46 protein-coding genes and 1 tRNA gene (2 of these 47 cut by a window edge) are annotated in these 57,671 nt (G+C 49.3%); 21 read left to right on the top strand and 26 right to left on the bottom strand.

Features of this window, described 5'->3' with window-relative positions; genetic code table 11:
- The 3 genes from ACTJJS_RS00465 to ACTJJS_RS00455 all read right to left on the bottom strand — a co-directional run.
- Window positions 1-95 carry the 5' portion of an endo alpha-1,4 polygalactosaminidase gene (locus ACTJJS_RS00465; protein WP_440661985.1) on the bottom strand. It extends 934 nt beyond the left edge of the window, so the window shows 95 of its 1,029 coding nt (coding positions 1-95); it begins with the start codon at window positions 93-95; the stop codon falls past the left edge of the window.
- A 147-nt stretch (window positions 96-242) separates the two neighbouring features.
- On the bottom strand, window positions 243-2,192 hold the full coding sequence (locus ACTJJS_RS00460; RefSeq protein ID WP_440661983.1) for an ATP-binding protein: 1,950 nt from the start codon (window positions 2,190-2,192) through the stop codon (window positions 243-245).
- A gap of 384 nt (window positions 2,193-2,576) precedes the next feature.
- Complete coding sequence (locus tag ACTJJS_RS00455; protein WP_440661982.1) at window positions 2,577-3,545, bottom strand: dimethylarginine dimethylaminohydrolase family protein; 969 nt, start codon at window positions 3,543-3,545, stop codon at window positions 2,577-2,579.
- Between the two features lie 378 nt (window positions 3,546-3,923).
- Here ACTJJS_RS00455 and ACTJJS_RS00450 point away from each other — a divergent pair, with 378 nt between their 5' ends.
- Window positions 3,924-5,027 (top strand): TIGR03118 family protein, encoded by a 1,104-nt coding sequence (locus tag ACTJJS_RS00450; protein WP_440661981.1) that lies wholly within the window; start codon window positions 3,924-3,926, stop codon window positions 5,025-5,027.
- An 83-nt stretch (window positions 5,028-5,110) separates the two neighbouring features.
- On the opposite strand, the gene ACTJJS_RS00445 is transcribed toward ACTJJS_RS00450, so the two are convergent.
- The 5 genes from ACTJJS_RS00445 to ACTJJS_RS00425 form a co-directional block, all read right to left on the bottom strand.
- Complete coding sequence (locus ACTJJS_RS00445) at window positions 5,111-5,596, bottom strand: anthrone oxygenase family protein (RefSeq protein ID WP_440661979.1); 486 nt, start codon at window positions 5,594-5,596, stop codon at window positions 5,111-5,113.
- Window positions 5,597-5,709: 113 nt separating this feature from the next.
- Window positions 5,710-7,308 (bottom strand): RagB/SusD family nutrient uptake outer membrane protein, encoded by a 1,599-nt coding sequence (locus tag ACTJJS_RS00440; RefSeq protein ID WP_168869824.1) that lies wholly within the window; start codon window positions 7,306-7,308, stop codon window positions 5,710-5,712.
- A 14-nt stretch (window positions 7,309-7,322) separates the two neighbouring features.
- Window positions 7,323-10,715, bottom strand: a complete 3,393-nt coding sequence (locus ACTJJS_RS00435; RefSeq protein WP_440661978.1) for a SusC/RagA family TonB-linked outer membrane protein — start codon at window positions 10,713-10,715, stop codon at window positions 7,323-7,325.
- A gap of 34 nt (window positions 10,716-10,749) precedes the next feature.
- Complete coding sequence (locus tag ACTJJS_RS00430; RefSeq protein WP_440661977.1) at window positions 10,750-11,844, bottom strand: FecR family protein; 1,095 nt, start codon at window positions 11,842-11,844, stop codon at window positions 10,750-10,752.
- A 46-nt stretch (window positions 11,845-11,890) separates the two neighbouring features.
- The gene (locus tag ACTJJS_RS00425) at window positions 11,891-12,481 is read right to left on the bottom strand and encodes an RNA polymerase sigma factor (protein ID WP_168869826.1); all 591 of its coding nucleotides are present in this window, start codon (window positions 12,479-12,481) and stop codon (window positions 11,891-11,893) included.
- A 202-nt stretch (window positions 12,482-12,683) separates the two neighbouring features.
- On the opposite strand from ACTJJS_RS00425, the gene ACTJJS_RS00420 reads away from it, so the two are divergent.
- A complete protein-coding gene (locus tag ACTJJS_RS00420) occupies window positions 12,684-13,733 on the top strand; it encodes an ArsO family NAD(P)H-dependent flavin-containing monooxygenase (protein ID WP_440661976.1) in 1,050 nt (349 codons plus the stop codon).
- A gap of 150 nt (window positions 13,734-13,883) precedes the next feature.
- The gene (locus ACTJJS_RS00415; protein ID WP_440661975.1) at window positions 13,884-14,699 is read left to right on the top strand and encodes a hypothetical protein; all 816 of its coding nucleotides are present in this window, start codon (window positions 13,884-13,886) and stop codon (window positions 14,697-14,699) included.
- Between the two features lie 35 nt (window positions 14,700-14,734).
- Here the strand turns inward: ACTJJS_RS00415 and ACTJJS_RS00410 are convergent, their stop codons facing one another.
- Window positions 14,735-15,472, bottom strand: a complete 738-nt coding sequence (locus ACTJJS_RS00410) for a DUF4397 domain-containing protein (protein WP_440661974.1) — start codon at window positions 15,470-15,472, stop codon at window positions 14,735-14,737.
- Between the two features lie 179 nt (window positions 15,473-15,651).
- Here ACTJJS_RS00410 and ACTJJS_RS00405 point away from each other — a divergent pair, with 179 nt between their 5' ends.
- The 6 genes from ACTJJS_RS00405 to ACTJJS_RS00380 all read left to right on the top strand — a co-directional run bounded on the left by ACTJJS_RS00405 (window position 15,652) and on the right by ACTJJS_RS00380 (window position 22,540).
- Window positions 15,652-16,335, top strand: a complete 684-nt coding sequence (locus ACTJJS_RS00405; RefSeq protein WP_440661972.1) for a response regulator transcription factor — start codon at window positions 15,652-15,654, stop codon at window positions 16,333-16,335.
- A 115-nt stretch (window positions 16,336-16,450) separates the two neighbouring features.
- On the top strand, window positions 16,451-19,516 hold the full coding sequence (locus tag ACTJJS_RS00400; RefSeq protein ID WP_440661971.1) for a SusC/RagA family TonB-linked outer membrane protein: 3,066 nt from the start codon (window positions 16,451-16,453) through the stop codon (window positions 19,514-19,516).
- Window positions 19,517-19,527: 11 nt separating this feature from the next.
- Window positions 19,528-20,964, top strand: a complete 1,437-nt coding sequence (locus ACTJJS_RS00395; protein WP_440661970.1) for a RagB/SusD family nutrient uptake outer membrane protein — start codon at window positions 19,528-19,530, stop codon at window positions 20,962-20,964.
- A gap of 208 nt (window positions 20,965-21,172) precedes the next feature.
- Window positions 21,173-21,364: a class I lanthipeptide gene (locus ACTJJS_RS00390; RefSeq protein ID WP_211092540.1), complete on the top strand. Its 192-nt coding sequence runs from the start codon at window positions 21,173-21,175 to the stop codon at window positions 21,362-21,364.
- 226 nt (window positions 21,365-21,590) lie between these two features.
- Complete coding sequence (locus tag ACTJJS_RS00385; RefSeq protein WP_168869833.1) at window positions 21,591-21,791, top strand: class I lanthipeptide; 201 nt, start codon at window positions 21,591-21,593, stop codon at window positions 21,789-21,791.
- A 323-nt stretch (window positions 21,792-22,114) separates the two neighbouring features.
- On the top strand, window positions 22,115-22,540 hold the full coding sequence (locus ACTJJS_RS00380) for an SRPBCC family protein (protein ID WP_343745321.1): 426 nt from the start codon (window positions 22,115-22,117) through the stop codon (window positions 22,538-22,540).
- 45 nt (window positions 22,541-22,585) lie between these two features.
- On the opposite strand, the gene ACTJJS_RS00375 is transcribed toward ACTJJS_RS00380, so the two are convergent.
- Window positions 22,586-23,338, bottom strand: a complete 753-nt coding sequence (locus ACTJJS_RS00375) for a patatin-like phospholipase family protein (RefSeq protein ID WP_168869835.1) — start codon at window positions 23,336-23,338, stop codon at window positions 22,586-22,588.
- A 183-nt stretch (window positions 23,339-23,521) separates the two neighbouring features.
- Here ACTJJS_RS00375 and ACTJJS_RS00370 point away from each other — a divergent pair, with 183 nt between their 5' ends.
- From ACTJJS_RS00370 to ACTJJS_RS00345, 6 genes are all read left to right on the top strand, one after another.
- On the top strand, window positions 23,522-25,906 hold the full coding sequence (locus ACTJJS_RS00370) for an ABC transporter permease (protein ID WP_440661969.1): 2,385 nt from the start codon (window positions 23,522-23,524) through the stop codon (window positions 25,904-25,906).
- Window positions 25,907-26,017: 111 nt separating this feature from the next.
- Window positions 26,018-26,737, top strand: coding sequence for a response regulator transcription factor (locus tag ACTJJS_RS00365; RefSeq protein ID WP_440661968.1), 720 nt, complete (start codon window positions 26,018-26,020; stop codon window positions 26,735-26,737).
- A complete protein-coding gene (locus ACTJJS_RS00360; protein ID WP_440661967.1) occupies window positions 26,721-28,079 on the top strand; it encodes an ATP-binding protein in 1,359 nt (452 codons plus the stop codon). The genes ACTJJS_RS00365 and ACTJJS_RS00360 overlap by 17 nt, the downstream gene beginning before the upstream one ends.
- A 109-nt stretch (window positions 28,080-28,188) precedes the next feature.
- Window positions 28,189-28,677 carry a hypothetical protein gene (locus tag ACTJJS_RS00355; RefSeq protein WP_168869839.1) on the top strand — a complete coding sequence of 163 codons (489 nt, stop codon included), beginning with the start codon at window positions 28,189-28,191 and terminating at the stop codon, window positions 28,675-28,677.
- A 19-nt stretch (window positions 28,678-28,696) separates the two neighbouring features.
- Window positions 28,697-29,614: a bestrophin family protein gene (locus tag ACTJJS_RS00350; RefSeq protein WP_440661965.1), complete on the top strand. Its 918-nt coding sequence runs from the start codon at window positions 28,697-28,699 to the stop codon at window positions 29,612-29,614.
- Between the two features lie 168 nt (window positions 29,615-29,782).
- Entirely contained in the window at window positions 29,783-31,012 is a 1,230-nt protein-coding gene (locus ACTJJS_RS00345) for an ROK family transcriptional regulator (RefSeq protein WP_168869841.1), read from the top strand.
- 4 nt (window positions 31,013-31,016) lie between these two features.
- Here ACTJJS_RS00345 and ACTJJS_RS00340 read toward each other — a convergent pair whose 3' ends face one another.
- From ACTJJS_RS00340 to ACTJJS_RS00320, 5 genes are all read right to left on the bottom strand, one after another.
- The gene (locus ACTJJS_RS00340) at window positions 31,017-31,910 is read right to left on the bottom strand and encodes a DUF1266 domain-containing protein (RefSeq protein ID WP_440661963.1); all 894 of its coding nucleotides are present in this window, start codon (window positions 31,908-31,910) and stop codon (window positions 31,017-31,019) included.
- 370 nt (window positions 31,911-32,280) lie between these two features.
- The gene (locus tag ACTJJS_RS00335; protein ID WP_440661962.1) at window positions 32,281-33,468 is read right to left on the bottom strand and encodes a Ca2+-dependent phosphoinositide-specific phospholipase C; all 1,188 of its coding nucleotides are present in this window, start codon (window positions 33,466-33,468) and stop codon (window positions 32,281-32,283) included.
- 18 nt (window positions 33,469-33,486) lie between these two features.
- Window positions 33,487-36,273, bottom strand: a complete 2,787-nt coding sequence (locus ACTJJS_RS00330) for a TonB-dependent receptor (RefSeq protein WP_440661961.1) — start codon at window positions 36,271-36,273, stop codon at window positions 33,487-33,489.
- Window positions 36,274-36,408: 135 nt separating this feature from the next.
- Window positions 36,409-37,614 (bottom strand): helix-turn-helix domain-containing protein, encoded by a 1,206-nt coding sequence (locus ACTJJS_RS00325; protein ID WP_440661960.1) that lies wholly within the window; start codon window positions 37,612-37,614, stop codon window positions 36,409-36,411.
- Window positions 37,615-37,682: 68 nt separating this feature from the next.
- Window positions 37,683-38,570, bottom strand: a complete 888-nt coding sequence (locus ACTJJS_RS00320; RefSeq protein ID WP_440662969.1) for a glutamate--tRNA ligase family protein — start codon at window positions 38,568-38,570, stop codon at window positions 37,683-37,685.
- A 159-nt stretch (window positions 38,571-38,729) separates the two neighbouring features.
- Between ACTJJS_RS00320 and ACTJJS_RS00315 the strand changes: the two genes are divergently transcribed.
- Window positions 38,730-38,803, top strand: a tRNA-Asp gene (locus ACTJJS_RS00315).
- 184 nt (window positions 38,804-38,987) lie between these two features.
- Here ACTJJS_RS00315 and ACTJJS_RS00310 read toward each other — a convergent pair.
- On the bottom strand, window positions 38,988-39,335 hold the full coding sequence (locus tag ACTJJS_RS00310) for a winged helix-turn-helix transcriptional regulator (RefSeq protein ID WP_440661959.1): 348 nt from the start codon (window positions 39,333-39,335) through the stop codon (window positions 38,988-38,990).
- Window positions 39,336-39,423: 88 nt separating this feature from the next.
- On the opposite strand from ACTJJS_RS00310, the gene ACTJJS_RS00305 reads away from it, so the two are divergent.
- The 3 genes from ACTJJS_RS00305 (at window position 39,424) to ACTJJS_RS00295 (ending at window position 41,593) form a co-directional block, all read left to right on the top strand.
- Window positions 39,424-39,948: a nuclear transport factor 2 family protein gene (locus ACTJJS_RS00305; protein ID WP_440661958.1), complete on the top strand. Its 525-nt coding sequence runs from the start codon at window positions 39,424-39,426 to the stop codon at window positions 39,946-39,948.
- 184 nt (window positions 39,949-40,132) lie between these two features.
- Window positions 40,133-40,900, top strand: a complete 768-nt coding sequence (locus ACTJJS_RS00300) for a helix-turn-helix domain-containing protein (RefSeq protein WP_440661957.1) — start codon at window positions 40,133-40,135, stop codon at window positions 40,898-40,900.
- Between the two features lie 39 nt (window positions 40,901-40,939).
- Complete coding sequence (locus tag ACTJJS_RS00295; protein ID WP_440661956.1) at window positions 40,940-41,593, top strand: hypothetical protein; 654 nt, start codon at window positions 40,940-40,942, stop codon at window positions 41,591-41,593.
- 44 nt (window positions 41,594-41,637) lie between these two features.
- Here the strand turns inward: ACTJJS_RS00295 and ACTJJS_RS00290 are convergent, their stop codons facing one another.
- The 10 genes from ACTJJS_RS00290 to ACTJJS_RS00245 form a co-directional block, all read right to left on the bottom strand.
- Window positions 41,638-42,573: a DUF2268 domain-containing putative Zn-dependent protease gene (locus ACTJJS_RS00290; RefSeq protein ID WP_440661955.1), complete on the bottom strand. Its 936-nt coding sequence runs from the start codon at window positions 42,571-42,573 to the stop codon at window positions 41,638-41,640.
- A 181-nt stretch (window positions 42,574-42,754) separates the two neighbouring features.
- Complete coding sequence (locus ACTJJS_RS00285) at window positions 42,755-45,133, bottom strand: mechanosensitive ion channel family protein (protein ID WP_440661954.1); 2,379 nt, start codon at window positions 45,131-45,133, stop codon at window positions 42,755-42,757.
- 215 nt (window positions 45,134-45,348) lie between these two features.
- A complete protein-coding gene (locus ACTJJS_RS00280; RefSeq protein ID WP_440661952.1) occupies window positions 45,349-47,061 on the bottom strand; it encodes a hypothetical protein in 1,713 nt (570 codons plus the stop codon).
- 12 nt (window positions 47,062-47,073) lie between these two features.
- Window positions 47,074-47,901, bottom strand: a complete 828-nt coding sequence (locus tag ACTJJS_RS00275) for a hypothetical protein (protein ID WP_440661951.1) — start codon at window positions 47,899-47,901, stop codon at window positions 47,074-47,076.
- Between the two features lie 12 nt (window positions 47,902-47,913).
- Entirely contained in the window at window positions 47,914-51,288 is a 3,375-nt protein-coding gene (locus ACTJJS_RS00270; protein ID WP_440661949.1) for a TonB-dependent receptor domain-containing protein, read from the bottom strand.
- Between the two features lie 120 nt (window positions 51,289-51,408).
- On the bottom strand, window positions 51,409-52,371 hold the full coding sequence (locus ACTJJS_RS00265) for a FecR family protein (protein WP_440661948.1): 963 nt from the start codon (window positions 52,369-52,371) through the stop codon (window positions 51,409-51,411).
- Window positions 52,372-52,472: 101 nt separating this feature from the next.
- Window positions 52,473-53,051 (bottom strand): RNA polymerase sigma factor, encoded by a 579-nt coding sequence (locus tag ACTJJS_RS00260; protein ID WP_440661947.1) that lies wholly within the window; start codon window positions 53,049-53,051, stop codon window positions 52,473-52,475.
- A gap of 115 nt (window positions 53,052-53,166) precedes the next feature.
- Complete coding sequence (locus ACTJJS_RS00255; RefSeq protein WP_440661946.1) at window positions 53,167-54,036, bottom strand: MBL fold metallo-hydrolase; 870 nt, start codon at window positions 54,034-54,036, stop codon at window positions 53,167-53,169.
- Window positions 54,037-54,193: 157 nt separating this feature from the next.
- Window positions 54,194-54,982 carry a hypothetical protein gene (locus ACTJJS_RS00250; protein ID WP_440661945.1) on the bottom strand — a complete coding sequence of 263 codons (789 nt, stop codon included), beginning with the start codon at window positions 54,980-54,982 and terminating at the stop codon, window positions 54,194-54,196.
- A 1-nt stretch (window position 54,983) separates the two neighbouring features.
- On the bottom strand, window positions 54,984-56,216 hold the full coding sequence (locus ACTJJS_RS00245) for a hypothetical protein (protein WP_440661943.1): 1,233 nt from the start codon (window positions 56,214-56,216) through the stop codon (window positions 54,984-54,986).
- Between the two features lie 183 nt (window positions 56,217-56,399).
- Between ACTJJS_RS00245 and ACTJJS_RS00240 the strand changes: the two genes are divergently transcribed.
- Window positions 56,400-57,383, top strand: coding sequence for an aldo/keto reductase (locus ACTJJS_RS00240; RefSeq protein ID WP_440661942.1), 984 nt, complete (start codon window positions 56,400-56,402; stop codon window positions 57,381-57,383).
- 32 nt (window positions 57,384-57,415) lie between these two features.
- Window positions 57,416-57,671, top strand: the 5' end (the start) of a protein-coding gene (locus ACTJJS_RS00235; RefSeq protein WP_440661941.1) for a cyclase family protein. The gene runs 704 nt beyond the window's last position; 256 of the gene's 960 nt are visible here — the first part of the coding sequence; it begins with the start codon at window positions 57,416-57,418; its stop codon lies off the right edge, out of view.

Here is a 57,671-nt window from a genome sequence, read left to right as displayed (position 1 = left end):
TTGTTGTCGTTGTCTGATTGTTCTTTTTTGCTGCAGGACGAAAGGCTTAAAACGCCCATCATGGCAAAGGTGAGGATACTACAAAATAAACGCATGGTGTAAGGGTTTTTAGGTTTTCCGGATATATAACGGGAAAACATAAAAAACCCTCTGTTGTATCATCATATTATTTTCAACACGACAACAATAGTGATTATTATCTGCATATAGGCGTCCGGGTTATATTCCAAAATTCCTGCGGCTTAATGATGATTTACTTCATTGTACTTTTCCAGCTCTACGATAAATTCTGTGCCCTTTCCCTCCTCACTTTCAAACCATATCCGGCCGCCGTGGGCATCCACAATCTGTTTGGAGATTGCCAGCCCGAACCCAAAAGACTCTTCGCCCATGGTACCGCGGCGTTTTACATCTTGTGAGAGGTTAAAAATGCTTCCCTTCAGGGTGTCAGGTATACCGATGCCATTATCCCGCACGGTGATGCGTACCACGCCATCCACCATCTGCATGGCCACCTCCACAATGCCGCCTACAGGACTGAACTTTACAGCATTGGTAATCAGGTTGGAAAACACGCGCCATATTTTTTCGCGGCTGGCCCAGACGGTGGCCTGGAAAAGATGAACGATGATCTGTTGCTGTTTTTCGTTTGCTTTTGTTTTTATCAGATCGACACAATAGCGCAGGGCCACGTCTACCTCCACCTGCTCTTTCCTGATATCTCCCCGTATGTTCATGTACAGCAGGTTACTGATCAGCTCCAGTGCCATGTGGCCGGACTGTTGGATAAGTTGCAACGCTTCATTATGTTCCCCGGCGGTAACGTTCCCATAATTCTGCAGAAAGTCGGCCATGGAAATCATATTGCCAACGGGGTTACGAAGGTCATGCGCCACAATTTTGAGCATGCGGGTATTATCCTGCTGGCTGTGTTCCAGCGCCCGCAGGCTTTTTTCGAGATGTTCGTTTTGCCGGGTGACAACCCTGTTAAGGCTTTCCAGTTTGGCCGCCTGTTTTTTGGAACGTTTCGAATATTGCCAGATAAGAACACCAATGATGATCACCATCAGCGTGAGGAGCAACATGACGCTCAGGTAGATATTTTTGATTTCATTCTGCTTTTTCAGCAGGTCCAGTTCCATCTCACCGGACAGATAATTAAACTGAGTATTGATATCCAGTGCCTGGAAAGGATTCTCCAGGGATGCCAGTGAATCTTTCATTTGTTGATAGCTTCTCAGGAATGCCAATGCCTTCTGATGGTCTCCGGTAGCTTCGTTAAACTCCGATTGTAATTCCCGCCACGACAGTTCTGCTGCAGTAACAGGTACAGAATCCAGGATGGCTTTCATTTTCAGCAATCCCTGCTGCGCTTCGGAGAACCTTTTTTGCGCGAGTTGTAGTTTAATCAGTTTACCCATCGTCTTCAGTGCATCCCCGAACTCCGTACCTTCCTGGAGATTGATCCGGATACTTTCATTCAACAGTTTTTCTCCTGCCACTGTGTCGCCGGTCCGCAATAACAAGCTTCCCTTGTTCCCTATGACCACCGCTTCGGCGGCCATGGTGTAAATAATCTGGTTGGGCAATTTCATGAAAGGCGCTTTGTAATGCCGTATATAGCGCATGGCGCTGTCGTAGTAATACATGGCACTGTCCTTCTGGTCCAGGTGATCAAAGCACAACCCGATATTATCCAGCTGGCCCTGTTGATAACAAAAGCGATAAAACGGCTTCGCATTACAGGCCGACAGCTCCGAAAACATTTCCCTGAAATAAGGAATGGCGAGATGATATTTCCCCTGCCGGTAATATACCATGGCCATTCTCAGGCTATATTCCCCCATGGCGCAGGTATCACTGGTGCGTTGGATAAACGTTTTGCCTTCGTAATACAACGATACGGCGTTGTCCAGCTTTCCTTCATCCCGGCAAATGTCGCCCACGTACATCAATGCACGACCGTATTCCACCGCATACCCCGGCCTGTCAGTTTTTCCGGACAACACACGTAGTATACTGTCCGCATATAACCTTGTATGAAAGCGGTCATTTTGACTAAGCCAGTAGTAATCCATTTTATACCGGTATTTCCACACCAGGTCCATTGGTCCGGGATTGGGAAAGCCTGCATAAACAGAATCCAATATGCGGAAAGCCTCTGCCTTCCGCCCGGGCCCTATGGTGTCCACCTTCTGGAAAACCGGTTCAAAAAATGTCGGATGATCATTATTATCTCGGTCCGAATGGTTGCAGGCCACTGATAAACCAAATAACAATGGGATCAACCTATAGCATATCTTTTTGTAAAACTGCCAATCACAGAACACAAGGAAAAAACGCATTCAAGAAAATTATTGTGCTAAAAAACAGTGCTCACCATTCTAATTCATCATCAACCAAGGGTAACAAATAATCTGTAAGTCTCCCGAACATTCTCTACCAAATATAATGATCAGGAAAGACATTCACAACAGACAGGAAATTATACATAAAAAGCACACTGGCAGGGCATTTCGAAATAAAAAAACCGCTTTATGCGGTTTTTCTATCATCTTCTTCCTGCTGTGCCTGCTTTAGCTTTTTCGTAGCAGTGGTTGGGTACTGCACCGGAAAGAGCCGCCCAGGCTTCGGGTGATATGGAAATCCACATATTCCACTATGATGCCGCGGCGGGCGATCTGATCACCAATATGCCGGAACACCGGATCAGTCACGTATACCTCCGGGCTAAGCGGCAGTCCGTTGGTGGCCAGGTTGGTGGTTTCTGTGTATGTCACATCGATACGGTCCCAGGAGCGCAGTTTTTCGGGGATACCATCTTTGAAGGCTGCTTCACATACTATCATCAATCCGTCTTTGATGAGGCCGAGGGCACAGTCCAGGTGCAGGATATCCGGTTGCAGCCGTACTATCTCCAGTGTATAGCCGTAGGGCTGCAGCAGTTTTTCGAGCCACCGGGCGCCCAGTGTGTTGGAGGCCAGCCCGGAGCTGCCAACGAAGATATGTTTGTCCAGCACCAGCACATCGCCACCTTCTATGAAAGGGCCGGGGCCATGTGTTGCGTCATCTGCCGCCGCTACCTCCGGGCGCGGTGCCGCCACATAGATGCAGGTTTCGGGGTACACGCGTTCCACCATAATGTCCCGCATCGGCAGCACTTCCATCCGGCGGTGCAACAAACGCATCGATCCTTCTATCACCAGGTTACCGACCGTAAAGAAAGGATCGCGGGAGAAGAAATTGGCGTAGCCGTTATCACCACCGGCTTTTTTCTCTGCTACGGTAAGACGCCGCGGGCGCAGCACTTCCACCCCATGTTTCAGGAGCACGTCTTTAAAGGCTTCCCGTTCTTGTATCCACGCCTGTTGGTTTTGCGGATAGGCGTCACCGTAGTCCATGCCTGTTTTGGAATGCAGGTCTGCGCGCGCTTCAGGCGTCAGAAATTTCAGGTCTTCTTCCCGCTGCACTTTAGGCATGCCAAATTCTGATTCAGCCAGTACAACGGTACGTAGCGGCGCAAATTCACTTTCAACAAAGATCATAGACGACAGCTTTTAAGGAGGGTAAACAATGAAGCGAACGCCGCAAAAACTATTCCGTATTAAACCTCCGGATAAGGCTTAACAGTTTACTGACAGATTCATCAAATAAAATCTATGAGTGGCAAAACAATCGAATGCCGCAGGGAACCGCACCCATCCACCACTATAATTTTTTTTAACATTCATGCAACATTTCTTATTGGTTAATCCTTATTTATTCATCTCACCTCCTGAAAAAAATTTCCCCAAAAGAAACCGTATCCATCGTGTTTGGCATTGATGATCGCTGAGACTGGCAGAAAACCCCTTACACCGAAGGTTGTCGCACGGCAACACTTCTCTCCTGTTATATTCTTTCACATTTAAAAATGTATCAACATGAGCGCATTGTTTAAAAAAATGCCGGTAGTGGAAAAGCCTGCCGGAATACCCCAAAAATTTATTCGCGCAGGTATTGCGATGACGGTCATCACCTTTATCCTGTCAATAACCAGCTGTCATAAGAATGACCCATTCCATGCCTGCGACCAATGTGACTGTCTGGGCAAAAATTATAAACAAACCAACCTGGTGGCTGACACAGCGGGTTTCGACGCAGCACGCATTGATCCGCACCTCGTGAATGCCTGGGGCATTGCAGTCGGGCCTACAGGCGCTTTCTGGATCTCTTCCAATGGCGACGGTTCCAGCGTTATTTACGACAAAAACGGCGCTACCCTGAGAGCACCGGTATTTATCCCTTCACCAATGGGTAAAGGCCCCGGCACACCTACCGGCCAGGTATTCAACAATACGACCGGCTTCAAGGGCGCACACTTTATTTTTGCCACAGAAGACGGCACCATTGCATCCTGGACATCAGGTGATACGGCTGTAATACAGGCCAACCGTTCTTCTTTCAATGCTGTTTACAAAGGCATCGCACTGGCCAGCGACAGTGGCAAAAACTACATTTACGCCACCAATTTCCACAATGGCACCATCGATGTGTTTGACTCCGCCTATCATTATGTTTCCACCAAACCGTTTGTAGATCCGGCCATCCCTGCCGGTTTTGCGCCGTTTAATATCCGGAACATAGAAGGCGTGCTTTTCGTTACCTATGCTAAACAACAACCAGATAAACATGATGACCAGGCTGGTCCTGGCAACGGATATGTGGACCTCTACAGGCCTAACGGCACCCTTATCAGAAGGTTTGCCACACAAGGCACGCTCAATTCACCATGGGGCATTACACAGGGCTGCTCCGGCATGACCGATGGCGTGATCCTCATCGGCAATTTTGGCGATGGACATATCAATGCATATAGTGACAAAGGAACTTACCTCGGACAGTTACAGAAAGGTACTGGTCCGGTTATCATAAAAGGCCTGTGGGCACTGGAAAGCAACGTGCCTTCTGCGCCGGGACAGCTGTTCTTCACCGCAGGTCCTGATGATGAGTCACATGGTTTGTTTGGTTATCTCCGGAAAAACTAACATCCACTTATATCAGCACAGCGACGAGCAACCGCAACGTCAGCAAAAAGCCGGGCGTATTATTGCGCCCGGCATACATGATTTTAAAGCGATAATTTCAGGCAGGCAATGATGACCATCGTCACCGTAGCGACAGCACATATGGTACGAATGGTGTTCAGCCGGTTCCATGGCCGTTCAAAACGGGCACGATGCGTAGCCAGCGCTGCACTGTCGTCCTGCAACGACACCTTGTCCAGCGCATTGTTCAACGGCACATTGCCGCCTCCTGTAACCCCGAACACACCAACTATGTACGCGAGGGTAGCTGCCAGCATCCACCAGCCCGCCGGCGGCATTCCCTCGCGGAACAGCAGCCAGGTGCTGAGCGGCAGCAAAAACACCGGTCCTATAAAGCCAATAAAAAATACCGGATTGAGAATAGCCCGGTTGATAGACTGCATGGCTGCCAGATAAGCGGCATCCGACAGGCGGCCCAGGCCCGGATTGACAGAGCAGGAGTAGGCGTAAAACAAGCCTCCCATCAGCGCAGCCGTAACGGCCGTTATCAGCAACAGAAAGAATAGCATAGTAACAGATCAGGTTATGCATAAAGATAGGCAACCTGCCAAAACAACAGCGGAATTTTTCCTGTGAAAGGAAAAATTCCGCTGTCTGTTATCATGAAATCGTAGCCGGGAAATTACCAGCCGGGTGTTTGTTTGTAAAGGCCGTTGGTGCGGGCAATTTCATCCGGGCTGATAGGCCATGCCATATGTTTGGCCGGATTAAAATTACGCGCAGGCCAAACTTCCTTGATGGTATAGGGAGAAGCAGGGTCCTGGCGGTTAGCATGGATACGGCCATGCAGCGGCGCATTGATCTTGTCATAGTCGCCCCATCTTTTCAGATCATGGAAACGGTCTGTCCATTCGCAGGCCAGTTCCACGCGACGTTCATGTTTCAGATCGGCCATGGTAGGATTGGCCACTGGTGTGAGGCCCACACGGGCACGTATTTCGTTGAGCGGTGCGGCGGCTTCACCATTACGGCCCAACTGTATCAGCGCTTCCGCTTTAAACAACAGTATTTCAGCATAACGCATCAGCGGCAGATTAAGCGCCGTGGTCGGATAATCGGGGTTAGAGCTGGCAAAGGTATTGCTGGCCATATCACCATTGGAACCGTAGCTGTACGGCTCCATGTATTTATTGATCTGGAAGCCGGACAGGCTGTTGGTAGAGAAATACTGTCTGGACTGACCAATATACACGAACGGATCACCGAATTTCAGGATCGTTACTTCCCTGCGCGGGTCGTTCGCTTCGTATTCATCATACAGTTCTTCTGTAGGCTGGAAGTAACCCCATCCGTTATATTTGGTCCAGCCTTTATTTTCCAGTACTACACCCGGAAATTCAGAACCACCCTGGATGCTGGAGTTAACAGACCAGATATATTCGGAAGACCAGTTATTGGCCACACGGAAAACAGCCTGGTAGTTTTCGCGGTTATTGGCTTGTCCGCTGATGAGTGCGCGGTGGCCTTCGTCACGGATTTTATCACATAAAGCCGGTATCAGTTGCCATTTGGTTTTATCGTACTGTGCCCAGTATGCGTATACTTTCACCATATAACCCCATGCGGCAGCTCTGTGCGCACGGCCTTTGTCGCCATCTTTATATGTTTCAAACAGCGGCAGCATGTCAGCAGCTTTTTGCAGGTCGCTGATGATCTGGGCATAGTTGTCTGTTACAGAGGCCAGTTGTGGCGGTATACGTTTGCCAAATTCCGGATTTTCAGGCCCGTCAAACGGAACCCCCTGGTCTTTGTGGCCATATATATAGGCTACCCAGAAATGCGCGAAAGCACGCATGAAATAAGCTTCTCCGAGGGATTGTTTACGTACGTCTTCAGATACGTTGACCGCTTTCGGGATATTTTCAATCGCCTGATTAGCCCTGTTCATCATGTTGTAAAGCATCTGCCAGCCATTGGTCAGATAACCTTCACGGCCGCTGGGGATGAAGTTTTTGATGTTTTCAGCATCCGCCTTGGAACGCCCTACGATCAGGTCATCGCTGGCGTCTTGCACCCAGAACAGGTCACGGCCCCAGGTATATTCATTTTTCATTTCCACGTACATAGCGGCGGTAGCCTTACGCAGGTCATTATCGCTCTGCCAGAAAAAAGCGGTGGAAGGCGCGCCGTTAGGCTTGGTGTCCACCCAATTTTCGGAGCACGCGCTCCAGCCGGCCAGCATCGCCATCAGTGCGGGTATATAGATATATTTCTTTTTCATGATTGTCAGTTTGATCAGAATTTAACATTAAGGCCCAGGGAATAGGTACGGGAAACCGGGAACTGTCCGCCATCCAGACCGATACCGCCCACTTCAGGGTCCATACCGGTATATTTGGTGAAGGTCAGCAGGTTATCACCGCTGAAGTATACACGCAGACCGTTGTTCCAGCGCATTTTGTTGAACGTGTAACCGATCAGCAGGTTTTTCAGGCGCAGGTAGTTACCGTTTTCGAGGTACCAGTCAGATGCTGTCTGGAAGTTTTTGTTCGTATCATCCGCAGAGATACGAGGGATGTTAGAACCGGTATTTGAGGGGGACCATGCGTCCAGGATTTTATCCCAGCGGTTGTACCCTTGTTCAGCACCGTTCAGGGTGGACTGCTTGAAGGCGTTGAACAGTTTCACGCCGCCCACGCCCTGAAGGAACAGGCTCAGGTCGAAGTTTTTCCAGGTGAAGTTGGCTGTAAAACCATAGGTCAGTTTCGGGAAAGCAGCGCCCATGTATACGCGGTCAGCATCATCGATTTTACCGTCGCCGTTCTGGTCAATGAATTTCAGGTCGCCGGCTTTGGCGTTAGGTTGGATCTTCTGTCCGTTTTTCTGATAGGCGTTTGCTTCGGCGTCTGACTGGAAAATGCCGGCGGACTGTATCAGCCAGTAGGAGTAATAAGGCTGTCCTACTTTTGAACGGTAAGGGTTCAGCACTGTTCTCCAGTTATCACCATGTATCCATACAGAATTGGGGTTCTCATCAATTTCCACGACACGGTTTTTGAGCGTGGCCATATTAGCGCTCAGGTTATAGCCTACCTGACCGATTTTGTCGTGCCAGCCAACTGCTACTTCAATACCTTTGTTACCGATTTTTCCCTGGTTGATCAGCGGCGCGTTCAAGCCAAAAGAAACAGGCCAGTACGTATCCTGCTGTTTGATCAGGTCGTAGGTCAGTTTGTCGAAATAATCTGCGGTGATGGTCAGACGTTGTTTCAACAATGCGATGTCGATACCGATATCTGTTTGCTGAGATGTTTCCCAGGTGAGTTCGGGATTAAACCGTGTATCATTAAACAAAGCGCTGGACAGCGGTGCGCCGTTACCGATCTGATAAGTGAAGTCGTTGGTCAGCAGCGGATAGGCATAGTTGATCCGCACGGACTGGATGTTACCAATGCGGCCCCAGCTGGCCCTGATTTTCAGCAGGTCAACAGCCGGTACCTGGAAGAAAGGCTCTGAACTGATTTTCCATGCGGCAGTAACACCGGGGAAGCCCAGGCCGCGGTAACCCACAGGGAGCCTGCCGGCAAAATCATGACGGTAGCTACCGGTCAGGAAATAACGATCTGCCCAGCTATAGGAAATTCTTCCTACGTAAGAAAGATTCCTGTCTTTCCATTCACGGTCTGTTGGACGGTCCTGGTCAAATACAGAAGCCAGCGCCATAAAGCGGGCCCAGTCAGCTTCGTTTTCAAAGCCTCTGGCAGCGATCGCGAAGTTGCGGTTGCCGGCTTCCTGTGCCGTCATGGACACCATAGCGCCGATATTATGTCTTTTCAGGATCTTATTATAGTTGAGGGTATTTTCCCACAGCCAGTTATAGTCCCTGTCAGTGGAGTAAGACAATTTGTTTTGTGCATTGGCTTTACCGGGTTCCAGTCTTCTGGGCTCAAAGTTCTTCCAAAGAGCATCTGTCTGACGGTAAGAGAAGCGGGACAAGTAAGAGAGGCCGGGGATAATATCGGACACTGTCAGTTCAGTCACCGACTGAAGATCGCTCTTTTTGTTGTAAGGCTGGTTACGCAGCAGTGTAGCTACGGGGTTCACCACGTCGCCATGGATGCCCAGGTATTTGGAATCCACCGGGCCTACGCCGCCAAAGGAGCCATCCGCATAGTAAGGAGTGGCGGAACGGGGCATATAAATGGCGGAGAGGATCACGCCGGTATAGCCGCTGGAGGTTTCTGCATCGCGGTTGTCATTGTTGTTCCAGAAGATGTCCTGCCGCAGTTTTACTTTCTTCGACAGCTCGTAGTTCACGTTGAAGCGAAGGGAGATATTTTTGTTGTAGGTGTTCAGCAGGGTGCCTTCTTCATTTTCATAGCGTGCCTGGAACAGGGTAGAGAATTTATCTGAACCGGCATTGAAGCTCACGTTGTGGCGTTGCATCAGGCCGGTGCGGAATATCTCTTTCATCCAGTTGGTGCGGGTCACCTGTGCATAAGGATTGAGAGAAGCGTCCCATCCCGGTAATGGCGGTTTGCCGGCATTGGCATAGGCCAGGTTAGATACTTTCGCTTCGTCTTCCGCGCTCAGGGACTGGAGGGTGCGCCATGCCTGTTTAGCGCCTACAAAACCGGTGTACTGTACCTGTGGCACCCCTTTGGAAGCCTGGCGGGTGGTAATGAGGATAACTCCCGATGCACCTGCAAAAGCTCCGTAGATAGCGGCAGATGCCGCATCTTTCAATACGGTGATAGACTCCACGTCGGCAGGGTTATAGGGTGCATTCGGCACACCGTCCACCACATATAATACGCTTTCTTTTCCACGGGAACCCATACCACGGATCACGACGTTATTGGCATTGCTGGTGTGGCCGCCATTGCTCACAACTGTGATACCGGGCACTTTACCCTGGATCATATTGGCCACGTCCATTACGGGGCGTTCCTTGATCTGTTTCATGTCAGGCACGGTGGCAACAGCAGCGGAGAGGTCACTTTTTTTAGCGGTGCCATAACCGATTACCACCACTTCATCCAACGCTGTGTTCCCGTTTTTCATGACGAGGTTGAGCGTATTGCCGGCGCCAGGTGTGAGCTCGGTGGTCTGATAACCTACATAGCTGAAGCTGATGATGGGATTTTCTGTATCGATTGTGAGTTCATATCGTCCGTCGCCGTCAGTGATGGCCCTGTTTTTAGTGCCTTTCACCCATACGGTCACGCCGGGGATAGGTTCGTTGTTTTCAGTCGTTACACGGCCGGAGATGCGGCGGGCTACAACCTGCTTGCCGCTCTGCGGAGCATCCTGCTGATGTTGTGTTTTACGCAGCAGGATAGCCTTGTCATTTACGCTGTATTCAATGCCGGACTGATTTTGAAGCAGGTGCAGCGCTTCATTCAGGGTGATGTTGTTGGCTTTGAAGTCGCGGATCAGGATGTTGTCAAAATCCTGCTTGACATAGTTAAAAGTGAAGCTGCTTTGGTTGCTTAATGCTTTTAGCACCTGCGACAAAGAAGCGTTGGACATGTCCAGTTTCACTTTTTCGTTCAGACTGTTTTGCCGGCCGAAACCGATGGTGGCAGGGAGCAGGCAGCAGCCCAGCAACAGGAAGCGTTTCATCCCTGACATGGCAGGCCCGCCGCTGCGGACCTGATGGTCCGAGACTGTAGATTTCCTTTTCATAATAAAAATTGTTTTTCGGAGTGTTGTAGCTTTTTTAAAAAATCGTCACCTCTCTACCGGAAATTTTATACTGTTTACGACTGATATAACAAATGTTGTCCAGCATTCCCGTGAAACTGTCTGTTTTGAACATCACGGTAATATTCTTTTCGATATCCTGTTTGTTTTTCCAGCTGACGGAATAGCCGTAGCGGTCACAAAGCCTTTCCACTGCGTCTTTAAGCGAAATATCCGCAGCAGTGAAAACACCTTCTTTCCAGGCGGCCACTTTAGCGGCATCGGCTTCGCCGACCTGTAAAAGCGTATCGCCGGCATGACAGGCAGCGGCGTAACCGGGCTGCAATATCAAAGCCCTGGCATTTTGCGGATGCGCTTTTACCTGTACTTTTCCCTGCAGCAGCGACACACGCGTGCTCTTTTCGCCGGCATAGGCTTCCACATTAAATTGTGTGCCCAGTACTTTGATGGCCATATCACGGGTATGTACCACAAAAGGCCGCTTTTCGCTGCCATGGATGTCGAAGAAACCTTCACCAATCAGCGTTACACCACGTTCCAGCCGGTTAAAATCTTTTTTCCAGGCGATGGTGGCATGGGCGTTTAGCCATACCCGTGAGCTGTCCGGCAGTGTGACCTGTTTAATGCCGGCTGTTTCGTTGGTGACCGTTATCATGCCCGCCAGTACCGGAGACGGATGTTGTTTAACTGTTTGCTGGCGCCATAACCAGCCCGCGCCTGTTAACAATACGATACTGGCCGCAGCGGCCCATCTCCCCCAGGTTCCCCAGGGCTGAAGCCCTGGGCTACGTTGTGTTTCTGGTCCGGTAGCTGTAGGTTTTTGTCCGGAAGCATGGTCTGGTAAGGTGCTGCTATAGCCGGCCAGATGTTGTTGATGCCCGGTATCCGCGGATTTGAAGCCAGTGACATCATCCGTAGGCAACGCACCACGGAAGTTGGCCAGGAACTGTTGCCGCCGGAGGTCTGCTTCCAGTCCTTCCAGGTCGACAGGCGTTCCCGCTCCCAGACCGTTATACCATTTGTCCAGGACCGCCAGCTCTTCAGGGGTGCATTTCCCTGCATGAAATTTTTCTAACAGGGCCTGGGCCCCGGGATAATTTTGCGGTGTCATCTACTAAAGAATACCCGATGCGAAAGAAATGTTAACTACGCCAACGTTAAGAAATTGTAAACAACATCCAGGCGGATACCAGGCTGACTGCCAGCGAAGGATTGGCTTTAATATGTGTCTTTACCTGCTTCAGGGCACGGCAGTACAACACACGGGCGGACGCCGCATCTATGTCGAGCATGCCGGCGATCTGCTGGTAAGAATAATGATGGCGCACCCGTAAGTTCATCAGCTGCTGCTGGCTGGGCGACAAGGTATCTAAAGCCTCATTGAGAATGGCTTCCTGCAAGCCGTACAGTTCTTCCTGGGCAAAAGTGCCCGGCGTTTCCAGCGAATCATTCAATAATGTTTCCAGCTGTTTAAGATGTGCCTGATAACGGCCCGCTGTACGGAAATATTTAAATATACGGAGCTTAAGGGCATGCAAAAGGTAATACTCAAGACCTTCATCTTTAGGAACAGTTTCCCACTTCTCCCAAAGGGAAATAAAAACATCCTGCACGATATCAAACGCGTCGTGTGCATTGGTTTTGGCCACAGCAATGGCCAGCAGCTTGTTCCAGTAAACACCCACAGATCGCTCAAAATCCGCCACAGCGCCGACTTTACAGGAATTGATTGGTTTATGCACGGTCATAAAAGGAAATATAACAGTCTCAACAAAAGTAATTGTTCAATATTACGTGGATATTAATTTTCTCAACAGGACAGGCTTTCCCTGTATATATGTTACAACACCTGCTGCGTGGTCGGCTCGTTGTTATACCAATATAATCCTGTTTTTTGAAAAAAGAAATACCCTGTTTGGCCGGCTGAACATATTATCGTAAACTACAAGCATGGAATATGATGTAATTATCATTGGTGGTGGTCAAAGTGCATTGGCTGTAGCTTATTATCTCCGGCGTAGCTCCCTGCATTACCTCCTGCTCGACAGTGAAGCGCGTCCCGGAGGTTCCTGGCAGCATGGATGGCATTCCCTTTCTCTTTTTTCACCGGCGTTATGGAGCTCATTGCCCGGTGTGCTGATGCCTGGCGGCCAGCAATACTACCCTTCCCGCGATGAAACGGTCCATTATTTACAGGAATATGAAACCCGTTACCAGATTCCCGTACAAAGACCGGTGAAGGTACTACAGGTAGAAAAGCAGGCAGACCGCTACCGTCTGGATACCACGGCCGGCACCTACTATGCCCGCGCGGTAGTCAGCGCCACCGGCAGTTTCGTGAACCCGTACATTCCGGACATTCCCGGGAAAGAACGTTTCCGTGGCTCCCTGCTTCACTCCTCTTCTTACCAGTCACCGGAAATATTCAGTAACCAGCGTGTAGCCGTGGTCGGAGAAGGCAACTCCGGCGCGCAGATACTGGCAGACCTGGCACCCACGGCCGATACCCTCTGGATCACCAAACAACCGCCCACCTTCCTGCCGGACGACATAGACGGTAAATACCTCTTCGACGCCGCCACCATGCAATATGAGGCCATGCAACAGGGCAAAGACTTCCAACGGCCCTCTCTCGGCCAGATCGTCATGGTCCCCCCGGTAAAAGCAGCAAGGGACAAAGGTGTTTATCAACATTATCTGCCTGCCTTCGATTATTTTTATGAAGATGGTATTGCCTGGCAGAACGGACGAAAAGAAACCGTCGATGCTGTTATCTTCTGTACCGGCTTCCGGCCCGCACTGGCACATCTGCTCCCGCTGGGCATTATACAACCCAACGGCAAAATCAACACCCGTGGCACTGCCGCCGCAGATATGCCGGGACTATGGCTGGTAGGCTACGGTCAATGGACCGGCTTCGCTTCCGCCACCCTGATCGGCGTAGGCAGAACAGCCCGGAAAACAGCAGAGGAAATCAACACTTACCTACAAGGAAATTAAGGGAGCTATCCTCCTGATATAACACAGCCCGGGTAACAGCTGTCCCCTCCGGCGCTGCTAACGCCTCCTCAGTACTTCAGGATAAATTGAGCTTATTTTTTCCGGATTAAACAAAAAAAATGGTACACCTTGTGGTGATAACTCCTTTGCATGAAAAAGCTATTGTTCCTCTGTCTATACGGATTGTCATCGTGGACAGCCAACGCACAAACTCCCGCCGGTTATTCCTTCATCCGTAACACGCCGGACAAACGCAAAGCCGACAGCATAAAAAGTGCTATCAGGTTAACGAGTCCCGGCGCTTTTGAGGAGTTGTCGTTCCGGACTGTCCGCTATCGTATGATGAAACCCTTGTCTTTACAGCAACACAAACGTTATCCGCTGGTGCTGGTGCTGCATGGCTCCGGAGCGGTAGGTACCAATAACATCACCCAGATGGGCATTCTCCCTAAATTATGGGCGCAGCCCCATATCCGGCAGAATTATCAGGCGTTTGTAGTGGCGCCGCAGTTTCCCGAGCGTTCTTCCGACTATGTGATGGACAGCAGCCGGCACACGCTGGTATCTGTGCCAGGTCCCAATACCAATACAGTACTGGCGCTTGTGGATTCCTTGAAGAAAGTGCTGCCGGTAGATGACAGACGTATATATGTGATTGGTTTTTCTATGGGAGCGTCCAGTGTTTTTAACAGCATTGGCCTGCGGCCCGACCTGTTCGCAGCCGGCGTGGCCATTTCCGGCATACCTGATTTCGATCACCTGCCAGCCCTGGAGGCTACGCCCCTGTGGGTAATCCATGGTAACGCCGATACAGAAAACCCCTATCGTACCGACTCTATATTAATCCGTACGCTGCAGGGCCGTCAGCTGCGCACCTGGGAGATAGACCAGCTGCAACATGAAATATACAGTGAGCTATATACCACGGACATACTGCCCGAATGGCTGTTTAGCCATGCCCGTTAGTTCACCTGGTAAACCAATAAACAACAATAATATCATTAGTGACGGACCTGTCCCAGTGCCAGTGCATAGGGCGGCTGCCCTTTGGTGAGCCCTTGCAGATAAAGGGTGAAAGCGCCTCTTTCATTGAGTTTTACCCGGGGGATGTCCAACAGGGTTTCCAGTGACTCGTTTCTCCACTGTTTCACTTTTACCTGGTACACACCTCCTTTCACCGCCCTGAAAGCTGCGGCCGCAGCAAGGTTGCGCTGCGAGGCCAGGTAAGGCACTGCTGCGCCGGTAAGCCGGATACTGTCCTTTTCCGTGAACAGGTCTACCACCACCGGGGCCGCATCTGCAGAAAGATGAAGGAAACGCACCTGTGCGTTGCCGGCAGCCGGTGCAGGGATATTGTCCGGCACAAGGGTATAATTAAGCCTTGACGGGCTTCCCCGGAGGGTATCATAAATAAACAGGGAGTATTTTTTGCCATGTTCAATGCGCAGGCTGTCAGCGATGACTACTTTTCCATCTGCCGTTTCCACCATCAGGTCGTCGGTGTCCTGCGTGGTAACGCTGCGGTACGCGCTGCCATAGCGGTTGCTGTAACTGCCATAGGCTAATTTGTTCACCCTTCTTCTGTCGTTATACACCACACTTACAGGACCCGCCTGCGGCGCTGCATTTACCGCCATCAGCAGGGCCTGTTGAGTAGCCGGCCTGCTCTTGTCTTCTTCGCAGGAAACAAAAACAAACGTAGTCAATACTGCTGGTAGCAAGGTCTTCCAATTCGTCATAAAAAATCGCAAAAATAACAGTTGTCTGTCTATAAGACATTAAAAAAAACAACACCCCCTACCCGGTAATGTAAAATTAACAAGCCTTTCTGATTAAAAACCGGGCATCAGGCATTAGAATATTTTAATGCAACGCGGAGAACGGGCATGGTGGCTTAATTTAGCCTCACCTTACAATTATGAACATCTTATTGATAGAAGACGAACCCAGTGTAGCAGCATTTATCAGAAGAGGACTGGAAGCACATCAACATACGGTTACAGTAGCATATGACGGACAAGACGGCTGCCATGTGGCCATACAATACAATTATGACCTGGTGATCCTGGACCGGCTGTTGCCCTCCCTTCATGGGCTGGAAGTTTGCCGCCGCATTAAATCCGTTAAAAAAGGCCTGCCTGTACTAATGTTAACCGCCTTAGGCACCGTGCGGGACAAAGTGGATGGTTTTGAAAACGGCGCAGATGACTATATGACCAAACCTTTCCATTTCGAAGAGCTGCTGGCCCGCATCCAGGCGCTGCACCGCCGTGCGCAGACCGTTACTGCTGCGGCCATATACCGCGTGGCCGACCTGGAAATGAACTGTTATAACCGCACCGTGTTCAGAAAGGGTAAAGAAATTCTTCTCACCGTAAAAGAATATGCCCTTTTGGAAGTGCTTATCATCAACAAAAACAAGGTGCTGTCGCGTACCTATATGGCGGAAACCGTGTGGGGCATTGACTTCAACAGGGGCACCAATCTGATAGACGTATACATTAACTACCTGCGTTCCAAAGTAGACAAAGGTTTCAGTCAACCACTCATCCACACCGTTGTTGGTGTGGGATATGTGCTAAGAGAAATTACGAATTCATAATTTCTAATTGCCTTCTAACAGTTGCCCGCTCGCTCTTAATTCCGCTCTAATACACTGCCACTAGCTTTGCACCTATATTCAACAGCCTATTCATTTATTCATTACACAACTGATTATGCACATCAAATCTATTCTCCTGTTTGTAGCATTGTTGGCCATATCGCTTGCCGGCATATCGCAGCAACGGACCATCCGGGGAACGGTCAGCGATTCACTCACACGACAACCACTGCCCGGCGTGACGGTAGCAGTGCCGGGAACCGCCACCGGCGTGGTAACTGGTGCCGATGGCCGTTACAATATCTTGTTGCCGGATGGAAAGAACACGCTCCGGTTTTCGTATATAGGTTACAGTGACCTGTCCCTCACCACCACTTCCGGCCATGATGAACTAAACGCATGTCTCTCCAGCGTGTCCCAGTCGCTCAACAGCGTAGTCATCACCGGTTACACGCAGCAAAGCAAATCCCGTACTACCGGTGCCGTTACCAGTCTGCCTACCGCCGTTACCACACAGGCGCCGGTAGCCTCCTTCGACGTGATGCTGCAAGGACGTGCCCCCGGCCTGTATGTAGGCACGCCTACCGGTCAACCGGGAGAAGCCGGCCGCGTCTCCATCCGCGGCCTCGGCTCCATCAACGGCGATGTAAACCCGCTGTATGTGGTAGATGGCGTACCGGTAGCCAACAACTCCTTTGCTGCGCTCAACCCCGAAGATTTTGAAACCATCCATGTGCTTAAAGATGCCGCCGCCACCGCGCAATACGGCTCCCGCGCCGCCAACGGCGTTATCGTCATCACCACTAAAAAAGGGAAAGCATGGGAAGACGGCAAAGTACGGGTCAACTACCGTGGCCAGTTTGGTGTATCAGGTCTTAACAGCAGCAAATGGGACATGATGAATACCGACCAGCGCCTGCAATTCGAGGAGATACTGCAAGACCCCACCCTGCCGGGATGGGCCTATTCCCGCAACAATCCCAATAAAATGGTGAACGGCATAGCCGTACCTAAAACAGCTGAAGACTATACTTTCGGCAACCAATACCTTGACAGCCTCCGGCAAATCAACACCGACTGGCGCAAACACCTGCTGCGCCAGGGCCGTATACAAACGCACAGCCTGAATGTTTCCGGTGGCAACGAAAAGACCACGTTCTATCTCTCCGGTGGATATTTTAACCAGGATGGTATTGCGCTCAACTCCGGCATGGAACGTTACAGCCTGCGCGCCAATGTACAGAACCGCAGCGGCAGATTTAAAACCACGCTCAATATGGGCATTTCTACCGCCACCATCAAATACATACAGGATGAAGGCGTAGCTGAAGAAGGCGGTGCAGCAGTCGGCGGCGGTGGCATCACCGAAAAAAACCCTATCGCGGCACTGTATTATGCGTTACCATATGAATCACCTTATGGCAAACCCGGACCTGGCCGCTATGGCGCCAATGCGCTGGACGCATATGCCAACAGCCTCAAAAAAGATAACCAGATAAAAGCCGTGTTGTCGCTCAATGAAACAGTGGAACTGACAAAAGAATTTCAGTTGACCGGCACCGTAGGCATGGACTTCCAGCAGAACAACACCACCAATTATCTGAACCCCGACTCGTGGTACGGTAAACTGGTAAGCAACGGCAACCAGGGCTCCTATCAGCGGGGACTGGCCAACAGGCTGGGACTGGTGGCCACCGGCGGCGTACGGTACAATAAACAATGGGGAAAAGACCATGAAATAGAAGCCAACCTGTTGTCCGAAATCAATAAAATAAAAGGCAACGGCTTCGGTTTCACCGGCTATGGCCTTGTGCCGGAGCTGCCGGGCACGCCCGCCGGCATCACGCCTGGCACGCCAGACAACAACTTCATTCCGGTGATAAGCGGACAAACAACACCTAACCGGTTGCTGATATCGCAGATCGCGTTGTTCCGCTATTCTTACGGTGACAAATACACGCTTTCCGCCAGCCTTCGCCGTGATGGCTCTTCCCAGGTGCCCGCCACCAACCGTTACAAGTTCTTCTACGCCATAGGTGGTAACTGGAACATACTGGCAGAAAACTTCCTGAAAGACCAGCAGGCCTTTAGCACGCTGCGCCTGCGCGCCAGCTATGGCCTTACCGGTAATGCCGGCGGCTTCACCAGCGACTATGGTTTCAGGACACTGTACAGTCCCGCTGATTACAACGGCAATAAAACGCTGGTGCCCATGACGCCCGGCAATCCCGCCTACAACTGGGAAATGAACCGTATCGGTGACATAGGACTGGAATTCGGTTTCTTCCACAACCGCCTGCGGGGTGAAATAGACCTCTACAACCGCGTCACCGAAGGGTTGTTTGTGAACCGTAACCTTTCGCATACCACCGGTTTCCCGACCATCGCCGCCAATGCCGGCAAGGTGCGTAACCGTGGCATAGAGCTGATGCTGGAAGGCGGCGCCATCAAAAACAGGGACTTCTCCCTCACCTTAGGGTTGAACCTCGCTTACAATAAAAACAAGATCCTGAGCCTTGGCGGCGAAGACCGGATCTTTGCAGATGAAGCCACCATGAACATGGTGGGCAGGCCGCTGGGCAGCTTCTATGCCGTACGCTGGAAAGGCGTGGACCCACAAACCGGCGCACCCGTTTATCTCGATAAAGAAGGCAGGGAAACCAACACCTACAATCCTGACGATGCCGTGCCGCTGAAAGCCGCCTATGATCCGCCGCTGATTGGTGGCGCTACAGTAAGCATCCGCTACAAACGTTTCGATTTATCGATACTTGTCAGCTTTATACACGGCATGTCGCGACTGAACTACCCTGACCTGTACGCACATTCCGGCAGCCCGAACTACCGCCAGTACAGCCAGTCGAAAGACATGCTCAACATCTGGCAGAAACCCGGAGATGTCAGTCAGTACCCCGGCGCGCAATACGCCACCTACTTCACCTCCCGCGATGTGACCAGCGCCGATTACGTAAAGCTGCGCAATATCACGCTGAGCTATAATATCCCGGTACCAAAGCATATGTCCGGCGCCATCCGTAACGTAAAAGTATTTGCCAGCGGCCAGAACCTGCTGTCCATCATGAAATGGCGCGGTTTCGATCCCGAAGATGCCAACGACATCGCACAATACGAATACCCGATGCCACGCACCATTACCGGTGGTATCAACGTCACCTTCTAAATTTTCATGACATGAACCGTATCATCAGACATATAGCAGTAGTTTGCTGCGCCGCCGCCCTGACCGTTTACAGCACATCCTGCAATCATATGCTGGACGTAAAACCTACCGACCAGGTAGACGGGGAAGATATATTCAAATCCCTTTCCACCGTGAACCGCGCCGTGCTCGGTGTTTATGCCGGATGGGAACCGGAACACACCCTGCGTATCGGCTCCGTGATGGCAGACGAATGCCGCATCGGATTAAAAAATGCCGGTGTGAACGGCTCTGCGCAAAACCTGTTCAGATGGGCTTTTGCCGGTGGCGACGCAGAAATTGCCTCACCATGGACCAACGCTTATCAGGTCATCAATCGCGCTAACCGCATCTTAGCAGGCATCGACCGTGTGCCCGTTACCGATGTCGCAGCAGAACAGCAAAAGCAGCAACTGCGTGCAGAGCTACTGGCCATCCGCGCCTTTGAGCATTTTGAGCTGTACCGCAGTTTCAGCTATGCCGGGGTATATCAGTCCGATGCGCCTGCCGTGCCTTATGTGACCAGTGCTGACATCAACTACAAACCTTCCCGCCCTGCAGCCGCCGACTTCTTCCGGCAATTGCAAAGCGATCTGGAAGTAGCGATCGCCATTTCCGGAAATCGTATAACCGACGACGTTACCCGTATGAACACATCGGCCATATACGCCCTGCGGGCGAGGGTAGCCTTATATACCGGCAACTGGGCCGCGGCTGCCGAAAACGCTACCCTGGCCATAGGCAAACTATCGCTGGCAGGCCGGGAGGAATTTCCCGCTATATGGAGCGATAAAAGCAATGCCGAAGTGATTTTCAAACTGAAACGCACCAACCTGAGCACGCTCCGTCCTGGTGACATCTGGAAAAACGCGTCTATCGGCATCGTTTACTTTGCCCCCTCGCAAAAACTGTTAAAGGCCTACGACGCAGACAATGATATCCGCTACAGCACCTATTTCGACCAGGACCCCGCGCTGGCCGCCGATGGCCAGCTCGCCGATGTGGTCCGGAAATATGCAGGAGAAGAAGGAGCTGAAAACCGTAATGACGTGAAAGTATTCCGGGTGTCAGAGATGTACCTCATCCGCGCAGAAGCCAATATGCACCTCGGTAAACTGCCCGAAGCCGCAGCAGACCTGCACGCTATCGGCCATGCCCGTATAAAGGGATATGAAACGCCGCCACCGACTGATGCAGCACAACTGCTCAGGGCTATTCTGCTGGAAAGATTCAGGGAACTGCCTTTTGAAGGACACCGTTATTATGACCTGAAAAGACTGGGGCTACCCATACAAAGGGACGAAGCCGATCTACAGCAGGGAGACACACAGACAGACCTGTTACCTTCTTCCCTGTATTATTACCTGCCCATTCCACAATCGGAAATATTGAGCAATCCAAATATAAAACCAAACAATAAAGGGTGGTAAACACACAACGGCAGCAAAAATTGCTGCCGTTGTGTTTACTTTTTTCATCACCCGGATTTAGGATCATGGTGGCCGCTGCAGGCTTTTTTCAATATAAAAAGCAGGCGTATCGCCGAAAGACAGTCGCAGTGAAGATATGCCGCAGCAGGTGCTGCGTATCCTCCGCAGACATAAGGCCGATATTTATATTTCACCCAAAAAATCCGTTATGAAAAAGAAAAAGGTAAATCTTTCCAAACTCTCTCTCAACAAAGAGGTGATCAGTCATTTGTCTCAGGAGAAAATAACAGGAGGGGCGCCTACCCGTATTATGACCTGTCTCGGCACCTGTAATACAGTGTTTGACTGTCCTATGCCTACCCTGAAAGGCCATTCTTGTGTTGATTTGTGTGAACCTTAAAACAAATCTGTTATGAAAAGGAAAAAACTGAATCTCTCCAAACTTTTAATTGTCCTTCCAGAGACCCAAATGGTATTACCTGTGTTCTGACTTGCGTTACAACTGTATGCAAATAGCGTAGCCGGTTATTTTTTTGATAGATGAAGTACTGTATGCTGTTGGCTTTCCCTCATTTTTTTAAATGCCTGTAAACACAAATCCAATATTTAACCCAAACCCTTCTGTTATGAAAAAGAAAAAGGTGAATCTCGCCAAGCTGTCGCTCAATAAGGAAGTGATCAGCAATTTGTCTCAGAAGAAAATAACAGGTGGCGCCACTTATAACGGTGGTTTCTGTAGTGTGGTTGGCTGTCAGCCTCAAACCCAGCCCCTGGTTTCCTGCTTTGAGGTATGTATGCCAAGCGTGTTTTGTACCCTTGACTGCTAACTAGCCGGAACAAACCTGTCCCAGGACCTGCTCTGTACCGGACGTATGCCAGACACAAGACGTTTCCTGTCCGGTTACAGCATGTTGATGACATTCGGTTGTGTTAAACCGATGTAATGAGCCCTCTGAACAGTAGCCTGAATGTAAAGAAGCCGTCTCAGAACAAGAGACGGCTTCTGCGTTTCGCCCACACCCGCCAGGGAAGGTGCTGCGTTGGCGCAAAACACCTCCTATTTGCCGTGATCACACACGCTCCGTCAGGTAAAGCCGCCGTAAGTTTGTATCGTTAACAACAGTCAAAAAAACGATCTAAAATATTTATCATGACAACCGCTAATCAGACTACTATTACCGTTGAAAGCACTATCAACGCACCTATTGAAAAAGTGTGGCAATACTGGAGCGCTCCGGAACACATCACCCAATGGTGTGCCGCCTCTGACGACTGGCATGCGCCGGAAGCCTCCAACGACCTGCGTGCCGGCGGTAAATTCAGCACCACTATGGCCGCAAAAGACGGCAGCTTCAGCTTCGATTTTGGTGGTGAATACACCGAAGTAAAAGAAAACGAACTGATCGCGTATGTACTGGGCGACGGCCGCAGGGTGAAAATCATCTTCAACAGTTACGGCGATACCACACACATCACTGAAACCTTTGACCCAGAAAGCACTAACTCGCTGGAAATGCAGCATGCCGGATGGCAGGCCATCCTGGATAACTTCCGCAAGTACACGGAAAACAATTAGCACCATATATACCAGGCCGGGGCGTAAGCGTTCCGGCCTGATTTTTTAGTCTACGCTTGCCGTTTCCAATAGCTTTCGCGTATAGTCGAGACCGGTAGTATAAATAGCATCGAACTTACTGAAGTCAAACATCCCGTATTGCCCCAAGCCTTCCGGCTCTACAAAAAACGTACATTGTTGTTTACTTTTCAGCACCGGTTCCCTGATAGCCATATGCATCGTACGCTCCATATTGGCCAGAAAACCACCGGCAGGATTATAGGGCACCAGTGGGTTTACATGCACGCCAATCACATGCCTGTACTTTGACAACAGGGGCTCCACAGGCAGGTTACCGGAAAGTCCTCCGTCCACATAAGGCACTCCCGCTATCTCCACCGGCCGGAACAACATGGGAATGGTAGACGCAGCCAGGATGGCCGGTATCAGCGGGCCGCGATCAAATATTTTCTGTTCCCCGTTAACGAAGTTGGTGGCCGCCACATATAGTGGCAGGGGCAATGTTTCAAAAGTAGTGTGCCGCAGGTTTTTCTTTAATGCATCTTCCACTTTCTTCAGCGAAAGAAAACCGGCCCGCCAGTTTTTCCATTCCATAGACAGTCCCAGTTTCTGTTGCTGGAATATCTCCCTGACTTCATCAGTATGAAAACCGTCGCAGATAAATGCGGCGGCGATAGAACCTGCGCTGGTGGCGGAGATAACCTCCGGAAAAATCTGCCGTTCCGCAAAGGCTTTTAATACTCCCAGGTGGGCGTATCCCCGGGCGCCGCCCCCGGACAATACAAACGGACGTAACATAGGCAATGGGATGCGGTTTAATGCATGTCCGAAGATAGCTAAAAAACAAACGTGCGGGGTTGTCCATTTCCGGACAGTGCAGCGTCCACCTATGAACAGCGGCGCTCCGCAAATATGTGCCCCGCGGGACTTTCACTGATGGCAACGTTATTGTATATTCCCATTTCAACCAATTCCAGTGGCATGTTACGTAACTACCTGAAGATTGCCTGGCGGAACCTCAACAAACACCGCCTCTATACACTGATCAACGTAATGGGCCTGGCCCTCGCCACCGCGGCCTTTCTACTGATCATCAACTATGTGCGGTTCGAACACAGCTATGAAGATTTCTATAAAAATGCTGACAATATATACCGGGTAACACTGGACCGCTACAAAGGAGCGGAGTATGTGCTCACCGACTGCGAAACGCACTATCCGCTGGGACCGTTCATGAAAAGGGAAATGCCGGAAGTAAAGGATTTTGTACGGATGCAAGCTGTGGAAGAGTTTGGGGAGATTAAGCAAGGTAACCGTGTGTTTCATATGGACCGTCTTTATGCCACCGACCCCTCTGTATTTACCGTGTTCAATTACCGGTTCATTGACGGAGACCCGGCCACCGCGCTGAACGCTCCTTTTCAGGTTGTTGTCACCGCTTCCACCGCACAAAAACTGTTTGGACGCGTACATGCCAAAGGCGCTGTCTTTCAGGCCGATGATAAAGTGTTTACCGTTACCGGCATCATCGAAGACCTCCCGGAAAATACCCACCTGAAAATAAATGCGCTCTTTTCCCACACTTCCCTGCCATCCGTACACAGGTCGCCGGACAACTGGGATGGCAATAACACCTATACTTATGTGGAACTGGCGCCACATAGCAGCGTGGCAGCCCTCAATGAGAAATTAAAAAAACTGTCCAAAGAACACATCAGGGAGAATGTCTTTACCGCGCAGGCCATTAAAGACATCCATCTGTACTCCCATAAATCTTTTGAACCGGAAAACAACGGCGATATCAAAACAGTACGTTTCCTGCTGATCACCGCCCTGCTTGTGCTGTTGGTAGGTGCTGTCAATTACGTGAACCTCACTACTGCCCGTGCCGCAGAGAGAGTGCGGGAAACCGGCATGCGTAAAACACTGGGATCGTCCCGTGGCATGCTGATCAGCCAGTTTATGGTGGAAACAGTGCTCATTAACCTGCTGGCCATGCTGGCCGCTTTAGTATTGGTGCAACTGGCACTTCCCGCTTATTTCAGCCTGATGGACCGGCCGGTAGATACCGGTTTCTTTAGCGCACCGTTCTTGTGGGTGAATGTGGCAGCCCTTTTCGTGCTCAACTCCCTGTTGTCCGGTATTTATCCGGCGTTGGTATTGTCTGGCGTGCAGCCTGTCAGCGTCACCAAAAGGACTTTTACCGGTGGCGTAAAGGGCTCCCTGCTTCGGAAAGCGCTGGTGGTAAGCCAGTTCACAGCTGCGCTGGTGGTGCTTTCAGCGTCTTTTATCGTATACCGCCAACTGGCTTATCTCCGCAGCCAGGACCTTGGGCTGAACACGGAACAGGTGCTCATTGTCACCGCTGCTTCTTCCAGCCAGGAAGCCACGCTGAAAAAACAGGCCGCTGCCTTCCTCAATAATATCGGACAACTGCCGCAGGTGGAAAAGGCATCCGTTTGCGGCTCTGTTCCGGGCAGCGACCAGCTAAGCACTACCACCGGTATCCGGCAATATGGCACCCAAACCGGAGCGGGTTATAACTACTACATGTATAATATCGATGCCGGTTTTATCCCCGCCATGCAAATAAAAATGGCGGCCGGGCACAACTTTGACCCGGGCACGGACAACAGCAGTTCCATCATTGTCAACAGGGAAGCGGCCAGGCTACTGGGCTTCAGCAGTCCGGAAGCAGCCATTGGCGGCAAGATCGCCTTCTTCCCAAACGAAACGCCTTACTCCACCATCATAGGCGTCACGGAAAATTTTCACCAGCAGTCCATGAAGACCGTCTTGCTGCCGATGGTACACTGGTACCGGGAAATCGGCAGCTATTATGCCGTTAAAATAAAAACCGCCGATATGCCGGCTACGCTGGCACAAATCAAACATATCTGGGAACAGCTGCATCCCGGCTACCCGTTTGACTACCGCTTTATGAATGAGCTGTATGACCGGCAATACAAAAGCGATGAACAATTCGGTAAAGTAGTGAAAGTGTTTTCTATCTTCCTGCTCTTCATCACCTGTCTGGGCATACTGGGGCTGACCGCCTTCAGCATCACCAAACGCAGGAAGGAAATCGGTATCCGTAAAACGCTGGGGGCTTCTGTGAGCAGCATTGTCACATTGCTCAGCAAAGACTTCGTTTACCTGATACTGATTGCGCTGGCGATGGCCACGCCGCTTACCTGGTGGGCCATGAGCCAGTGGTTGGACAATTTCGCATACCGTGCCCCTATTTCATGGACCGTTTTCAGTATGGCAGGTCTCCTCACCTTGCTGATAGCCATGGTGACTGTCAGCTTCCAGACCCTGCGGGCCGCGCTGGACAATCCCATACATGCGTTACGGTCGGAATAAAGCTATGGCACCCATAATTTCTGCACAGGAGCTGTCACCTGTTCGTCACTGGTAGATAGAAATATTTTACCGGGGATGCGCTTTAATCGACATGTCCTATATTTGTTGTGTATGAAATTATTATTAGTAGAAGACGAACCGGCGGTAGTATCCGTGATCACGCGCGGTTTGGCGGAAGCCGGCTATGAAGTAAGCGTAGCGCCTGATGGCGCCAGCGGCCTGCGTATGGCCCTCGACAATCCTTCTTTTTTACTGATCATACTGGACGTGATGCTTCCCAACATGAACGGGATAGAAGTATGCCGCGCCCTGCGTGCCGCGCAGGTGGCCACGCCCATCCTCATGCTCACCGCGCTGGGCACCACCGAAAACATCGTGATGGGGCTGGACAGCGGCGCAGACGACTACCTGGTAAAGCCCTTTAAACTGGCCGAACTGGAAGCCCGTATCCGTAGCCTGATGCGGCGCAAAAATAATATAGCCGCTCCTGTTATTGCTAACGAGCAACAGGGCGTATTGCAGGTAGGTGACCTCGAACTGAATACCGACACCAAAGCCGCCAGCAGACAGGGTAAAACCATACAGCTCACCGCCACGGAGTACCGCCTGCTGGAATACCTGATGAAAAATCCCCGCAAAGTATTGTCACGCATGGAAATACTGGAACAGGTATGGGGCATCGACTTCAACATGAACACCAAAGTGGTGGACGTCTATATTAACTATCTCCGGAAAAAAATCAACAAAAACAATCTCCCCGAACTGATACAAACCGTAACAGGACTGGGTTACATGTTAAAAGAACAAACGGCGGATGAAAATACGCACTAAAATACTGCTCATCTTTGCCGGCCTCACCATCTCCACAATCATGGTGATGAGCGTTCTCGTGTATTATTTTGCCAACCAGCATTCCTTTGAGGATTTTTATAAACGGCTCGAAATACGCGCCTACCTTACCGCACGGGCATCTCTCCCCTACTACGAGGCTGATTCCGTGATCTATAACGAGATACGGGACGAACACCTGGAAAAACTGCCCGCGGAAAAAGAATACCTGTTGCAGGTCACCGATACCGGTCATGTACAACAGGACAGCAGCCTGAAACTGCCTGTCAGCTTCTATCAGCAGGTACTGGCCAACAGCAGGGCCACCTACCGTGAAGGCAACCGCTTCTATGAAGGGGTGCTGTACAAAAGCAAACAAGGGCTGTATATCGTCATCGTATCGGCTATCAACCAATACAGCAGCGACTACCTGGCGTGGCTGCGCAAGATCCTGCTGATCTGTTTTGTGGTGTCTTCCGCCATCCTGATCGCAGTAGGCATTTTCTTCTCCCGCTATATTTTCCGGCCTATCCGGGACATCATGCACCAGGTGAAAAGTATCAGCTCCCGTAACCTGCACCTGCGGCTCAACGCCAAAGACAGCCGCGATGAGATCAACGAACTGGCCACTACGTTCAACAATATGCTGGACCGGCTGGAAACGGCCTTTGAAACGCAGAACAACTTCGTCAGCAATGCCTCCCATGAGTTGAGCACTCCGCTTACCGCCATAATCGGGGAAGCTGAACTGGCCCTCAATAAAAACAGAACGCCCGAAAATTACATGGCCGCCCTGCGCAGCATCCTCAGCGAAGCAGGCCGCCTGGAACATATCACCAAAAGCCTGCTGCACCTGGCACAGACCGGCTTCGACGGCAAAAAGCAGGACTGGGGCCTGGTACGTATGGACGAGCTGTTGTTTACCATCAAAAGCACCATCGACAAAATACATCCCGGCAACAAAGTGGAGATCGACTACAGCCTGTTCCCGGAAGAAGAAGAAAAACTGTCTGTCAACGGCAATGAGCAACTGCTGGAACTGGCACTGAGCAACATTGTGATGAATGCCATCAAGTATTCCAACAACCAGCCTGTTTCCATTGCGCTGGCGGCTACCGACCAGAAAGTGATCATCAATATTAAAGATCTTGGTATCGGTATCCCTCCCTCCGATATCCCTTATATTTTTTCTCCTTTCTTCCGCGCCTCCAATACCGGCCTTTTTAAAGGTTATGGCATCGGCCTGCCGCTGGCCATGAACATTATCCGGATGCATAAGGGCGATATCCTGGTAGAGAGCCAGGTAAACGTGGGAACAGAGATCAGGGTTGAACTTCCACTGTAGGGTCTGCTATTCTTACCGTTTTCTTACCACATTCTTACCACCTTTTAACCCCCTTCTTACCGCTTACTAATCTCCCGCTGGTAGCTTTGTTATCATAAAAGCAACAGCTATGAAAAATATACTCATTCCGACCGACTTCTCCATACGTTCCCTGGGATATGTGCACAGCGTTGTAGCGCACTACCCTAACGAATCTGTCAATATCATTTTTATGCATGCCCTGCATATGCCAGATTCGCTGTTTGACTTCATTACGTATACGCGTAACAGCAGGCATATCGAATTGATCACCGCTGATTTTAAAGATGGTTGCGAGATCATCCGTAACAAATACGCGTCTTCAGTCAGCAAGTTAAAAGTGGAATTCTTCCATGGCAATACCAGAGCGGCATTCCGTAATTTCTGCCTGGCGCAGAACGTGGACGTGATATTACAGCCAACAGACAACGATTTTGTTTGTCCTTCCAAAAGAAGCTACAATCCGGTCAAACTGATCGCTGCCTCCAAATATCCTTTAATTAAAACAACATTGACCGGTTCTACCCGGAAGATAATAGCCAAATCAACTATTTCTGCATTGTTGATGGCTTCAGAATAACCTCTAAAAACAGGGTGCTATGTTACTAAAGAAGAATATCCCCTTAAAATATGTATTCGGTAAAATCAAGTTTGAAATGTTGCTGGTAGCGGTATACACCATGATCATCAGCACACTTTATTACCGTTTTGATTTGACTTTCATCGTTATTCCGATAGCCGTACCGATGGTACTAGGCACTGTGTTATCGCTGCTGCTGGCTTTCCGTTCCAACCAGGCGTACGACCGCTGGTGGGAAGCCCGGAGCATCTGGGGCGCTATCGTTAACGATTCCCGTTCCCTGGCAAGACAGGTCTTAAGTTTGATGGATGCAACGTATCAATCGGAAGAGCTGCAGCATTTCCAGGAACGGTTTGTAAAGCGGCAGGCAGCCTGGTGTTACAGTCTCGGCCAGTCATTAAGAAAAACAGACCCGGCAAAAGGATTAGACAGGTTAATAACCAGAAGGGAGTTAAACCATTTGATGAAGTATGATAATGTACCGGCTGCCTTGTTGCTTTTACATGGTAAAGACCTGAAAGAGGCGCTGAATAACGGCTGGATCAACCAGTACCAGCAGGTAAGCATAGACCAGACCTTATCACGCCTGTGTGATTCCATGGGTAAATGCGAAAGGATCAAGAACACGGTATTTCCGGCCACTTACAGCCTGTATACCCACTTTACGCTGATCTTTTTCATCCTGTTGCTGCCTTTTGCGCTGATAGATGTGTTGGGCTTTATGGAGATACCCCTGGTAATTGCCATTGCCTCTTCTTTCCTGCTGATAGAAAAGATGGGCATCAACTTACAGGACCCGTTCGAAAATAAACCTACAGATACGCCGGTAACCACTATTTCCCGCAATATTGAAAAAGACTTGCGGCAGATGTTACAGGAGCAGTACGAACCACAGGAGGAAGTGCTGGAAACGGAAAGAAGGTTTTATGTACTATAGACAATCCGCTCATGTGTCAGTTAACGTCTAAGACAAGGACGTAATTTTATAGCGTTATGAGTTCCCCCGGTTTACACCGGGGGTTTTTCTTGTCCGGCAACCAGATGGGGTAAATGGGGGAAATTGATTATCTTGGTATCATCTATCAAATCCTTTATCAACCCATACATGGCAAGAAATAACTCATTTCTCAGTGATCTGTATAACGAGGAGATAACCGGCGTTGCTTATAAAAACCTGCAGCTGAAAAAAAGCATCCTGTCCTGGTTTGCCAACCAGGGCAATACCACTATCGCTGACCTGAGCAAAGTACTGAATGTAAGTTCACCTAAGATAGCGGAGCTGATCAACGAGCTGATGGAAGCCGGACTGGTAAAGGACTATGGCAAAACAGAATCCACCGTTGGCCGCAGGCCCAATCTGTATGGGCTGGAATCCAACTCCCTTTTCTTCCTGGGCGTGGAAGTAAAAAACAATCATATCAACATAGGCCTGCTCAATTTCCAGAAGGAACTGGTCAAGTTCCAGGAAAAGATCCCCTATGAGCTGAGCAATACCGCCGCCTCGCTGGATGAGCTTTGCCGGCTGATCAGCCAGTTCATCAAAGAGCTGAAAGGCATCGCCAAGAAGATCTCCAGCATCTGCATCAACCTGTCGGGCCGCATCAACTACCGGACCGGCTACAGTTACAGCTACTTCTATTTCAATGAAGAGCCGCTGACCCGCATCATAGAAAGCAAACTGGGCGTTAAAACCTACGTGGAGAACGACTCGCGGTCCATGGCCTATGGCGAGTTCTGTAATGGTGTAGTGAAAAACGAAAAGAACGTGATTTTCATCAATGCCGATTACGGTATAGCCCTTGGCGTTATGATCAACGGGGAATTGTATTATGGTAAATCCGGTTTTGCCGGTGAGTTTGGCCACATTCCTTTCTTTGAGAATGAAATCCTCTGCCATTGTGGTAAAAAGGGCTGCCTGGAAACCGAAACGTCCGGGCAGGCGCTGGTGCGGCAGTTCAAACAGCGGATCGCAGAAGGCGCCACTTCAGGCATCACCAAAAAAGTGGCGGTAAAGGACATCACGCTGGAAGATATTTTGGATGCCGCCAATCATGACGATACGCTGGCCATAGAACTGATTGCCGCCATTGGAGAGAAGCTGGGCAAGGGCATTGCCATCCTGATCAACCTATATAACCCGGAACTGATTATTTTGGGAGGGGCATTGTCGGCCACGGGAGAAACGATTTTCCTGCCTTTACGAAGTGCTATCAATAAATATTCCCTGAGCCTGGTGAACAACGATACGCAGTACAAGCTGTCCAAATTAGGCAGCAGGGCCGGCGTGATTGGCGCCTCCCTGCTGGCCCGCAATAAGTTGTTTGATATGCTGTAGGCCCTTATTTCCACGGCAGCACCACCCAGGGGCTGTCCGGTGCCTGTAACAGATAGTTCATATTGTTTTGCAGTGCCTGGAAGCTGTCTTCCTCTACGCCGTTCCATACGCAGCGGGCAAACTGATACGACAGTGACAGGTGTTTCCACGAGCTATAGGTACGCCGTATCACCGGTACGCAGGCCATGATCTGCTCCAGGGCCGCGTCATAACCGATGTAACCCGCGTCCAGTCCCGCCCTGGACAGGTTGATGATACGGGCAAAGTCCCATATCAGCATGTCCGGCTGCAGTTTGTCGTGGATAAGTTGTTTGCTGCGGAACAGTTCCAGCGCGTCGCGGGTATTGCGCAGGCGCTCCATCACCACCGCTTCTTCCAGCTCATTGGCCGCGATGTATTCCCGCAGAAAGGCTTTGCTTTCCTTCATCGATACGCTGTTGATGGCTTGCAGGATGATATCATAGTCGATCCTGTGGCCGCTTTCACGGAGCCAGGAAAACATATCGTACAACTCTTCGGGGCTGTCGATGTCCCACCATTCGGACAGTAGCTGCCGGCATTCCTGTTTAGAGAACCCTGTTGTAATGTCATTAAGGTATTGGCCATTGAGGAAAGCCAGATCGGCCCCGCAGGCTACGGCCCATTGCTGTTCCTGGGTTAATAGGCTGGTTTTATTCAGCAAAACGGCTTCGGGCTCCCGGCTGAGTGCTTCTTCATCAGCGTCGTCGCCGGTGAAAAACTGATTAAACTGTTTCATACCTTCAGCAAACGGGAGTAATTGATCAGCCGTATTCATCGACTGCTCCATCTGCTGGCGGTACAGGTTAATCATCTCATTGCTCAGGCCCATATCCTTCAGTTGCTGCCAGTACAGTTCCATATACTGCTGGGAATTCATGGGAAATGGTTTTTGGGTATGGTTTGGTTGTATTCGTATTCTGATACAAGATAGACATTCCCGTTATTATAACCAAAAACCATCTTGTGAGGCAACCTCACTTTTCGCATTGGCTATCAATTACTTAATTCCATATAACACGAAATAACCATATCTCTATCATCCTTACAAGCAAGGAATTACGGCCCACTTGCCGGCAGAGGCACGCCCTGTTAGGCCTATAACAGCTTTCCGGTGACCAATAGCCGACAGCGATAATATAGGCGTCTCCGTTATAGAAAATATATAAAGCTGCATATGACGGTCCACCTCAAATAAAAACAGCATAACCTCCGGAGAAGTTATGCTGTCACTAAGCAACAAAGCGGGATCATTTACCTGTATTCACCGGATTAGGTCTTGCCTCCCCGCCACCCGGCAGGGTTACAAAATAAGGCGTGCCATAACCATTGCCCGGCCGGAAAAAATCTGTGGAAATAATCTGCGCGCCGCTTTTAAACGCTGCGTCCGCACGGGTATGGTCATTCACCTTGGCTTCATAAGTTTCAATATCGGAACGGGTCCTGATCAGGAAACCCTGTTGCACCGCCTGCTGTATCTCCTGCCGGCGCACGATAGCATTGTCCAACAGGAAAAAAGCGGCATAGCTGTCTTGCGGCTGCGATTGCATAAACATCGCCCGGCCTTCGAGGTTAGGCCTGTTTTTAGCATAGTCGGATACCAGGTTCATGCCCGCCGTAGAAGGCAGTAACAGGAAAATAAATTTCCCTCTGGCAGCTTTTACGGTCGGCCAGTTTTTAGCCAGCACGGCATCGCGCAGCGTAGGGTATTTGCCGTGTACGTCATCGGGAGTGATGAGCTTATCGCGGCCCAGCTGTGCAACCACCTCCTGGTCCAACGCGTCGAAGGCTTTTTCATCGAAAGGCAGCACTTCTGCGGAGCCGGGGAACAACGGAATGCCTTTGTCTTTCGCTTCAATCATCACGTAAATGGGGAAGTGGCCAGGATGCGCATCTGACCAGGTACGCATGGCAGCCAGCGCGCCTTTAAAGGTGGTGTAGTGGGTACGGAAATCAATATCGGCCATGTGCAACACCTTGAAGCCCGGCTTGTCCAGGTCCTTGGTATCAAAAGGCGCGAGGTTGGTCACTCCTTTCTGGCGCAGCACACGGTAAGCGGCAGGGTCATTAAAACGGTTACCGGTAGGATCATTGTACACATCTATCTCGATGCTTCTGATACCTGCGTCCAGCTGCACGTCGAATGGAGGATGGTTGTAACGTAGTCCTTCGCTCATCTTCATGGAATTGGGATGAAACTCCTGGAAAGCCGCCAGTTGTTCTTTCGGCATGCTCTTCATAAATGTCTGGCCCAGCTTTTCAAGGATAGGATCGATCATGGCCAGCACCGAGGAGTCTACCGGACGGGCATAGCTGTTGTGGGTGCCCAGCACCTGTACCTGATTTATTTTAAGTGTGTCCAGCGACTGTGCCCCGCAAACGGCGGTAGCACAGGCCATCAGCATTGTTCCCAACGCACGGGTAATAGTTGTCTGCATCGTCAGTTGTTTTTTTTGTTAGAAAATTTTAACGCTCACGCCTATCTGTCCGCGGAAAGAATACCATTCAGCTTGTTCCACGCGGTCGAAAGTGCCATGGTAGTAGCGTACCGGCGCATTGGTGATATTGTTCAGTTCCAGGAATGTCCTGACTTTAGGTGTGATGGCGTAGGAAGCGGAAAAGTCCACGGTGAAATTCTCAGCGTACCAGCGGTAGTGGTCTGGGCCGGCAGCCTGGCGGATCACGTCCAGGTATTTGCCCTTATAGTTACCGGCTATCCTGGCCATAAATTTCCCGTATTCATACAGCAATGAGGCGTTGAAGATATGTTTGGCCTGTTTGGGAATAACACTGTTGTCTTCGATCTTTTGGTTATTCACAAACCGCGGTATCTTCACGCGGGAATCAGTGTAGGTGTAGTTCACATCTACCCCAAACCCTTTCCAGAAGCCAGGCAGGCCGGTGAACCTTTTTACAAAACCGGCCTCAAAGCCTGCCAGCCAGGCCCCTTGCAGGTTCTGCGGCTCGCTCACCGTATATTGTATACCGTTAATGTTTTCGGAAGACTGGTTGGTATATACCAGGTCAGTAAGTTTTTTATAGAAAACTCCTACGTTGACCATACCGATGCCACCGAAATAATGTTCTGCCATCAGGTCGAAGTTATTGGCAAACGTAGGCTTCAGGGCGGCATTGCCGCGGGTGATCAGTTTATTGGCATCGTCCTGTGTGATGCCTGGGTTCAGGTTATTGAAGTCCGCACGGGCGAAGCTGCGGGTATATGCCACACGGAGTATATCCTTGTCCGTTACATTGTATTTCACATGCAGCATCGGCAGGAAAGCGTTGTAGCTGTTGTCCTGGCTGATAGCCGTTACCTGTTTGCCATTCACCCTGCTGCCGTTGAACGTCACTTTATTGTACTCGTTACGGATACCGCCGGTCAGCGTGATTTTCTCAGAGGCTTTATATTCGCCCATCACGTAGAGCGCATATACGTTTTCCACACCGCTGAAGTATTTGGTGGCCCCTGACGCATTGGTAGCGGAATCCACCTGGAAAGGATACAGCTTGTACTGGCTGATGCCTTCCGGCGTTACGAGCGATTTCAGGTTGCCCAATGCCATCTGATCGATGATCACGTTGTTATAGGGTGAATGGATTTCAGACAGGAAGCCGCCGTTATAAGGGAATGGCTCAGTACCCAGGCTGGCCATGGAAGGCGCCGCGCCCTGCATACCGGCGATGTATACATTGTAGGGAGACTGCACCACTTTGTCTTTGTGAATGAACTTACCACCGAATTTCAGCATCAGTTTTTCCGACGGGGTGTATTTCAGGTTGAAGTTGAAACGTTTGTTCTCCTCCCAGTTGGTGGCGCGCAGCATGATCACCTGCGACAGTTTCATGGCATCTGCGGTAATCGGTGTGTTGGCGGAGATATGCGGCAATACTGCGTCTATTACGTCTCCTTTTCCGTCAGGGGCGTCCATGGCGAGGTATTTTTTACCATCGGCTGCCAGTCCCTCATATGCGACGGCCTGCTGGAAAGTGGCCATGGGATAGTATCCGGGGTCTTTAAACCGGAACTTCGACTTGTCCATGCCGGCTGCCCAGTCGAAGGTGAGTTTCCCTGACAAAACCGACTGGCCGCTCAATTCCGCCGAATACAGGTCTGTGAAGTAATGGGAAGCCCTGTCGGTGATGGTGGCGTTTTTGTTGTTGAAGTAGAAGTATGTCTCGCGTACGTTCTGCCCATCGAGGAAAGAGCTGTAGATACCTTTGAACTGTACCTTGTGCCTGTCGTTGAATTTGTATTCCAGGCCGGCGTTGAGACCGGTGGTTTTGCGGTGGGCAATATAATCGCGCAATTGCAGGTCGGTGATGGAATAGGACTGTTTTACATCAGGATTGGCGAAATCATAGTTCATATTATAGCGGTCCTGTGCAGAGGTACGGTCCCAGATGACGGCCGACACTACAAAGCCCAGTTTGCCTTTCAACAGGCGGTCGCCATAAACGATGGACGCATTATAGGAACCTTTGCGGGCCTGATCGCCATATCCACCGGCGGCGTTGATCCGTAGCATCCTTGACTGTGGCGCCGCTTTGGTGATGAAGTTGACAGATCCGCCAATGGCATCGCCTTCCATATCAGGGGTGATGGCTTTTGACAGCTGTACATATTCTATCAGTTCCGAAGGGAAGATGTCCATCTGAATACGGCGGTCGGTATAATCCAGGCTGGCCGTGGGCAGGCGGTTACCGTTCAGCAGGGTGGCGCTCCACTGGATAGGGGTGCCACGTACGGACACATAACGTCCTTCACCCTGGTCACGCTCAATAGAAACACCCTGGATACGCTGCACTGCTTCTGCCGCGTTGCGGTCCGGCAGTTTGCCGATAGCATCGGCAGCCAATACCTCCATAATGCCTGGTGCGTTCTTTTTGATGCTGATGGCACGTATCTGAGAACCGGCAGAAGCGCCTTTCACGACCACTTCTCCCAGCACATCGTTGGCAGGTTCCATCATAATGGCGCCCAGCTGGTTTAATCCCGGTTTGACATCTACCGTTATTGTTTTAACGGCAAACCCCACATAATTGATCTTCAGGGTCACTTTCCCTGTCTTCCGGAGGGTGATGTTAAAAACCCCGGAAAGATCAGTCTGTGCCCCCGCGCCATCGATCACGATGGTAGCCGAAGGCAAGGGACCCTCTTTGGATAAAATACTCCCTCTGATCTGCTGTGCCGTACAGAAAACAGGCAGGAGTAAAATCAGTAATAAAAGCCGGCTGCTCATGGCGAAAAATATTTTTCCGCAAAGTTGAACGAGCGGCCGGAGGAAGTCGTCCTTGTAGATAAATCCGTACGGATTTATCTATCGGGGGAAACAAAAACCATTACTATCAACTTAAAATCAACCAGTTATAAAACATTACGGAATTGTTAAGCCATTCACGTTGATTGTATTTCGTGTAGTGACCACTACCGTATTTTTACTTTTCATATAGGCGGAAGGGGTAGTACCGGTGACTTTTTTGAAGTACTGGTTGAACGATGACTTGGAATGAAAACCGGCTTCAAATGCCAGGGAGAGAATGTTGGGTGTCTCTTTCTCCTCGCGGTATTTGTCCAGCAGCTTCACCACTTCCCTGATCCTGTATTCATTGATGAACTGATAAAAAGATTGTCCGAGGTATTGGTTCAGCGCTTCCGAGAGATGGTGCCGCGATATCTCCATCGCCGCGGCCAGTTTATCCAGCGTCAGCTCCGGATCTTTATAAAGGGCCTTTTCGTACATCCATTGTTTCAACTGTGTCGCAATGGCAGCCTGCTGCGAGGCAGACAGCACCGATTTCCGCGGAAGCGCCGAAGTATCGGCTGCCGCTTCTTCTTCAACGGGTCCCTCTTCAACAGCAGCAACAGCAGGCGTATTCTCCATCAGTGGCAAGGTGGTGCCGGTGTCCATCAAAAATAAAATCCTTACGCGCCCAATGGCCAGGCAAATACTTAACAGGGAAATATAGGTACCTATTCTTCCCCAGAGGTGGCTATCGATGACGAACCGGGAAGCGGGGGAAAGGTAATTATTGACCGTCAGCAGCAAACTAAAAAACGTCATGGCCAGAAACATAATCGCCATAAACCGGACCAGCTGTTTTTCTGACTGCCAGAAAGCCGGGATACGGCGGGCTTCCCACAGCGACAATATTGAATATAACGGGAAAGACACCAGTGCTATATATCCCACCGTCTGGTTGTAATAAATAATGGCGGGAGGAGTTTTACCGTTGTGCGCAATGATATAACCTGCAATCGAAAAATAGGCTATAGCGCCGGCGACCGCAGGCAGGAGATGCAGGTAGTTGCTCCGCCCGGCCTTTTGATACCTTCCGGAAAGATGGGTAGTATACATCCATAATACCGGCGCATACATCAATGTGATAAACGTGTAATACTGCTTGTGGATTTCCGCATGCGGGAACAGCGTATGCAACATAAAACCGGCGCCCAGATGCACAAACACCAACATTAAAAACCAGCTCAATATATTATCAGAAGATCTTTTCTTATGGCTGATAATAAATATGCTGAATATGACCAATGCCTGAAAAGCGCCCAGTAAAATAATATACTTCATAACACCCCTGTTTAATGATTTCGGGTGTGAAGCTACATAACCACTATTAAGAAATTATTACCAACGACTCAGCGCTGTGCCGGTGCCGGTTGCCGGAACACCGGGTAATGGTCCAGCAGCAGGGCGCCCAGCGTTTCCCAGTCAGGCGCCTGTTCCCGGATGCCAAGCATACCGGCGATCGCGGAAAAGATGTCCGCTTTGGTTTTGCCTTCATTCCTGAAGTAACGCACGGCAGTAGCGCCTTCCGACTTGGAGAGCTTTTTACCGGGTGTTTCCATCAGGAGGGTATGATGATAAAAGGTCGTGTTACAGAAGCGGTCCATACCCGCCAGCCTGGCCAGGTATAGCTGTGCCAGCGTGGAATCCCACAGGTCTTCCCCCCGGACGATAAGGTCTATGCCGAAGTAGTCGTCATCTATCACGGATGCCAGCTGATAGGCAGCATGGCCGTCTTTTTTTCTCACCACAAAATAACGTTGTTCATCCGGCAGAGTGGCCGGCAGCAAGCCGTCGCCCGTGTGCATATGCAATGTTAGCGGCGCAGCGGTATTGACGCGCCAGCAAACATCAGGGCCGTCCCAGGGCAGTTGGCGGTGAAGGCAATGACCATCATAAATACCGCCGGCATGTTGTAACCTTGACCGGCTACAGTCGCAGGCAAAGAGCTTCCCTCCTGCTTTCAGCGCCGCCAGCGCCTGTTGATACAGCGCTTCACGGTGCAGCTGCGACCATTCCTGCTTCAGGTCGTCCGGTGAGCGGGGCCCTTCTTCCCACGGTATTTCCAGGAAATGTAAGGTATCGAAGATGTCCTGCACGTATTCCGGTCTTACCCGTTGCTGGTCCATATCGTCTATCCGTAGGAGGATAGCGGCGCAGCAGCGGCGTGCGAGGGTGGCCGTGAGCACAAAAGAGAACACGTTGCCCAAGTGCAGAAAGCCGCTGGGCGTAGGCGCGATACGGGTTTTACGGTGCGCCGGATAGTCATGGCTGAGCAGTATCTTTTCTATGAGGAAGCTGTTTTTCGCAAAAATACTGCTGCGGGCGTAAAAAAATTTTGCTGATTTGTTGGAAAATAAAAAAAGAATTCTTTACCTTCGCACTCCCTTAGGGGAAAAGGATTGGTAGTTCAGTCGGTTAGAATGCCGCCCTGTCACGGCGGAGGTCGCGGGTTCGAGTCCCGTCCAGTCCGCAAAATCTCGAAAAAAACCCGCGCATAGCGCGGGTTTTCTATTTTAAGCCGAGTATTTAGTCGAGGTAATGTTGGACATCAGGCCATTGGTAAGAAACAACTCATTCTACGCGAACTTCGGTCTCACAAATGGCATTCGGGCGCCCTTCCTATTTTTCAGTTTACATATTCCGCGTTGATAAAATTATTTCTCCTTAATTTTTATTCTATGCTGCTTACCCCATTTAATCATCTCTTCAATAATGGGTTGCATGCTAAGACAATAGGTTGTTGGTTTATATTCAATCCACAGCGGATATTCGTCGTGAATTATTCTTTTGATCAGCTTATTTGCTTCCAGCTCTTTAAGCTCTTTGCTTAGCATTTTTGTGGTGATCTTTGGAATGTTTTTGCGGATTTCCATAAAACGATTGTTTCCATTACATAAAGAAAAAATGATCAGTAATTTCCATTTTCCGCTTAAAACATAAAGGGTGTCCTGCACGTAATGCATTTCCTTTTCGGTATAAATCCTTTTCGTGATCAATGACATAACTTTCTTGATTTAGTATACAAAAGTATACCTGTATCAAAAGTATACTTCGCCGGATTAATTTTGCTCTGTACAAAAAGAGTAAAATATGAATTCTGAAAAAGAGCTACAATACCTGCAAGACCGCATACATATCCAGGATACTATATGCAGGTATGCAATTGGGCAGGATGCACACCAGGGAAATGACTGGAACGTGCTTGAGCAATGGAAAGATACGTTTACTTCCGATGCCATGTTGGACTTTACAGTTTTTGGTATACCGGTATGCTCCTGTGAACAACTCGCTTTTTATATGCGTGGGGACGAAACACAAAAAGGCAAAATGAATGGAATGTTCTCAAACTGGCAGCATATGCTTGGGCTACCACTGGTTAGCGTGCAAGAAAATGAAGCAATGGCAAGAACCGACGTATGGGCCACACATAATAGTATTACAAACAAAGTGACGTCTCCTTATGCACTATATGCCGCCGGTGCTTTTCACGATAAACTGGTAAGAACTCCTCAAGGCTGGAGAATACAATTAAGACGTATGGAACTATACTTCATGAATACGGTCCCTGTTATTGCAGTGCCGGGTGATGTAACGGATGTTATAAGCAGAACCTGATATGATTGTAAGGACAGATTACATTAGCTGCAAAAATCAACTGGCGGAAAAGAAAGAAAGGCTGCTCGTGACCGCAGCGTGAAATGCTCCGCAAAAAGCAGGGCATTTTTTATTCTATTCAAGGGCCGATCTGCATAATTCATGTACCTTTAATGAGGTATTCTTCGCACCTAAATTACCCTGCATGAATCAGCCGCTATTATTCTTCTCGACCGGGTACTTTATCTACATAGGCCGTGCCGTCGATACGGTTGTTCACCAGCACCATGCCTTACAGATCGCCATTAGTTTTGAGGATACCATAGAGATCATCACCTCCGGTGCTGTGATCAAACACAGAGCTGTTATCATCGATTCCGATCAACCACACGAGTGCAGAACGTACAACAATACCTTTCTGCTGATCAATATCGATCCGGAATGCAAAACAGGAGCTGGCCTTAAGAAGGCCTGCCTGTCCGGCCAGCCAATAGCAGCATTGCCGGAAACAATGATGGAGGCATTATTGGAAGAAATAAAACCACTACTGGCAGACGATACCAATGCGGACAACATCTTTCATATTACGCTGCAATTCCTCCGGCAACTTTCCCATACAGGAGGCAATGAGGACATGGACGACAGGATTACCAGGGTGCTGGAAGTTCTCAAACAGCCAGGACAAGAGCCGTTAAAAATCAAAGATTTATCAGCTATGGTCTATCTTTCTCCCAGCCGGCTCATTCACTTATTTACGACACAGGTCGGTATTCCTATCAGAAAATATATGCTGTGGGTCAAACTTTTAACGGCGGTACAGTACATCATTGCCGCCAGGGACCTGACGGATGCAGCCCTCGAAGCCGGTTTCTCCGACGCCCCGCACTTCAACCGGACATTCAAACGAATGTTTGGGCTGGCCCCTTCCCTGTTACTCAAGAATAGCCAAATCATTCAAGCCTATGTAAAGTAACAGCGGGACCTTTGCATAAGATAAACCAAACTTTATTTTATGTACGCAATTAATCACGCTGCAACAGCTTTACTGCTAAAGAAAAAGGAACCCAAACTGCCTTTGTTTCCGTTGTTAGTCTCCGTGCAACTGGTGGAGGTATTATGGGTGCTTTTCAACTACCTGGGCTGGGAACATTTTTCAATTTCCGGCGGCAGCGTTCATCTCGACTACCTGCCGTATTCCCATTCAATTTTTTCCGGAGTTGTTGCCGCGGCAGTTTCATTTTGTGTGATCAACTGGGGCTATAAAAACAGGAAGCTCGCCTTTGCCTTTGCCATTGGCGTGGTGTCCCATGTGATCATTGATATGGTCTTCCATGAAAAGGATATTCAGCTGTCGCCGTTCTCTGCCACGCCGGTACTGGGGTTCGGTATTATCGATCACCCTGTCCTGAATTTCATCATTGAATTTGCCTACGGAATATTCTGCTGGTGGTATTTTAAAGGCAGCAGGGCATTACTTTGGGTGATCATTGTATTCAATGTCATTGACCTGCCGATTATGCTGGCACACGGCGATGCATTGACGCCTTTTATGCATTATCCGTTTCTGTTGCCAACGGTGATATTATTTCAGATACTTATTACCTGGTATTTTGTTTACCGCTATGCAAGTCTTAGGGGTGAAGCACGGGAGGCGATTAATAATTAAAAACAGACGAGCCTTCAAATGCAGGATTTGAAGGCTCATTTAGGTTACTGCATATACCCCGAAGCCAACAGGAACTTATCCAACTCAGTAAGTTGTTCATTATCCAAATGCAGCATATAGTCGATCGCTTTAGCCTTGTCTGAGGCATGTTCATAATAGGATTTACAGATCGCGTATCCTACAAAATATCCGAGATCAACGCCGTTATACAACCAGTCCTTTAGTGCTGTTCCATGCATTTGTTGCCTGAACTTTTCCCATATTTCTTTTTCATGTTCTCTACCGTAACGCATATACGGGGTACTTAACGGATGCTGCAGCAACAATTCCGCCATAAAATCACACATGCCTTCTGCAATACAGGCTCCCAGCAGATTGGTATGGGCCCTGCCCTCCATATCCCCTCCTTTGTGTTGGGTATGGGACAATTCATGCGCCACGATCTGTAAAATACCCGGGTTATCTTTAAAATAGTTTTGCAAAAACGGGTGAAGACCCGCTGAGTTAGTAGCACTGTCAGCTGCCCCGATCTCTGTTCCTATCAGCACTTCAGTTTCTGTAGTCGTTCCTCCGGTGCCGATAAATCCAATCGTAAAATAAATGTCCGGTGTTTTAAATGATGGGTACAATTTTTTATAGGCAGCTATCAGTTTTTCAAAATCCGCTGTATACGCTTTTACCTTCAGGGTGTTGGATCTGACAGATGTCCAGAAAGCAGGATGGGCGAAAATACCCTGCCGAAATTTTTCCGGTGTCCAGTTTCTGATACGGGCCAGTTCTTTTAACCCTTTAGTTCCTTTGTCCAGGTACATGGTCTGTATGAGATGTACCTGCGTTGCGGAATCACTCACAGTATGCACACTGTCAAATGTTTTCCAGAACAGATCTATATCTGAATAGCAAATCTTCGTTTGTGCATGGAGGGTGTTAACAACCAACACTGTCAGCAACAAAATGACATAACTTTTGATGGAGTGCATATACAAGTTATTTAGGGATAAATAAATGTAACTAAAAAGAAGCGAAAGAGCGAAAGATATGGCAGTAATCCCCCTACTTTTAGTTGTACCCCTCAATCTGATGGGTCAGTACCCTACAACAACATACAGCCTCTATCCGCCAATACCGGATAGAGGCTGTACGAAAAAATACTATTGCTGACTACGACATCGTAATCTCATTATCTTTCAACCGCTGATAAATCTGCTGTAACATACGGCTTTTAAACGCCTCTTCCTGGTGTACGTTCTGAATCCATACCTGTAGCTTCAACGCTACGCTGCTGTCATTGATGCTCTTCACCAGTAACTCAGGCGCCACCTTGCCTATAATGATATCCGAAGTGGACACCTCTTCCAGGATAATTTCCTTCGCCAGCGGCAATGCCGAGGACGGAGCGATGGTCAGCAAAAGTTCTGTCCGTACATGATTATTGCTGAGTGTCCAGTTAATCAGTTTGGAAGATAACAGATCGCCGTTAGGCACCGTTACCTCCGCACCTTCCGTGGTCACCATTCTGCTGGACCTGATGCCGATGTCTTTCATCCGGCCTTTTTGGCCCGCGACTTCCACATAGTCACCGATCTTCAGCGGGCGTTCAAAGATGAGGATCACGCCGGACACGAGGTTGTTCACAATATTCTGTAAACCCAAACCAATACCTACGCCCAGGGCACCCAGCACCACGGTGATCTTGTCCATCGGCAAACCGGAGGCCGCAATGGCTATCAGGAAACCGGCCACCAGCACCAGCAGGCGTAACAGCAGCAACCGGGAACTTTTCTCTTTCACTTCCCCGATCTTATCGTCGTCTGTCTCCCCAAAGAAATAACCGATGTATTTCTGGAAAAGATTCGATATCAACAAGATCACAAAGAACAAGAGGATATTGCCCAGCGTAAAGGACGTATTGCCGATAATTCTCGGTGCGGTGATGAGGCTGCTGACCCCGGTGTATAATTCATTGTAGATATTCAGATTGGTGGCAAATACCATCAGCCATAATACCACGACCAGCGCCACCAGGATTTTATGTAACCCTGCACGTATCTTTTCAAAATCGAAGCGTGCTGTAATACCACCCGCAATGCGGCTGGACTGCATCTGAAGATAGAAGGCTTCTTCCACGATCTGTATAAACACCGTTAAGCCAATGATCTGTAACAACCCGGCGATCGCGGCGGTACTGTATACCTGCGCGATACTCAAACGGCCAAACAGGTTAAACAGCGCCGCCAGCACGTTCAACACCACGAAGATCATCGACACGATCCGGACCAGTCTACCGGCAGATAAATTTTTATAAATACGGAAATAAATAAACAAGCCGGTCACCACAGACAGCACATTCAGCACCAGCATCCATATCCGGACACGCACGTCCGGCACAACCACTGCCGCCGTGGCGGTGGTGAACAGGTATAACACGCAAATGGCGATCCAGTACACAAACATCCGGCGTTCCCACCTGCGCCAGAACAGGACCGTCAGCAAAAACAGTAAAAAGGATTGCAGCAAATCCAGATAAGCCGCAGGGGCATGCAGATCAAAGAAAGAGGCGATGTTAAGAATAATCACCAGCGTTCCTGAAAAAGGAAGCGCCCGGAGATACTTTATGTAAGGTGGCAACAGCAGCTCGGCCCTGCCCGCCTTTTTTATTCTTCTGAATTGTTTGTTCACCCGGAAGAAAAATACCACTCCTATCAAAAACATCCACAGCCAGTTTTCGGAATGAGCACGGGAATAGTAGTTCAGTATTTTTCCCAGTCCTTCAAAGGATTTGGAAGATTGCTGCGCCAGCGTGGCAGCCGAAGAATCAGTACGGACTTTGTCTTCCCACAGGTAATTATATTCCTTACCTAAAGATTTAATACTAAAGACCCTCAACTGCTCATTGACTTTATTCTCCAGTTCTATCGCTTTGAAATAACTGCCGGAAACACCTGCCTGCAACACGGCTATTTTATCCAGATGCAGCGTAGTGGCTTTCTTCGCGTCGTCCCATTTTCCTTTTAGTTCTTTCAGTTCGGGCAGGTAAAATTTCCGGAAAGTAGTGTCTGCCTTGATCTGCCTTACAAAAGAATCTTTAGTGAAGGCCATCATTTCTGCATTCATCCTCACCAGTTCCTTGTTGTATTCAAACAACCGGGAGCGCCAGTCGTCCAGATGTTCACGCATATCTCCCAGCAGCACGTGAAACATCTGCAGGTTACGGACATTCAGGACTTTATTGTACAGCTTCAGGTTATCTTCAATGATTTGCAGATTGGATTTCATTTCCGGCAGCTCTGCTTCCATACCGCGTGTATCAAATCCCCTGGCTGTGATATCATTGATACGGTTGAGGGTATTATGAAGCTCCTCCATGCGTATCAGCAGGCTGTCGGCGCTCAGTTTTGCAGGGCCCGGGGCAGCCGCGGCGGTGGTGTCTTTTCCGGCGGGTTGCGCGCTGGCGATGTTTCTCCCCAAAATAAAACAGCACAGGAAGACAAGTATTACCGGTATCCTCTTGGTGCATGTGCCATACAGTGATTTTGTCATGTGTCTATAGGAAATAATGCCCCATCCGGAAAGCATACGCCCGATGGGAAAGTTAAACAAGCATTAAAGAGGTGACGGGTTATGGGGACCAATAAAAAAGCATGACAAATATAATAATATTCTTTCAATTGTATATTTTCTTTCACGGCGGGCGACAAAAAAAGCCCCATCATCCTGCCGATGACGGGGCTTTTGAATATAACTGCTACAAAAACTCATTTCCCGGGGGAATGCAGTTTATAAAAATCGATTCCTTCTGTTCCCCATACCCCCTGGCAATAGTATACCGTATTTTGTTTATCCTGTCCTATGAGGGCGGCACCGGAGAAATCCACCCATTTGGCCTTACCGGTAAGTTTGTCCTGCCCCGGCGCCGCAGCGTTGTTGCCATTCTCAACACCGGCATAACAGAACACGGTCCGTTGCTCAAAGTCGAAATTATACAGGGAGGCTCCCTTCACTGCCAAAATAGACCCGTCCGATAAAACCATCATATTGTTAAAGGCGTACAGCATACCGGTCCAGTCCACTACGCTGAGGTCCATCATACCTCTGCCTTTCGTATCAGGCACGGTATCATAGGAACGGAAACTGAACGCTGCGGCGGCAGCCTTTACCGAGGCGATAATATCTTTCTCTTGTGTGTCATATTTCACAATAAGCGTACGCCAATCATCCACATCTGCCATTCCGTACACATATCTCCCCAAAGGATCTACAAAACACAAGCTGCTGGCCACATGCGCGCCCGGCGCCATGATAGGCGGGGTATTATTGGCGGCATAACCGGCGTTCATCAACGGCGTTACTTTCCCCGTCATATCCATCCGGGAGATCACCAGCAGATTATCCGCCCACACTTCCTGGTTAATACTCCCATTGCTAATGGTAGACTTCCAGGCTGAATGATCGCTGGTATTGCTGGGCGGCACATAATAATTGGTGTAGAGAAGATTGCCCTGCAGATCAGTATTCAGGTACATCGCTACGATCTTCATACGGTCAATACTTCCCTGGAATGGCGCAGCATCGCCGTTCACCGGCGCAACGCCTTTCACCACCAGCGTACGGTTAAGCGTAGTAATACGCTTGCTGGCCACGTCCATTTTACATAACCGGAAAATATAATTATCCACGGTATCCACTGATGGCTCACTATCTTCCATAGAAAAAAACAACGTATTGCCGTCAAAGGAAATAGCGCTGCCAAACACCTGCTTCACGGTTAGCTCCATACCTTTATCATCTGTCACCTTATCGCCGGCAGCAAGGACTTTATTTACCTGCCCGCCGGTGAGCGCATTAATCTCCAGCTGATTATCAAACCAGATACTCCCGTTCCTGTCACAATGCACATCCCGTATAAAAGCATAGCCATGTTGTATAAGGACATTGGCATTCGCCGGCATCCAATGCAACAGCTTATCCACTACCAGCGTGGTATCTGTTTTCCCGATACTGACTGCAAAGTCCCGGATAGACACCGGCGAACCATGAATGGTGATTCCGTTGGCAGTGACAGTGACCGGCCGCTCCGGCCCTACGCCCATTTCCTTCGTGATAACAAAACGCACCACATCCACCATTACCAGCGGGATACCATCGGTAATGGTGTAAAGCTTGTTGGGGTCGATTTGCTTGTGTTCGACCGGCTTTATCAGTACGCCGCCTACCCGAATCTCACTTCCCGGCCTGTCAGTAAACAGCTTTCCAATCAACATCGCTGTATCACCTACTACCCATGTTGATGGATACTGCCACCCATACTGCCCATACTGGCCGGAAAGCTGATAGGTACTGGCCAGCCAGGGCTGTGTCTCCACCAGCGTTTTATGTTCGTCCACCTTACGGCAGGCATTCAGCATCAACAGCAGCGCCATGCAGCACAAGCTCCATGCAGCTGTATGAACGGTAAATATCTTTCTCATGTTGTCAATTTTTTAATAGTTCTTCAATGCCTGGATAGTGAAAGTGGTTTGCAACGATACCATTCTGCCGGTACGCGGGTCTTTATAGGAAGCCGGATGATTCTCCGGATAACCGCTCATTAACAGCGTGTAGGCGTGCCCGGGCGATACCGCCAGTGACACCCTGGACAATACATTGCTGCTGTCGGACACTGAAAAGACCTTGATGGAAAAGGTGTCCTGCCTGACCACATTCATCGGGAGATAACCCGTATGGTCACCAAAATGTGTAGCCGCCGGGAGCTCCGCCGGAATTTTTTTATTGAAGGTCAGAAAATACTTACCATCTCCCGGGCTCAGGTTGATCAACCGCATGCCGACCTGCCCGTCAGCAGGCTTAAAGACATCTGTTGTTACCAGGCTGCGAAAATCACCACAGCTGTCTCCATAAAACACCAGTGCCGGGTTTTGGCTGTCTATTTTCACGCTGTCGGTCAGCAGAATAGTTCCTGCGCTGTCTACCAGTCTCAGTGTATGCGTTCCTGTTGGCACGGGCCAGAAGGTCGGCCACCCGTTGACGATAGCCGGATGGGAAACTGCATAGCTGCCATCGAAATAGGGATGTTTGGAAACGTGGTCTGCATCCCACACATAGTTGCTGTCCCGGCTGTCGATCAATATAAAATTGGCCCTTCTCCTGGCTGGCGAAGTCAGTTCTCCCTGCAAAGCGGTGGACGCGTTATAGAAAAATATATTCCCGTTGCCGGCACCCGGCAATGGCGTCACGTCCTTGTTACATGCAGACAGCACACCAAACACGATCAATAGATATAAAAATTTATTCCGGATATAAGCGGTCATGATATTTCTTTTTTAAAATGAATAGGTAAACTGTAACAACCAGTACCGGCCAGGCTTGTATCTCCTGTAGATATTATCGCCTTCCATCAGGATTTTACCATCTGGCTGTTCTACCGGTTTCTCAGCATCGTACCGCTGATTATAATTCAGGTCTTCCACAATACGGTAACTTTGGTCCAACAGGTTCTGCACACTGAATTTTACCTGTAATGACTTCACGATACGCTGTGTAACAGACAGGTCCAGCAGGTGCATCGGTAACTGCAACAGGTGCGGACGAATATAGCTGTCGTCCCAGAGCGTGTCCGCCTTGGTACGCTGGCTCTTTGCGTAGATACGCGGTCCGCTCACATTATACACCAGCGACGCCTTGGTGCCGCTGGAAGGGTTTTCATAGAACAAGCCGGCATTCACCACATAAGGGGATTGCCCCTGTAATGGTTCACCCTTTTTATGGATACTGTCCACCGCATATACGGAGTTAAAACCGTGCGTCACGGTACTGCTCTTTATCAGCGAACCATTCAGTACCACGGAAAAATGCCGGAACAGGTTTCCTCCCATAAACGACAGGCTTTTCTTTATCTCCGCTTCTACGCCGTACACCTCTGCGCTGACAGAATTGAGATAGCTGATATTGGTGAAATTAAAAAAGAGGCCATAGTCAGAGGCGGATGTTTCCCTCCGCATACGTTCAATGGGGTTCTGCAGGTGTTTGTAAAAGAACCCTACGTTGAACACTTCGTTTTTATTCTTTTTAGGATATAGTTCTGCCCGAAGATCATAGTTATCAATGACAGCGGTTACGATCCTGGGGTTACCCATAATATTTTCGTTGTTCTGAAAATCGAAATCGTTATAGGGCGTCAGCTCGCGGAAATCCGGCCTGTTGACCGTACGGCCGTAACTACCACGGAGTACCAGTGAAGAACCGGGGAGATAGGTAATGTTCACGGACGGCAGCAATACTGTTTTGGGACGGTCCACATAAACGGGCTGCAGACTGGTAGGGCCATTGAATCCTGACCTGGCGCCTGACAGCTGCTGACGGTCGTATTCCAGGCGAAGGCCGCCATTCAGCACAAGTTTTTCGCCGGCTGCTTTCCAGTCGCCCATCACGTAACCGGCGTGATACTGCTCACTGGCCACATAGGCATCCACCGGACTGGTGGCGTCATAGATGCCAAGGCCGGTATTATCGTCCTTAAAATAATAGGAGCTCCACACCTTCGGCAAGTCCTGCTGACTGAAGCGAAGCAACTGCTGGTTGATATTACCATGGTCGTTGAACCAGCCTAAATCATCCTGACCAACAGGCAGAAACTGATCGTTGGTAAGGCCTCCTCTGTTTACCCGGAAAAACCGGCGCCCTACCTGTCTTGTTTTAAACAGGTTGTAAGTACCTGCCTTCAGCGAGAACTGGGGCTTTACCTGGAAGGTATAGTCTATCGCGCCGCTGTAGATCTGTTCCAGGTTTTTGATATACAAACGGCTGATCATGCCCAGGTAGTTGGTGCGGACCGCCCTCCAGCTGGTGTCATTGTCCAGCGAAAAATCATAGAGATGGACAATGCGCTGGTCCGGCAGGTTTTGCAGATCATAGGTGTAGCCGGTATTCCATTCCAGGGTGTGCTGTTTTTTTGCGCCCAGCACGTGTGACCCGCCTAAATGACCGGCATACAACGCCCTTTGCTGAAAGGAAAGCACGATGTCTCTTGTGCGGTATTGGTTTATATTCAGGCCTACTCCCTTAGGTTCATTGGGCCGTTGGGTATTGACGCTGGTAAAACGGCGGCCGTCATTCACAAAAAAGTTCCGCAGAAACAACTGGTGCCGGTCATTCAATTTCAGGGTGAGGTTTTCGAGGATATTAATCTTACCGTTTTCCGATGATTGCTGACCGTTTCCGATTTTGTTATTATCCAGCAAACTACCGCCTGCATTGCCGTTTCCCTTGCCGGTATAAGGTTGGTCTGTATTGCCCTTCTGGAGATAGACATCATAGCCTGTTGTTTCTTTCGTATAGGTGATGGCGGTGAGGTCGTATAATTTGGCGCTGCCTACTTTCCAGCTGTTATAGTAATTGGCAAACAACTGCATATCGGGCAACGTATAGCGGGTACCGTAGTCCAGCGTAGGCGACATGGCAGATAACCAGCCAGATTGTTTCACATCGGTTACCTGTCGGTTGCTTTCAAAGATACTGGGGGAAAAGGAAGGCAGTTTACGGCCTCCGTCGTCAAATCCAAGGAAATCATATTTTCCGCCGTTGTGACTGATACTGTTTTTGAAGGTAGCGCCTTCGCGGTGTGCCACCTGGAGGCCCATATCAAAATGTTTCACGGGCATGGCATTCTTTGTGGAGATTTTCACCGCGGCGCCGGCATAGTCTGCCACAAGATCGGCCACCGGTGATTTATACACCAGGATCTTGTCTATCACGCTGCTGGGCAGCAGATCATATGCAAATGCTTTGCTGTACAGCTCCGTGGAGGGGGCGAGACTGTTATTCAGAAATGTCAGGTTATAACGTTCGTTCATGCCACGCACCACTATAAAGCGGTCGTCCACCACGGTGACGCCGGAAATTCTTTTCACAATTTCAGCAGCATTTCTGTCGGCAGTTTTTGTGATCAGTTCACTGGAGATGCCGGACACCACACCCGTAGCGCGGCGTATTTCATCGATGAGCTGGGCTTCTGTGCTGTGGGTGACAGATTTCACCTTACGCGGACCGGCGTCTATCACTACCTCATTCAGCTTGTTGGAGATTTCCATTTTTACGTCCAGCACTACGTCTTTTCCCGCGGGGATGCTAACGTTGCTTAGGACAGCCGGGGAATAGCCGATGTAGCGTACCTCCAGGGTATATTTACCGGCAGGCAGGTGTTTCAGCTCGTAGAAACCTTTTTCATTGCTCAGGGTGCCGCTCTTGCTGCCGCTGATCAACACGGTGGCGCCGGGCAGTGGTTGAGAGGTTTCAAAATCCACCACACGTCCCCGGACATTTCCTTCTCCTTTTGCGGCATTATTGTCAGTTACCGGTTTCGCAGGGGCTATGATGATATAGTTGCCTTCTTCCCTGAATGTAAGCGTGGTATTTTTTAACAGGGCCTGTAATATCTCCGACAGCGGTTTTTGGGTAAAGGTGACAACCGGTGCGTTGTACCGTTGTACGTCTGCCGGAATAAAAGCGAAGTAACTCTTAGATTGTTCCTGTAGTTGCTGTAATGCCTTTCCCAGCGGTTGTCTGTTGAAACTGATGGTTACCTTGTTGTGTAACCGGTTTTGTGCAAGTGTGTTCGTCGCCGACGCTGCCAGCAGCAGCATTATCCATGACAATACCGTGCCACTTAAACGCAAGCGTTTAAGAACATTTTTTTTCATAATTTCGATCTTGTTTTATAGTAAAGAGAGCAACAATGCAACAGGCTGCAACCCTGTTTCATGCCTTGTTCGGGGACGTCTGCTTCAACGGGCGTCCTTTTTATTTTTACATGTTTTTATTTAATAGATTAAGAAAGCTGTATCATTCAATTGTTTGGTGGCTAAGCTATTCAGCTGTCCCAATGCCTGCACCACTTCTTTTGCCGGCATGTACCTGTTCAGCAGGATATTATATGTCTGACGGCGTACCTTGTCCCTGGTGGTTTCCAGGCGCACGCCATACATGACTTCCATGGCCGTTCTCAGATCGGTAAAACTGGCGTTGTCCAGCTGCAGCTGCGTTTCTTTCCAGGCGGCGGCCAGCCACACCGGCACCTGTTGCTCTGTAAAGCGGCCCGTTTGCTGGTTGACAGTTATCTGTTTGCCGGGAAGCAATACGTCCAGTTGTTGTTGATGATGGTCCACGGCCACCTTCCCCGAAGCTACCGTCACCAGGATTTCTTTTGCAGCGTTATGACGTACGCTGAAGGAGGTGCCCAGTACACGGGTCTGCACCGCGCCGCTCAGCACTACAAAAGGATGCGCGGCATCCTGCCGGATATCAAAAAAGGCCTCACCATTTAATAAGGTGATGCTGCGTAACGACCTGCCAAACTGAATAGTGTCAAATGCCAGACGAGTATTGGCTTTCAGCCATACGATGCTTTTGTCCGGTAATACAAGGCGGTAATTTTTTTCCGCGGTCGCTACTACCAGCAGATGGTCCTGCGGTATGTTATGTCTTTGTTGTAACAGCCACCCGCCTGCACACAACAACAGTAACACCACAGCGGCAGCGGCCATCCAGCCCATGCGGTATCTTTTATTGCTTACCCTGGCCACCGGGGCAATTTGCAGATGTGCAGCAATCGCCTGCGCCATGTTGTCCGGCATCTGCTCGGTCACTTCTTCTCTCCATGTCTCCTGCAGGTAATCGTCCAGCAAATGCGGCGAATGGTGCAGCAGCCGGGACACTTGCTCCGCTTCCACCGGCGTACATTGATGATGAATAAAACGGTCCAGTAATGTTTTGTCTATGGCCATTACGACAAACTTTTATGTTGATGGTTGCTTATATCACGTTTGCACAATACGAAGGGAGTAAGCGTCAGGCAGGAGTTAACCTTTTGGTAACATTGGAGATGTTAGCGGGGAAGCTGCGCTTTGAGGAATTTGAGGGAGAGGCCGATCTGTTTCTTGACGGTGGCCGCGGAAATGCCCAGCTGCCGGGCCACTTCCTTGTGTGAAAATCCGTCCTGCTTCACCAGGGTGAAAATCTTCTTTCTGTGCGACGGCAGCCGATTGATAGATAACTGTAACTGCGTCATCCGTTCTTTATAATCGAGCTGTTGCTCCGGCGGAACATCGCCCGGAATTTCCTGTGGCCATTCCGACAAAAGCTGTTGCCGGCTTGTTTTTTTACGGAGGTAATCTATCACACGGTTACGGGCATAGGTAAACAATAACGGCAGTACATCCTGCTCTGTGTCTACTTCATTTATTTTTTGCCAAAGGCTCACATAACAGTCCTGCACGATATCTTTTGTGTCTGATTCATCTTGTGTGAGCTTCTTTACAAACTGGTACATCCTGTCTTTGGTGGCCAGAAAGACCTGGTTGAATCTTTCAGCAGCGGGGTCCTGTTGCGGGGACGGGCGCCATCTTCCGGTGTTGCCGGTGGCAGCGTCAGGACAGTTATTATCGTGAGGTTGATTAAGCGGCATGTTTACAAGTCCACCGCAAAAAAAAGAAACTAATGTTAGTAAATAGTTAAGGATAACTTATCCTGCAAAAAAAAGCCGCTATCTGAGCGGCTTTTTTACAGGATAAGTTAAACGATTACAACACCACCACTTTTCCGGCAGGAACAATTTTTAATTTCTTTCCGTAGGACGTAGCATCCAATGTTTGTTGTAAAGTAGCAATCGGTTCTATATACATGGAGAAGGTAGAATGATGTACCGGCGCAATAACATCGGGATGCAGCGTTTCTATGATCTTCAGACAGTCCGGAGAATTTAATCCGCGGCGGCCGATGCTGCCATCAGAGCCAACGGCGCCCATATCGGGAATAAACAGGTTGATCTTCCCATAGCGGGTATACTGCTGCATGTCATCAAACCACACTGTATCTCCTGTCCAGTATACACGGTATACTTTGTGATTTACCGTATACTCGATGATGTAGCCATTGCCTTTTCCCAGTTCGGTTTTCAACGGATCGTCTTTTGCATGCATCGCTTCCACGGCGATGATACGCAGCGTTTCATCTCCTTTTTTAAACACGGTGGTATCGCCCCATTTAAGACCCGTAACATGAGCGAAGCCCCACTCTTGTATGGTGACTGTGTTAGCGGCCGGAGCGACCACGCTCAGCTGTTTGTTCAGCGCAGTCCTGGCTTCACGATCGAAGTGGTCAGCATGCGGGTGACTTACCAGCAGTACGTCAATCTTCGACGTGTCAAATACGGCGGGGGCAATTAAACGCCGGATATAGGCGTTGGCTGCTCCGGTGGAAGGGTGTTTTTTGATCATAAAGGCCGAATCGCCTTTCGGGCTAAACATAGGGTCTGTCAGTATCTTGAAGTTTCCCAGCTGTAACACATAAGTAGGACCGCCTATCCATTGAAATGTTTTTTTGTGCTGCGCAGCTGCCTGTCCTGCTACCAGGACGCCAAGGATAAACAGGTAGATTCTAAAGGATTTCATTGTTTGATGCTTTTATTGTGCTGTTGATTTGATACGTCAAAGCTACTGCACAGCAGCATCAGAAAACATAGACAATCCTGACAAATGCATGGACAATTCGATGCAGGTAGGGATGAGGCCCGGTTATTTTAAATACAATTCTATGATTGTCAATCTGCTAAAAGCTATTATTCTTTGGCATCATCATATCACCTGCATTCACCGTATAAGTAAGTTCAGGGTAAATGAAATCCAGGCTTCTGTTCTCCTCTCCTCTCAACTTATAAAATGCAGTCTCCTGCTCCTTATCCGCCAATATCAACCGCTGCCCGCCGGAAAAGTAAGGCTGTCCTTCCTGAAACTGAATATATGTTTTAGATGTCCGGAAAGTGATGCCCAGCCATTTGTTGCCGGCTGACGGCGGCTTCGCACCTGTAACTGCATCCAGCACAATTTTATGCTGAAACTGCCTATTGGTGTCCAGTGAAAATAATATCACCGAATGGTGTGTCAATGAAAGTTCAGATTCATCGCCGGTCACTTTATGCTTGATTTTTAGTTTTCTGGTCTGATGTTCAGACAGCGCAGCAGGTTTTTCATAACAGGAAAAGAGCGCTATATAGGAGCCTTCCGCCAAATCCAGACTTTGGTCTGAATGATAATTCATTTTCGTATAGTCAGTATCGTAGACTTCTATCAGGGCATTATTGAAATCCGGTACCGGCATTTCTGTCAGCCTGGCCTGTATATGTCCGGCAATCATGCGGTGAATGGGCAGAAAATGATAGGCGGGCATATTGTATTTCGTAGTGGTTCTCACTATCGGCACACCTTTATCACACACATCTACCAGATGATTGCCCAGCCGGCCTTTTGCGACGGATTCAAAGTCAGTGGCGCTGCTCAATTCAGTGAATAAGTCTGCGTCAGTATCAAGGGTTATTTTAGAAAAGGCTGCAACTGTCATCTTACAATATTGGTTTCTCGTAATCGCCCGCGTTCATACTGAAATGAACCGTTCCATATGCCATTATTTTCTCCGACTGATTTTCTTCGCGGTAGGCACTTCTCAGGTCTTCCTGCGTGGCTGCTGTCATTTTCTCCAGCGGAATGAAACTGCCCTTGTCTTTGATATAAGTCTGGTTATTCACATGCTGTGCTTCCAGGTTTGAACAACGCACCACGTAGCCCATCCTGGTAGGGATCATGTCAGCATTTAGCATAGATGGCCTGATCTCATGCGTGTACAGCCGGTTGGTAGACAGCGGTATCATAAACACGGAACCAGGATACAATGTCACGCTAAACTCTTTCTCCAGCGTATCATCGTTAACAGTGTTTTTTAATTTGAAGTGTAGCTTTGTGAAGCCGGTAACCTCTTTATAACATCTGTCAAACCTATCGGTAGTGGAAGGTTTCAGGTGTTGGACATCAACATTGTCATAGAACGTGCAAAAGACGATCAGTCCCTCCGGAGGCATATCCTTTGTTTTATCAGAATGCGCTTTAATCCTGGATTTTATTTCCTTTTCTGTGTCTTCTGTTTTAGCCCTGTTTTCATATATCTGTGCCAATACATGGTTCAGGTCTGTTTTATATTTGAAGACATATTTAACAGCTTCATTCAACACATTGATGATGTAACGGTCTGTGGCCCTGAAGTTATCAGTAGGCCCGGTCAGGTTGCTGGAACATCTCAACAGATGGTAATGCAGTACTTCTTCGTTTTTATCATTTTCCACTCTACTGACCTGGCTGAGATATATACCTTTTCTAAAAGCTTTCGATGGCTTGTTTGATTCCGTTAATTCCTGGAATTCGTGTTCTGATTTTATCTTGTTGAAGTATTGATCATCGGTAAACAGCTTTCTAAAATATACCCCGGCGTGGCTGACAATAATGGGCACTTCGCCAAGTGTGATGATATGTATATGCTCTCCGTTATAATTTTCATAATTATAAGAAAGCTCTTTTATGAGATATACGGGGCAGCTTGCTTTGTTGAGGCCGGCCATGTCACCACAGACATAGATCCTCTTATCGCCGGTATTAGCCGGTATTTCGGTAAAACCGGTTACCACTGATCCGCAAAACCTGTTGATCAGGTCAAGGGTTTCCGCATTGGCCGTTTTTTCCCCGGGTAAAACAACCAGTATGTTCCGGTCTTTAGTGATTTGGTTTTCAGTTGACAAGGTATTCATGAGCATTCCCTATAGTTCTTTAAACTATTAAAATTAACACTTTACGGATAAACCTTTAAACAATATTTTGGTGTTTCCCATCACAACCCATTATTACTATTCTGATACAAACACATTATTTATACTATTTTAAGAATAGTATAAAAGGGCGGACTTTTGCATTGTCAAATCAAAAACAGAAAAATGGAATACAGAAAATTAGGACAGTCTTCGTTGGAATTATCCGCCATTACTTATGGTGCATTTGCGATCGGAGGCAATATGTGGGGAGGAAATGAACGGAAAGACTCGATTGCGGCCGTCCATGCCTCTATCGATCATGGTGTTACATCCCTGGATACCGCTCCATTTTATGGCTTCGGGCTCAGTGAGGAATTAATTGGTGATGCCCTGACGGGTAAAGACCGCAGCAAAGTACAGATACTGACCAAATTCGGGCTGGTATGGGATGGTAGCAACGAAGGCAAAGGTGAATACTTCTTCGATGCCGCAGAGAACGGAAAAGTGATACCGGTATATAAATATGCAGCGAAACAAAACGTGATAAAGGAAGTCGAAGAAAGCCTCAAAAGGCTGAAGACAGACTACATCGACCTGTTACAACTTCACTGGCCGGACGCTTCCACACCCATCGATGAAACGATGGAAGCCATGCAGGTTTTAATCCGCCAGGGTAAAATCAGAGCCGGCGGAGTAAGCAATTACAGCCTGGAACAAGTGGAAGCTGCCGCCGGGACATTTAACCTCGCTTCCAACCAGGTGCCCTACAGTATGCTGAACAGAAGTATAGAGCAGGACTTACTACCCTATACAACAGCGCATAACATCGGCATCATCGCTTACAGTCCGCTGGAGAGAGGTTTGTTGTCAGGAAAATACTTTGCCGACGCAACATTAAAATCGGACGATCATCGTAACGATTATTTCGGACAGTTCAACCCGGAAAAGGTAAAAGCTCTGTTAGCAGCCCTTCAGCCGCTGGCAGAAAGCAAAAAGGCTTCACTGGCGCAACTGGTGCTCCGCTGGACTTCCCTGCAGCAAGGCATATCCGTGGTACTGGCAGGCGCAAGGAACGCAGCCCAGGCCGAGAGCAACGCCAAAGCAATGGACATCACACTGACCGCCGATGAACTGCAGTTCATCCGGCAGGAGCTGGCGAAGCACTAACCAGTTCCCAAAAGAAATAAAAGCACAAACAAATGAACACATCAATTTTTAATAAAATATCCATGTTGGCAGGCGCTGTTATGATAGCTGCCCTGCCTTCCCTCGGACAAACGGCCGACACCAGCTGGTATCGCTCCGCCTACGGCCAGCATGACGAAATCGGCGCCGCCAATCTGCTGTCGCCGGCAATAGTGATGCAGTCCATCAAACTCGTCAAAACAGGCAAAACGCTGCCACTGGCCGTGCCAGTAGACAAAAACCTGCCGGCGTTCCGGCACCGCAGCTTTC

The organism is Chitinophaga sp. 22308 (genome assembly GCF_052045305.1).
Classification (GTDB): Bacteria; Bacteroidota; Bacteroidia; order Chitinophagales; family Chitinophagaceae; genus Chitinophaga; species Chitinophaga varians_A.
This window is presented reverse-complemented; position numbering and strand designations above follow the sequence as displayed.

Bases quoted from the DNA above. Each gene is read 5' to 3' on its own strand.
- ACTJJS_RS00455 (WP_440661982.1), bottom strand. From the start codon at position 3,545: ATGATCTTTGTTGAAAGTGAATTTGCGCCGCTACGTACCGTTGTACTG.
- ACTJJS_RS00450 (WP_440661981.1), top strand. From the start codon at position 3,924: ATGAGCGCATTGTTTAAAAAAATGCCGGTAGTGGAAAAGCCTGCCGGA.
- ACTJJS_RS00445 (WP_440661979.1), bottom strand. From the start codon at position 5,596: ATGCTATTCTTTCTGTTGCTGATAACGGCCGTTACGGCTGCGCTGATG.
- ACTJJS_RS00440 (WP_168869824.1), bottom strand. From the start codon at position 7,308: ATGAAAAAGAAATATATCTATATACCCGCACTGATGGCGATGCTGGCC.
- ACTJJS_RS00435 (WP_440661978.1), bottom strand. From the start codon at position 10,715: ATGAAAAGGAAATCTACAGTCTCGGACCATCAGGTCCGCAGCGGCGGG.
- ACTJJS_RS00430 (WP_440661977.1), bottom strand. From the start codon at position 11,844: ATGACACCGCAAAATTATCCCGGGGCCCAGGCCCTGTTAGAAAAATTT.
- ACTJJS_RS00425 (WP_168869826.1), bottom strand. From the start codon at position 12,481: ATGACCGTGCATAAACCAATCAATTCCTGTAAAGTCGGCGCTGTGGCG.
- ACTJJS_RS00420 (WP_440661976.1), top strand. From the start codon at position 12,684: ATGGAATATGATGTAATTATCATTGGTGGTGGTCAAAGTGCATTGGCT.
- ACTJJS_RS00415 (WP_440661975.1), top strand. From the start codon at position 13,884: ATGAAAAAGCTATTGTTCCTCTGTCTATACGGATTGTCATCGTGGACA.
- ACTJJS_RS00410 (WP_440661974.1), bottom strand. From the start codon at position 15,472: ATGACGAATTGGAAGACCTTGCTACCAGCAGTATTGACTACGTTTGTT.
- ACTJJS_RS00405 (WP_440661972.1), top strand. From the start codon at position 15,652: ATGAACATCTTATTGATAGAAGACGAACCCAGTGTAGCAGCATTTATC.
- ACTJJS_RS00400 (WP_440661971.1), top strand. From the start codon at position 16,451: ATGCACATCAAATCTATTCTCCTGTTTGTAGCATTGTTGGCCATATCG.
- ACTJJS_RS00395 (WP_440661970.1), top strand. From the start codon at position 19,528: ATGAACCGTATCATCAGACATATAGCAGTAGTTTGCTGCGCCGCCGCC.
- ACTJJS_RS00390 (WP_211092540.1), top strand. From the start codon at position 21,173: ATGAAAAAGAAAAAGGTAAATCTTTCCAAACTCTCTCTCAACAAAGAG.
- ACTJJS_RS00385 (WP_168869833.1), top strand. From the start codon at position 21,591: ATGAAAAAGAAAAAGGTGAATCTCGCCAAGCTGTCGCTCAATAAGGAA.
- ACTJJS_RS00380 (WP_343745321.1), top strand. From the start codon at position 22,115: ATGACAACCGCTAATCAGACTACTATTACCGTTGAAAGCACTATCAAC.
- ACTJJS_RS00375 (WP_168869835.1), bottom strand. From the start codon at position 23,338: ATGTTACGTCCGTTTGTATTGTCCGGGGGCGGCGCCCGGGGATACGCC.
- ACTJJS_RS00370 (WP_440661969.1), top strand. From the start codon at position 23,522: ATGTTACGTAACTACCTGAAGATTGCCTGGCGGAACCTCAACAAACAC.
- ACTJJS_RS00365 (WP_440661968.1), top strand. From the start codon at position 26,018: ATGAAATTATTATTAGTAGAAGACGAACCGGCGGTAGTATCCGTGATC.
- ACTJJS_RS00360 (WP_440661967.1), top strand. From the start codon at position 26,721: ATGAAAATACGCACTAAAATACTGCTCATCTTTGCCGGCCTCACCATC.
- ACTJJS_RS00355 (WP_168869839.1), top strand. From the start codon at position 28,189: ATGAAAAATATACTCATTCCGACCGACTTCTCCATACGTTCCCTGGGA.
- ACTJJS_RS00350 (WP_440661965.1), top strand. From the start codon at position 28,697: ATGTTACTAAAGAAGAATATCCCCTTAAAATATGTATTCGGTAAAATC.
- ACTJJS_RS00345 (WP_168869841.1), top strand. From the start codon at position 29,783: ATGGCAAGAAATAACTCATTTCTCAGTGATCTGTATAACGAGGAGATA.
- ACTJJS_RS00340 (WP_440661963.1), bottom strand. From the start codon at position 31,910: ATGAATTCCCAGCAGTATATGGAACTGTACTGGCAGCAACTGAAGGAT.
- ACTJJS_RS00335 (WP_440661962.1), bottom strand. From the start codon at position 33,468: ATGCAGACAACTATTACCCGTGCGTTGGGAACAATGCTGATGGCCTGT.
- ACTJJS_RS00330 (WP_440661961.1), bottom strand. From the start codon at position 36,273: ATGAGCAGCCGGCTTTTATTACTGATTTTACTCCTGCCTGTTTTCTGT.
- ACTJJS_RS00325 (WP_440661960.1), bottom strand. From the start codon at position 37,614: ATGAAGTATATTATTTTACTGGGCGCTTTTCAGGCATTGGTCATATTC.
- ACTJJS_RS00310 (WP_440661959.1), bottom strand. From the start codon at position 39,335: ATGTCATTGATCACGAAAAGGATTTATACCGAAAAGGAAATGCATTAC.
- ACTJJS_RS00305 (WP_440661958.1), top strand. From the start codon at position 39,424: ATGAATTCTGAAAAAGAGCTACAATACCTGCAAGACCGCATACATATC.
- ACTJJS_RS00300 (WP_440661957.1), top strand. From the start codon at position 40,133: ATGAATCAGCCGCTATTATTCTTCTCGACCGGGTACTTTATCTACATA.
- ACTJJS_RS00295 (WP_440661956.1), top strand. From the start codon at position 40,940: ATGTACGCAATTAATCACGCTGCAACAGCTTTACTGCTAAAGAAAAAG.
- ACTJJS_RS00290 (WP_440661955.1), bottom strand. From the start codon at position 42,573: ATGCACTCCATCAAAAGTTATGTCATTTTGTTGCTGACAGTGTTGGTT.
- ACTJJS_RS00285 (WP_440661954.1), bottom strand. From the start codon at position 45,133: ATGACAAAATCACTGTATGGCACATGCACCAAGAGGATACCGGTAATA.
- ACTJJS_RS00280 (WP_440661952.1), bottom strand. From the start codon at position 47,061: ATGAGAAAGATATTTACCGTTCATACAGCTGCATGGAGCTTGTGCTGC.
- ACTJJS_RS00275 (WP_440661951.1), bottom strand. From the start codon at position 47,901: ATGACCGCTTATATCCGGAATAAATTTTTATATCTATTGATCGTGTTT.
- ACTJJS_RS00270 (WP_440661949.1), bottom strand. From the start codon at position 51,288: ATGAAAAAAAATGTTCTTAAACGCTTGCGTTTAAGTGGCACGGTATTG.
- ACTJJS_RS00265 (WP_440661948.1), bottom strand. From the start codon at position 52,371: ATGGCCATAGACAAAACATTACTGGACCGTTTTATTCATCATCAATGT.
- ACTJJS_RS00260 (WP_440661947.1), bottom strand. From the start codon at position 53,051: ATGCCGCTTAATCAACCTCACGATAATAACTGTCCTGACGCTGCCACC.
- ACTJJS_RS00255 (WP_440661946.1), bottom strand. From the start codon at position 54,036: ATGAAATCCTTTAGAATCTACCTGTTTATCCTTGGCGTCCTGGTAGCA.
- ACTJJS_RS00250 (WP_440661945.1), bottom strand. From the start codon at position 54,982: ATGACAGTTGCAGCCTTTTCTAAAATAACCCTTGATACTGACGCAGAC.
- ACTJJS_RS00245 (WP_440661943.1), bottom strand. From the start codon at position 56,216: ATGAATACCTTGTCAACTGAAAACCAAATCACTAAAGACCGGAACATA.
- ACTJJS_RS00240 (WP_440661942.1), top strand. From the start codon at position 56,400: ATGGAATACAGAAAATTAGGACAGTCTTCGTTGGAATTATCCGCCATT.